General features: G+C 60.1%; 52 protein-coding genes (2 of these 52 cut by a window edge). 5 read left to right on the top strand and 47 right to left on the bottom strand.

What is annotated here, in order from left to right; translation table 11 throughout:
- Together lexA and DWW12_RS02110 are read left to right on the top strand one after the other, a co-directional pair.
- Positions 1–362 carry the 3' portion of a transcriptional repressor LexA gene (gene lexA, locus DWW12_RS02115; protein WP_040359862.1) on the top strand. The gene continues 283 nt to the left of window position 1, outside the view, so 362 of the gene's 645 nt are visible here — the last part of the coding sequence; the start codon falls outside the window, past its left edge; it ends in the stop codon at positions 360–362.
- Positions 362–1,066, top strand: a complete 705-nt coding sequence (locus tag DWW12_RS02110; RefSeq protein WP_117854742.1) for a heparan-alpha-glucosaminide N-acetyltransferase — start codon at positions 362–364, stop codon at positions 1,064–1,066. Before lexA ends, DWW12_RS02110 begins: the two co-directional genes overlap by 1 nt.
- Here DWW12_RS02110 and hflX read toward each other — a convergent pair.
- The 42 genes from hflX to pyrR form a co-directional block, all read right to left on the bottom strand.
- Complete coding sequence (hflX, locus tag DWW12_RS02105; protein ID WP_117854740.1) at positions 1,051–2,340, bottom strand: GTPase HflX; 1,290 nt, start codon at positions 2,338–2,340, stop codon at positions 1,051–1,053. The two genes, DWW12_RS02110 and hflX, sit on opposite strands and share 16 nt — an antisense overlap.
- Positions 2,340–3,278, bottom strand: coding sequence for a tRNA (adenosine(37)-N6)-dimethylallyltransferase MiaA (gene miaA, locus DWW12_RS02100; protein ID WP_117854739.1), 939 nt, complete (start codon positions 3,276–3,278; stop codon positions 2,340–2,342). Before miaA ends, hflX begins: the two co-directional genes overlap by 1 nt.
- Entirely contained in the window at positions 3,278–4,648 is a 1,371-nt protein-coding gene (gene miaB, locus DWW12_RS02095) for a tRNA (N6-isopentenyl adenosine(37)-C2)-methylthiotransferase MiaB (RefSeq protein ID WP_117854737.1), read from the bottom strand. The genes miaA and miaB overlap by 1 nt, the downstream gene beginning before the upstream one ends.
- Before the next feature lie 45 nt (positions 4,649–4,693).
- Positions 4,694–5,011, bottom strand: coding sequence for a stage V sporulation protein S (locus DWW12_RS02090; RefSeq protein WP_006235982.1), 318 nt, complete (start codon positions 5,009–5,011; stop codon positions 4,694–4,696).
- Between the two features lie 74 nt (positions 5,012–5,085).
- The gene (locus DWW12_RS02085; RefSeq protein ID WP_089573374.1) at positions 5,086–6,171 is read right to left on the bottom strand and encodes an ATP-binding protein; all 1,086 of its coding nucleotides are present in this window, start codon (positions 6,169–6,171) and stop codon (positions 5,086–5,088) included.
- A 1-nt stretch (position 6,172) separates the two neighbouring features.
- Complete coding sequence (gene rny, locus DWW12_RS02080; RefSeq protein ID WP_117854735.1) at positions 6,173–7,723, bottom strand: ribonuclease Y; 1,551 nt, start codon at positions 7,721–7,723, stop codon at positions 6,173–6,175.
- Positions 7,724–7,980: 257 nt separating this feature from the next.
- Positions 7,981–8,673 (bottom strand): regulatory protein RecX, encoded by a 693-nt coding sequence (locus DWW12_RS02075; RefSeq protein WP_117635241.1) that lies wholly within the window; start codon positions 8,671–8,673, stop codon positions 7,981–7,983.
- Positions 8,674–8,684: 11 nt separating this feature from the next.
- On the bottom strand, positions 8,685–9,833 hold the full coding sequence (gene recA / locus DWW12_RS02070; RefSeq protein WP_099431786.1) for a recombinase RecA: 1,149 nt from the start codon (positions 9,831–9,833) through the stop codon (positions 8,685–8,687).
- A 258-nt stretch (positions 9,834–10,091) separates the two neighbouring features.
- Positions 10,092–10,622, bottom strand: coding sequence for a CinA family protein (locus DWW12_RS02065; RefSeq protein ID WP_117635243.1), 531 nt, complete (start codon positions 10,620–10,622; stop codon positions 10,092–10,094).
- A gap of 12 nt (positions 10,623–10,634) precedes the next feature.
- Positions 10,635–11,183 carry a CDP-diacylglycerol--glycerol-3-phosphate 3-phosphatidyltransferase gene (gene pgsA, locus DWW12_RS02060; protein ID WP_229071689.1) on the bottom strand — a complete coding sequence of 183 codons (549 nt, stop codon included), beginning with the start codon at positions 11,181–11,183 and terminating at the stop codon, positions 10,635–10,637.
- A 99-nt stretch (positions 11,184–11,282) separates the two neighbouring features.
- On the bottom strand, positions 11,283–12,632 hold the full coding sequence (gene rimO / locus DWW12_RS02055; RefSeq protein WP_117635244.1) for a 30S ribosomal protein S12 methylthiotransferase RimO: 1,350 nt from the start codon (positions 12,630–12,632) through the stop codon (positions 11,283–11,285).
- Positions 12,633–12,659: 27 nt separating this feature from the next.
- Positions 12,660–13,157 (bottom strand): YajQ family cyclic di-GMP-binding protein, encoded by a 498-nt coding sequence (locus tag DWW12_RS02050; RefSeq protein ID WP_022094699.1) that lies wholly within the window; start codon positions 13,155–13,157, stop codon positions 12,660–12,662.
- A 26-nt stretch (positions 13,158–13,183) separates the two neighbouring features.
- Entirely contained in the window at positions 13,184–14,695 is a 1,512-nt protein-coding gene (locus tag DWW12_RS02045; protein WP_117635245.1) for a RodZ family helix-turn-helix domain-containing protein, read from the bottom strand.
- Entirely contained in the window at positions 14,695–17,472 is a 2,778-nt protein-coding gene (locus tag DWW12_RS02040) for a DNA translocase FtsK (protein ID WP_233502848.1), read from the bottom strand. Before DWW12_RS02040 ends, DWW12_RS02045 begins: the two co-directional genes overlap by 1 nt.
- A gap of 1 nt (position 17,473) precedes the next feature.
- Positions 17,474–19,144: a ribonuclease J gene (locus DWW12_RS02035; protein WP_089573381.1), complete on the bottom strand. Its 1,671-nt coding sequence runs from the start codon at positions 19,142–19,144 to the stop codon at positions 17,474–17,476.
- 639 nt (positions 19,145–19,783) lie between these two features.
- Positions 19,784–22,030: a polyribonucleotide nucleotidyltransferase gene (locus DWW12_RS02030; RefSeq protein WP_089573382.1), complete on the bottom strand. Its 2,247-nt coding sequence runs from the start codon at positions 22,028–22,030 to the stop codon at positions 19,784–19,786.
- A 150-nt stretch (positions 22,031–22,180) separates the two neighbouring features.
- On the bottom strand, positions 22,181–22,459 hold the full coding sequence (gene rpsO / locus DWW12_RS02025; RefSeq protein WP_035138510.1) for a 30S ribosomal protein S15: 279 nt from the start codon (positions 22,457–22,459) through the stop codon (positions 22,181–22,183).
- A gap of 138 nt (positions 22,460–22,597) precedes the next feature.
- Positions 22,598–23,347, bottom strand: a complete 750-nt coding sequence (gene recO, locus DWW12_RS02020) for a DNA repair protein RecO (RefSeq protein WP_089573383.1) — start codon at positions 23,345–23,347, stop codon at positions 22,598–22,600.
- Positions 23,348–23,362: 15 nt separating this feature from the next.
- Positions 23,363–24,430, bottom strand: a complete 1,068-nt coding sequence (gene era, locus DWW12_RS02015) for a GTPase Era (protein ID WP_187362360.1) — start codon at positions 24,428–24,430, stop codon at positions 23,363–23,365.
- Between the two features lie 12 nt (positions 24,431–24,442).
- Complete coding sequence (locus DWW12_RS02010; protein WP_089573384.1) at positions 24,443–24,820, bottom strand: diacylglycerol kinase family protein; 378 nt, start codon at positions 24,818–24,820, stop codon at positions 24,443–24,445.
- A 9-nt stretch (positions 24,821–24,829) separates the two neighbouring features.
- Positions 24,830–25,339 carry an rRNA maturation RNase YbeY gene (ybeY, locus tag DWW12_RS02005; RefSeq protein ID WP_089573385.1) on the bottom strand — a complete coding sequence of 170 codons (510 nt, stop codon included), beginning with the start codon at positions 25,337–25,339 and terminating at the stop codon, positions 24,830–24,832.
- A complete protein-coding gene (locus tag DWW12_RS02000) occupies positions 25,336–26,322 on the bottom strand; it encodes a PhoH family protein (RefSeq protein ID WP_089573386.1) in 987 nt (328 codons plus the stop codon). The genes ybeY and DWW12_RS02000 overlap by 4 nt, the downstream gene beginning before the upstream one ends.
- Positions 26,303–27,595 carry a MiaB/RimO family radical SAM methylthiotransferase gene (locus DWW12_RS01995; RefSeq protein ID WP_117854734.1) on the bottom strand — a complete coding sequence of 431 codons (1,293 nt, stop codon included), beginning with the start codon at positions 27,593–27,595 and terminating at the stop codon, positions 26,303–26,305. The genes DWW12_RS02000 and DWW12_RS01995 overlap by 20 nt, the downstream gene beginning before the upstream one ends.
- A gap of 9 nt (positions 27,596–27,604) precedes the next feature.
- Positions 27,605–28,753, bottom strand: a complete 1,149-nt coding sequence (dnaJ, locus tag DWW12_RS01990) for a molecular chaperone DnaJ (RefSeq protein WP_117854732.1) — start codon at positions 28,751–28,753, stop codon at positions 27,605–27,607.
- Positions 28,754–28,834: 81 nt separating this feature from the next.
- Positions 28,835–29,938, bottom strand: a complete 1,104-nt coding sequence (locus DWW12_RS01985) for a DnaJ domain-containing protein (RefSeq protein ID WP_187362361.1) — start codon at positions 29,936–29,938, stop codon at positions 28,835–28,837.
- A gap of 58 nt (positions 29,939–29,996) precedes the next feature.
- The gene (gene hemW, locus DWW12_RS01980; protein WP_117854730.1) at positions 29,997–31,229 is read right to left on the bottom strand and encodes a radical SAM family heme chaperone HemW; all 1,233 of its coding nucleotides are present in this window, start codon (positions 31,227–31,229) and stop codon (positions 29,997–29,999) included.
- Positions 31,230–31,231: 2 nt separating this feature from the next.
- A complete protein-coding gene (dusB, locus tag DWW12_RS01975) occupies positions 31,232–32,275 on the bottom strand; it encodes a tRNA dihydrouridine synthase DusB (protein WP_117854729.1) in 1,044 nt (347 codons plus the stop codon).
- A gap of 4 nt (positions 32,276–32,279) precedes the next feature.
- On the bottom strand, positions 32,280–34,091 hold the full coding sequence (gene lepA / locus DWW12_RS01970; RefSeq protein ID WP_040359843.1) for a translation elongation factor 4: 1,812 nt from the start codon (positions 34,089–34,091) through the stop codon (positions 32,280–32,282).
- A gap of 96 nt (positions 34,092–34,187) precedes the next feature.
- Positions 34,188–34,454 carry a 30S ribosomal protein S20 gene (gene rpsT / locus DWW12_RS01965; protein ID WP_022094714.1) on the bottom strand — a complete coding sequence of 89 codons (267 nt, stop codon included), beginning with the start codon at positions 34,452–34,454 and terminating at the stop codon, positions 34,188–34,190.
- A 133-nt stretch (positions 34,455–34,587) separates the two neighbouring features.
- Positions 34,588–35,550 carry a DNA polymerase III subunit delta gene (gene holA / locus DWW12_RS01960; protein ID WP_117854727.1) on the bottom strand — a complete coding sequence of 321 codons (963 nt, stop codon included), beginning with the start codon at positions 35,548–35,550 and terminating at the stop codon, positions 34,588–34,590.
- A gap of 78 nt (positions 35,551–35,628) precedes the next feature.
- Complete coding sequence (locus tag DWW12_RS01955) at positions 35,629–37,932, bottom strand: DNA internalization-related competence protein ComEC/Rec2 (protein WP_117854726.1); 2,304 nt, start codon at positions 37,930–37,932, stop codon at positions 35,629–35,631.
- Entirely contained in the window at positions 37,929–38,642 is a 714-nt protein-coding gene (locus tag DWW12_RS01950; RefSeq protein ID WP_117564273.1) for a ComEA family DNA-binding protein, read from the bottom strand. Before DWW12_RS01950 ends, DWW12_RS01955 begins: the two co-directional genes overlap by 4 nt.
- 213 nt (positions 38,643–38,855) lie before the next feature.
- Positions 38,856–40,100: a tRNA uracil 4-sulfurtransferase ThiI gene (gene thiI, locus DWW12_RS01945; RefSeq protein WP_117854724.1), complete on the bottom strand. Its 1,245-nt coding sequence runs from the start codon at positions 40,098–40,100 to the stop codon at positions 38,856–38,858.
- On the bottom strand, positions 40,101–40,382 hold the full coding sequence (locus tag DWW12_RS01940; RefSeq protein WP_035138532.1) for a DNA-directed RNA polymerase subunit omega: 282 nt from the start codon (positions 40,380–40,382) through the stop codon (positions 40,101–40,103).
- Between the two features lie 5 nt (positions 40,383–40,387).
- Entirely contained in the window at positions 40,388–40,957 is a 570-nt protein-coding gene (gene gmk / locus DWW12_RS01935; protein WP_099431806.1) for a guanylate kinase, read from the bottom strand.
- Positions 40,958–41,266 carry an integration host factor, actinobacterial type gene (gene mihF / locus DWW12_RS01930; RefSeq protein ID WP_006236130.1) on the bottom strand — a complete coding sequence of 103 codons (309 nt, stop codon included), beginning with the start codon at positions 41,264–41,266 and terminating at the stop codon, positions 40,958–40,960.
- Positions 41,267–41,505: 239 nt separating this feature from the next.
- On the bottom strand, positions 41,506–42,222 hold the full coding sequence (gene pyrF / locus DWW12_RS01925; protein WP_117564271.1) for an orotidine-5'-phosphate decarboxylase: 717 nt from the start codon (positions 42,220–42,222) through the stop codon (positions 41,506–41,508).
- Positions 42,216–43,124 (bottom strand): dihydroorotate dehydrogenase, encoded by a 909-nt coding sequence (locus tag DWW12_RS01920; protein WP_006236128.1) that lies wholly within the window; start codon positions 43,122–43,124, stop codon positions 42,216–42,218. Before DWW12_RS01920 ends, pyrF begins: the two co-directional genes overlap by 7 nt.
- A 14-nt stretch (positions 43,125–43,138) precedes the next feature.
- On the bottom strand, positions 43,139–43,906 hold the full coding sequence (locus tag DWW12_RS01915) for a dihydroorotate dehydrogenase electron transfer subunit (protein WP_117854723.1): 768 nt from the start codon (positions 43,904–43,906) through the stop codon (positions 43,139–43,141).
- A gap of 116 nt (positions 43,907–44,022) precedes the next feature.
- The gene (locus tag DWW12_RS01910) at positions 44,023–45,312 is read right to left on the bottom strand and encodes a dihydroorotase (RefSeq protein ID WP_117564269.1); all 1,290 of its coding nucleotides are present in this window, start codon (positions 45,310–45,312) and stop codon (positions 44,023–44,025) included.
- Positions 45,296–46,240: an aspartate carbamoyltransferase catalytic subunit gene (locus DWW12_RS01905; protein ID WP_035138537.1), complete on the bottom strand. Its 945-nt coding sequence runs from the start codon at positions 46,238–46,240 to the stop codon at positions 45,296–45,298. Before DWW12_RS01905 ends, DWW12_RS01910 begins: the two co-directional genes overlap by 17 nt.
- 4 nt (positions 46,241–46,244) lie before the next feature.
- Complete coding sequence (pyrR, locus tag DWW12_RS01900; RefSeq protein WP_006236123.1) at positions 46,245–46,829, bottom strand: bifunctional pyr operon transcriptional regulator/uracil phosphoribosyltransferase PyrR; 585 nt, start codon at positions 46,827–46,829, stop codon at positions 46,245–46,247.
- A gap of 451 nt (positions 46,830–47,280) precedes the next feature.
- Here pyrR and rpmB point away from each other — a divergent pair, with 451 nt between their 5' ends.
- The 3 genes from rpmB to DWW12_RS01885 all read left to right on the top strand — a co-directional run bounded on the left by rpmB (position 47,281) and on the right by DWW12_RS01885 (position 51,485).
- Complete coding sequence (gene rpmB / locus DWW12_RS01895; protein WP_022094725.1) at positions 47,281–47,469, top strand: 50S ribosomal protein L28; 189 nt, start codon at positions 47,281–47,283, stop codon at positions 47,467–47,469.
- A 514-nt stretch (positions 47,470–47,983) separates the two neighbouring features.
- Positions 47,984–50,632 carry a bifunctional acetaldehyde-CoA/alcohol dehydrogenase gene (gene adhE, locus DWW12_RS01890; protein WP_117758530.1) on the top strand — a complete coding sequence of 883 codons (2,649 nt, stop codon included), beginning with the start codon at positions 47,984–47,986 and terminating at the stop codon, positions 50,630–50,632.
- An 88-nt stretch (positions 50,633–50,720) separates the two neighbouring features.
- The gene (locus tag DWW12_RS01885) at positions 50,721–51,485 is read left to right on the top strand and encodes an aminoglycoside phosphotransferase family protein (protein WP_006236119.1); all 765 of its coding nucleotides are present in this window, start codon (positions 50,721–50,723) and stop codon (positions 51,483–51,485) included.
- 176 nt (positions 51,486–51,661) lie between these two features.
- Here DWW12_RS01885 and DWW12_RS01880 read toward each other — a convergent pair whose 3' ends face one another.
- The 5 genes in view from DWW12_RS01880 to DWW12_RS01860 are tightly spaced (at most 25 nt apart) and all read right to left on the bottom strand, a layout consistent with a single transcriptional unit that may run on beyond the window.
- Entirely contained in the window at positions 51,662–53,383 is a 1,722-nt protein-coding gene (locus DWW12_RS01880; protein ID WP_233544202.1) for a proline--tRNA ligase, read from the bottom strand.
- Positions 53,384–54,466: a flavodoxin-dependent (E)-4-hydroxy-3-methylbut-2-enyl-diphosphate synthase gene (gene ispG / locus DWW12_RS01875; RefSeq protein ID WP_117773531.1), complete on the bottom strand. Its 1,083-nt coding sequence runs from the start codon at positions 54,464–54,466 to the stop codon at positions 53,384–53,386.
- Positions 54,467–54,479: 13 nt separating this feature from the next.
- A complete protein-coding gene (locus DWW12_RS01870; protein ID WP_117564266.1) occupies positions 54,480–55,841 on the bottom strand; it encodes an RIP metalloprotease in 1,362 nt (453 codons plus the stop codon).
- A 25-nt stretch (positions 55,842–55,866) separates the two neighbouring features.
- The gene (gene dxr / locus DWW12_RS01865) at positions 55,867–57,054 is read right to left on the bottom strand and encodes a 1-deoxy-D-xylulose-5-phosphate reductoisomerase (protein WP_117564265.1); all 1,188 of its coding nucleotides are present in this window, start codon (positions 57,052–57,054) and stop codon (positions 55,867–55,869) included.
- Positions 57,054–57,671 carry the 3' portion of a phosphatidate cytidylyltransferase gene (locus DWW12_RS01860; protein WP_233502344.1) on the bottom strand. 297 nt of this gene lie beyond the right edge of the window, so only the last 618 of its 915 coding nucleotides appear in the window; the start codon falls outside the window, past its right edge; its stop codon occupies positions 57,054–57,056. Before DWW12_RS01860 ends, dxr begins: the two co-directional genes overlap by 1 nt.

Raw genomic sequence — 57,671 nt, 5'->3', positions numbered from 1 at the left:
CGCTCGTTGGTCGCGTCGCGGCTGGGATCCCCATTCTGGCCGAGCAGAATATCGAAGACACGTTTACTATCCCGACCGAAATCGCCACTGATCAGGGTTCCTTTATCCTTGAGGTGCATGGGAGCTCAATGATCAATGTCGGCATCTTCAATGGCGATTACATCATCGTCCGTGAACAAAAGAGTGCCATGAACGGCGAAATTGTCGTGGCCATGATTGATGGTTCGGCGACCGTCAAGACGTTCTACAAGGAGCAGGGACGTGTGCGCTTGCAGCCCGAGAACGACACTATGGAGCCTATCTATGCAACGAATCCCGTTATCCTGGGCAAAGTCGTCGGCTTGATGCGCCGGTTCTCGTAATGCAAAAACGCATCACCATCTTTGATACCGTCCGCGGGTTTACGATGATTTCTATGGCAGGTTTTCACGCTTGCTATGATCTTGCCTACCTGTACGGCTGGGATATGCCTTGGTTTACCCAGACTGTCTTTCAAGACGTCTGGCGCGCCAGCATCAGCTGGGTATTTTTGTTTATCGCGGGTTGGATGTGCACTCTTTCGCGCAACAATATCAAACGTGCCGCCAAATACGCCTTAGCAGCACTCGTTGTCTGGTTGGCAACAACACTTGTCTCAGTCGACGATTCGGTTAATTTTGGCATCATCTACTGCATGGCCGCATGCACCGGCATCGTGGCGTTGACCGATCCCGTCCTTAAGAAGATAACGGCGAGATGGGGCATGCCCCTATGCCTTGTGTTGTTCGCCCTCACCTGGAGCATCCCCAAAACGATCTATCCTGTCCCCTACCTGGCGTGGCTGGGATTTCCGAGCCCTGGGTTTGTCTCAGGTGATTACTACCCCATCATCCCGTTTATCTTTATGTATCTTGCAGGATACTTCGCCGCACACATAGCGCAGAGTATCGATAAGACCGTCCCTAGCTGGGCCTACGCCAACCCCCTGCCGGCGCTCGCCAGCCTTGGACGTCACGCTCTCCCCTTTTATCTGCTGCATCAGCCCATCATTCTGGGCATTTTGGAGCTCGTCTACTCGGTGCGATAACGCTCGAGCCGCGGTGCAATACGAGCCGGCAACTTCGCCACAATGCGAACGCCGTCCTCGAGATATTCCTCATGCAGAAGGGTTCCCTGCTCATGCACCAGCGTGATGAGAGCGCCCTCACGATACGGGATTTCAGCGGAGAGCAACACATCGGTGGCAGCTGCCTCGCGAGCAATCCGGTCGACGAGATCGTCGAGCCCTTCGCCCGTTTGAGCCGAGAACAGAACGGCCTCCGGATAGCGACGACGGAAACTCAATCGATCGACGCTATCGAGAAGATCGATTTTATTGAATACGGTAAGCGTTAAACGCTCTCCGGCGCCGATCTCATCAAGCACGCGGTCGACAGCCTCCAGCTGCCGCTCATAGTCCTCGTCAGACGCATCTACGACTTTGAGAATTAGATCGGCACCCAAAACCTCGGACAGCGTCGATTTAAAGGCATCGACCAGACCATGGGGCAGCTTTTGAATAAAGCCGACGGTATCGGTAATCGTCATGCCGCGACCGCCGGGCAGACGATACGAACGCGTCGTAGGGTCGAGCGTAGCAAACAGCTTGTCCTGCGAAAGTACCGTAGAGCCGGTCAGACGATTGAGTAACGTCGATTTACCGGCATTGGTATAACCGGCTAACGCGACGCGAAACGCCGGGGACTCAATGCGACTCTTGGATTGAACATCGCGACGCTGTTCAACCTGCTTGAGCTCACGACGAAGCGCAGCGATCTTATTACGAATGAGGCGACGGTCGACCTCGAGCTGACTTTCGCCCTGACCAAAACGTGAACCGATGCCGCCGCGCGTCTGCTCCTTGGCGAGATGGCTCCACATGCCACGCAGGCGAGGCAACAAATATTGAAGCTGTGCCAGCTGTACCTGCAGGCGTCCCTCACGCGTCTGAGCATGCAGGCCAAAGATATCCAGGATCAGTGCAGTACGATCGATAATCTTTACCGGCTCGCCCACGGCTTTCTCCAAATAGGATTGCTGCGAGGGGGTCAGGTCGTCGTCAAAAATAACGACATCGGCATCCATGCGATGCACCAGGCCGCACAGCTCCTCTACCTTACCGGAACCGATAAACGATTTAGGATACGGCTTTACCAAACGCTGCGACAAGCGTGCCACGCACTGGGCACCAGCTGTGTGGGCAAGACGCTCCAGCTCATCAAGCGAGCGATCGAGCGGCCATGCATTGTCGCGCCACTCAACACCAACTAAAATGGCACGCTCGGGCTCGGGTGCCGTGGGAACAAGGGGGAAACGGGGCATTAGGCAGCCTCAATACGATGCAGGATATCCTCAACGACCTCATCGATCGTACATTCATCCATATCAAACCACACGATACGGTCATCGCGCTTAAACCACGAAAGCTGACGCTTGGCATAACGACGCGAACGCATCTTAATGAGTTCGCGAGCCTCATCCATGCTCATCACGCCATTGAAAGCATCGATGATCTCTTTATAGCCAATTGCCTGCATCGACGTCAGGGCATCACCCAGCCCCTGGCCCATAAGACCGCGGACCTCATCGACAAGACCCTGCTCAAACATCAGATCGACGCGCAGGTTAATGCGTTCATAGAGCACCTCGCGATTTCGCGTCAGGCCAAACCATAACGCATGATAATGCTCGCGCGGAAAACTAAACTGCGATTTTTGCTGCGCATAGGAAACGCCATCATCGTGCATTTCGAGCGCGCGAATCACACGGCGCACGTTATGGGGATGAATAACAGCAGCCGATTCTGGATCGCGCTCGGCAAGCAAGGCATGCAGTTCTTCCTCGCCAATACGCTCGGCAAGCTCCTGATAGCCCGCACGACGATCGTCCTCAAGTTCACCCGAGGGAAAGTCCATCTCATCGAGGGCGGCCTTGAGATACAGCCCCGTACCTCCGCAAAAAACCGGCAGGCAACCCGAACCAAGGAGACGTTCAACATGCGCGCGAGCGTCGGCCTGATAAAGCGCAGCAGAATATGCCACACCCGGCTCTACAATGTCGACGAGACGCAGCGGCACCGTGCACTCATCGGGCGCCATCTTTGCGGTACCGATGTCCATGCCGCGATAGATTTGCATCGCATCGCACGACAGCACTTCGGACGAAAGACGAGCTGCCAAACGGTCGGCAACATCACTCTTACCAACCGCCGTCGGACCGACGATCGCAACGGCGGAAAGACCTGCCCCGGGAGAAACCATTAGCGCGGCTCGCCCACAACGGAACCGGACAAATACCAGGTCTTGGCAACGTCAACGTCGACATCAACGATCTTGCCAACAAGCTGATCGATGCTGTAACCCTCGGGGATAGGCGCATGCACGGTCTGATTCTTGGGACTCTTGCCCAGCAGGACCGCATCGTTCTTTTTACTCGTTCCCTCAATGAGCGCGGGAACCACAGTATGAAGCTCACCCTGGTTATACTCGTGTGCCGTGGTCTCGATAACCTTAACCAGGCGGTTGAAACGCTCGAGAATAACCTCATGCGGCGTAGGATCGTCAATCTCGGCGGCCGGGGTACCGGCACGCTTGGAATAGATGAAGGTATAGGCCTGAGCGTAGCGGACCGTCTCGGCAAGCGAGAGCGTCTGCTCAAAGTCTTCTTCAGTCTCGCCCGGGAAGCCAACGATAATGTCGGTCGAGAGCGCGATATCGGGCATGCGGTTGCGAATGCGATCAACCAGGCCCAGATAGTCCTCGCGTGTATAACGGCGATTCATCTCTTTGAGGATCCGCGTCGAACCTGACTGGACGGCCAGGTGCAGTTGCGGCATTACGGCAGGTGTCTCGGCCATGGCGTCGATGGTCTCGGGCAGCAGGTCCTTAGGATGCGAAGACGTAAAGAAGATGCGCTCCACGCCCGTATCACCCACGGCACGCAGCAGATCGGCAAAACGCGGCTTGCCAAACAGATCGCGACCATATGAGTTAACGTTTTGGCCCAGCAGCGTAATCTCACGCACGCCCTGGCGCACCAAACCGGTCACCTCGTCGACAATCTCCTCGAAGGGGCGGCTCTTTTCGCGACCGCGCACGTACGGCACGATGCAATAGGTGCAGAAATTATTGCAGCCCGTCATGATGGGCACCCAGGCGTGATACTGAGTCTCGCGATGCCACGGCATGCTCATGGCATCCGTATCCTCATGCTCATTGGTGCGGATATGACGCTTACCATCAAGGAACGCCTCGGCAATGAGCTCGGCCACATGTGCAATGGAATGCGTGCCAAAGATGACATTGACGTTATCGACGTTGGTGAGCAGGCCCTCGCCATCGCGCTGCGCGATGCAACCGCCAACGGCAACCACGCGCTTGCCCGAAGGCGAAGGCGGCAGGCTTTTGCAGGAATTGCACTGACCGTACAGGCGAGTATCGGCGGCCTCGCGCACGCAGCAAGTCATGAAGACAACGATATCGGCATGCGCGGGATCGAGCGCCATGAGGCAGCCATACGAATCAAGCAAACCGCTCACACGCTCGGAGTCGTGCTGATTCATCTGGCAGCCAAAGGTGCGGATAAAGTAGGTTTTACTGGCAAGAATATCGCGTACGGAACGCTGGTCCATGTGCATAAGTCCTAACGATGGGGAGCGAAACAAGGCAAGCAGAAGCTATGCCACAGGCTTAACATCATCCATGACGACGTTATCCATAGCAGCTCGATTGATCTGGTGAACGTAGATAGAAAGGCGGATGGCCGTGCGCGACTCCCCGTTAATGAGGATGTCGGAGAACACGGGCGCGCAGGAAATATCAAAACCGGTTGGAATCAAAAAACCGCGCGCGATAGCAACGGCCTTAATGGCCTGGTTGACGGCACCGGCGCCGACACACTGGATGTTGACGGGTACACCATCCTTGACCATGCCGGCGATGGCGCCGGCAACGGACGCTGGCGATGATTTGCTTGATACCTTCAGGCAATCCATGAAGAAACTCCTGCATTTAAAAGTACGTTTTAACTGCAATAACTGTATCGTACCGAGTGGACTCGGTAAAGGCACTATTCCTCTTTGGCAAGATCAAAGGTCACGGTGATTCGATCACGCGAAACACGGATCTTTGGGTCGCCGCAAAGGTTGAGATAGTACCGGGCGGCAAGGTCATTAAAGTCGCGCTCCACAGCACGCGAAAACTGTGCCATGTCATCCTTGGCAATACGTAGCCCGCGACGATCCTTCGCGAGATCGACAGGAGCCGGCGCATGCGAGGACGAATCACGCTCGCGCAGCAGACGCGCGGTCACACCGCGAACGGGCTTAATCTGCCCTGCCAAAATGCGATGGGCCGTGCGCTCGGACATCTCAAGACCCAAACCCGAACAAATACGGATAAAGTCCTCGGCATCAGAAGCAAGGCCTAAACGATCGACAACCGGAAGCTCGCTCTCGTCATCAATGAACAGGAGACGAGACGTATCGAGCCGACTTGACGCTTGAGCATAAAGGGTCGCGGCAATCTCAGACGGAGAACCGAGATAGACATCGCAACCACGCAACTCCTCGAGCGCAAACTCACAAGCAGCGCGAATAATATTATGTGGACCGCGAGCGCAGACATAACGTCCGTCCTCATCCTTGACGGCCTGGGGCCAGCTGGACTGATCGGCACGCTCACTGAGGCGGTCGGCCGCAACGCTTACCTTGAAGGCTGAACCAAGATCGACGCCGGACGTGACCATACGGGCCTCGTCGGTGTTCTGCTTAATCGAAAACAATGCCATGCCACGACCGTGAACGCCCCAACGGTCCATCTTCATGCTCTCGAGCTTGGAGGTAACGCGGGCATCAAAGATTCGCTCTTGCATATCCTGCGGAACGCCAGAACCGTTATCCAGAAAGACAAGCGTGCGGACGCCATCTTCCTTGGTCGTGGCGAGATAGACCTTGTCGGCGCCGGCATCGCGAGCATTACGGAGCATTTCGATGACGATGTCCTCGACATGCTGGATGTCGTGCTTAGCCTGGCGCCGCTCGGCCTCCGAAACGCGGAGGCGGACATACCCCTCGCCAAGGTTCTCCTCGACACGAAGGTTACCCTCCCCCGACATCGACGCGATAAATGAGATGAGCTCGTTCGCGTCGCTCATGTTATTTAGCGATATCGACAGCGCGGCTCTCGCGAATCACGACGACGCGCACCTGACCGGGATACTCCATCTCTTCCTCGATCTGATGGGCGATATCGTGAGCCAGAACCGTGGACTGGGCATCGGAAATCTTGTCCGGCTGGACCATGACGTGGACCTCGCGACCGGCCTGCATGGCATAGGTACGTTCGACGCCGTCATGGGAGTTGGCGATCTCCTCGAGCTTCTCAAGACGCTTGATGTAGTTCTCGGCAGACTCGCGACGGGCACCGGGGCGAGAGGCAGAGACAGCATCAGCGGCCTGCACCAGGACATCGAGTACCGTGTTGGGGTCGACATCGGCATGGTGAGCCTCAATAGCGTGGACGATAACGGGCTTCTCGCCATAACGGCGGGCAAGTTCGGCGCCGATGACGGCATGCGGGCCCTCGACGTCGTGGTCGATTGCCTTGCCCAGGTCATGAAGCAGGCCGGCGCGCTTGGCGGTCACAACGTCCAGGCCAAGCTCGGAAGCCATCACGCCGCACAGATCAGAGACCTCGAGGGAATGCTGAAGCACGTTCTGACCAAACGAGGTACGGTAGCGCAGGGCACCAAGGGTCTTGACGATCTCGGGGTGCAGATCGTGGATGCCGGTATCGAAGGCAGCCTGCTCGCCAGCCTCGCGCACGCGCTGCTGAACCAGGTCGGCGGCCTTGTGATACATCTCCTCGATACGGGCAGGGTGAATGCGGCCGTCGGCGATGAGGTTCTCGAGGGCGACACGGGCGGTCTCACGACGGACCGGGTCGAAGCTCGAAAGAACGACTGTCTCGGGCGTGTCATCGATCACGAGGTTGACGCCGGAAACCTGCTCGAAGGTCCGGATGTTGCGACCCTCGCGACCGATGATACGGCCCTTGAGGTCATCAGAGGGAATGTGCACGGAGGTAACGGTGACCTCGGCAGTGTAGTCGGCAGCGCAGCGCTGAATCGCCAGAGACAGAATCTCCTGGGCGGTCTTGTGGCACTCGGCGCGAACCTGCTGCTCGGACTCGCGAATGATCGTGGCGGCCTCGTGGGTGACCTCGCCGCGAACCTTATCGAGGAGCTCCTTGTGGGCGTCCTCGCGGGTAAGATCGGCGATACGCTCGAGCTCGGAGGTCTGCTTTGCGCAGAGCTCCTCGAGCTCACGGGAGCGCTTCTCGACCTGACCGGCCTGGCTGGACAGCTGATGCTCGCGCTTGTCGAGAGCGTCGTTGCGGCGATCGAGGGATTCCTCGCGCTGCATCACGCGGTTCTCGAGCGTACGAATCTCGTTCTTACGCTGCTTGTCCTCGGCCTCGGCGGCCTGCTTGTTCTTGATGATCTCCTCTTTAGCCTCGAGTAGAGCCTCTTTTTTGAGGGTCTCGGCCTGACGCTTAGCATCACCGATCAGGGACTCAGCCTGTGCGTGTGCCGACTGGATTTTTTCGTCGGCCTCGTGAAGACTACCCTGCTTGGCGGTGCGCATGTAGGCAATGGCGGCGATGGCACCCAAAACGATGCCAACGAGCGCTGCGATGATAGGCATGCTCACTCCTTTTTATGGATTCGTTACACAACAAAGCGAACCGTCCTTACGAACGGCTCGCGACATTTGAGTAATATGGGCGCAGCTTATGCGGGTCGGATACAGATAAACATATAAACAAACTCATCACAGATGAGCACATATCACAAAGCAAATGACGCTGTTTATCGTACGTTGAACCACAACAACTGTCAAATAAATGCCCCCAACACGGCGGCTAAAACGCGGTGAACGGCAGGGCCACAAAACGCATACGCCTAAACCGCACATTCCTCACGTTCGGCATCGAGACGTGCCTTAACGGCATCGGCGGCGATGTGATACGAGAAGCCCTTGCCCATCAAAAACCGAACCAGTTTTTCGAATCCGCGCGTCTCTGGAACACGCCGCTTGGCGAGCAGGGCTGACGCACGCGCCAAATCGTCTTCGACGGCAAAATAATCCTCGGGATAACCGGGAATGTCATCGAGCACGACATGACGGCGCTTGAGCTCGGTCTCGATTTTACGCTGTCCCCAACCGCGCCGCTTGCGTTCCTCGATAAAGTACGAGCAAAAGCGGTTCTCGTCTAAAAAGCGATACTCGGTGGCGCGCTCGACGGCGAAATCGATCGCGGACTGGTGAAAGCCGTAGCGTGCCAACTTGTCACGGACCTCACCCGTCGCATGGTCGCGTCGCGATAGCATCTCGGTCACCATGGTAAGTGCACATTTACGCTCGATGAGCTGCACCGCTTCACAAAAGTTATCCCAATCACAGGGAAGATCGGGGCGATTTTTGACATACAGGCGCGCGACCCGCACGGGAATCCAAATGGACCGCTCAAAACCGCCCTCAAGCTCACAATCGATATGTGCGCAAGGCTTTTTGGACGCATACCCGCTCGAGAACGAGGAGGCCGCCTTCTTATCGGGAAAGACGACCGTGGCCTCGGTTACCGTATACGACATGAGCGTAACCGCTACTCGTCGTCATCATCGAGCATGGCGGAACCATCGATGGCGTAAAGCTCGTCAAACTCCTCAGGCGCAGGCTGATCGGTCAGTTCGACCTCGGACGGAGCATCGTCATCAAACTCAAGCCCGCAGGCAAGGCGGACCTTATGCTCAATCTCGTCGGCGCAATCGGGGTGTTCGCGCAGGAACGCCTTGGCGGCCTCGCGACCGTTGCCGAGCTTGTCCTCGCCATAGGCAAACCAGGAGCCCATCTTCTTGCAAATGCCGCACTCGACAGCCATGTCCAGAATCGAGCCCTCCTTAGAGATGCCCGTACCGTACATGATGTCGAACTCAGCAGAACGGAACGGAGCTGCCACCTTGTTCTTAACGACCTTGGCGCGCACGCGGTTACCGATAACCTCATCCTTAAGCTTAATGCTGTCGATGCGGCGAATGTCGATACGCACCGAAGAGAAGAACTTAAGGGCGCGGCCGCCCGTCGTAGTCTCGGGGTTGCCGAACATAACGCCGATCTTCTCTCGCAGCTGGTTAATGAAGATGCATGTCGTGTTGGACTTGGACAGCGAGCCGGCGAGCTTGCGGAGCGCCTGACTCATCAGACGAGCTTGCAAACCGACCGTGGTATCGCCGATCTCTCCCTCGATCTCGGCACGCGGGGTCAGCGCGGCGACGGAGTCGACGACGATGGCATCGATGGCGCCGGAACGCACGAGCATGTCAACAATCTCGAGCGCCTGCTCACCCGTATCAGGCTGGGAAATCAGTACCTCGTCGATATCCACGCCAATGCGCGCGGCATACGTGGGATCGAGCGCGTGCTCGGCATCGATAAATGCCACCACGCCACCCATTGCCTGGGCTTCGGCCAGGATCTCGAGCGAAAGCGTCGTCTTACCGGAGGACTCAGGACCGTAAATCTCGACGATACGGCCGCGCGGCACACCGCCGATACCCAGAGCGGCATCGAGTGCCAGAGCGCCCGTGGGGATGGCCTCAACCTCAAGCTCGGGGCCGCCGTCACCATACCTCATGATGGAGCCTTGACCGAACTTCTTCTCGATCTCGGCCTTGGTGGTGGCGATCATCTCTTCGCGCTCTTTACCCGTCGTGGGTGCATGAACGGTACGTACGGGACCTGAATTCTTGGCCATGAATAGCCCTCCTCTTAACAACCTGCATCGATAATAAACGAACGGCTGTTCGTGGTCAACCGTTCAGGCCAATCATATGCAGGCAGTCTTTCCAAAACCCAACCAAACGCCGACCAAACACTGACCAAATGCTTGACCACAAAGGGCCGAATAAGAACAAGGAAGGCAAGAATACACCTATAACCAGCGCAAACGCTAAATTCGTCAGGGGTCTCTATCTCCACAATTAAGGGGGCCCTAAGGCCCCTGAAAACACGTCTATTCCATAGAGTTGAGCACAAGGGCAATGCGTCCCAATGCCTCCGCGACCGCATGGGCACGAACACACGAACGGTCGCCCTCATAGTGGCAGCGCACAGAGTCCGCGACCGGCACTTCCCCATCAGCCGCGCGATACGCCCAGCCAATATAGAAAGTGCCAGCCGGATCGTCCTCAGTGCCGCCACCGGGGCCGGCATAACCCGTTGCGCTCACTGCAATATCGCTCTGGTATAGCTCCAGCGAACCCGCCGCCATCTCGCGCGCGGTCTGATGCGACACCGCGGTATAGCGGTCGAGCGTCTCCTGATCAACACCCAAAACGCGATGCTTGATCTCATCGCAGTAGGTCACCGCACCGCCACGCAGCACCGCCGAGGCGCCCGGGATATCGGCAATCGTCGAGGCGATCATACCTGCTGTCAGCGACTCAGCCGTCGAAACCGTCACGCCCCGAGCGCTCGCGCGCTCGACAATATCGCGCGCCAGCTCCTCGTTATGTGCGGAAATCTGCTCAAAAGAGTCCGTCATACCCACTAGGACCTAGACCGAAAAGACGATCTTGCGGCAGTTCCAGAAGTACTGGGCGCCCGAGATAACGGTCAGGACAACGGCAACGGCGTACAGGAAACGCGACACCGAGTAGATGCCGAGCGTCAGCGCCAGCGGGCCAAGGTGCAAGCCGGCCATCGCAAAGACGCACAGGTAACCGCAGATGGAGACCATCGTGGTCGCCGTCTTGTACTTGCCGAGCTTATCGGCCGCAACGACAACGCCGGCGGCACTCGCAACCATGCGCAGGGCGCTTACCAGCAGCTCGCGGAACAAGATGATGAACACGGACCAAACCGACACGGCACCAAAGTCCAAGAATAGCAGCAGGGCCGAGAATACGAGCAGCTTGTCGGCGATGGGGTCCAAGAATTTACCGAAGTCGGTAATCTCGTTGCGCGAGCGCGCCAGGTAGCCGTCAACCTTATCGGTGCACGACAGGATGACGTACAGAATGAAGGCAGCGGCGGCGAGCGGGCCGTCGAAGGTGCTCCAATCTGTACCGGCAACACTCGTGTGAGAAAGCGCCGACACGATCATGAACACCGGGATAAAGACGATGCGAACGCACGTCACGATGTTGGCGGGCGTCCAAACACTCGTCAGTTCCTTATTGCTCTCGTTTGCCACGACGCTCTCCTACTCCACAACATGGCCGATAAGCTCATAGCAGAAGCTATCGGTAAACTCGACCGTCAGAATATCGCCCACAGATGCCTCGCTGGCATCCAGATGCACCGCGCCATCGGAATCAGGCGCCTGGAACCAGGCATGTCCGATCAGCTCGGCGCCGTCCTCGGTCTCTTCGATACCGTCGACAATCACCTGGGCGCGCTCGCCCACATGTGCGGCAGTTGCAGCAAAACCGAGCGACTCGACCAGGTCCATGGCCTCCTGGGCGCGCTCGAGCTTGACCTCTTCGTCGACCTGGCCCTCCATCTTGGCGGCCAGGCTGCCCTCCTCCTGCGAGTAGGCAAAGACGCTCGTGTAGTCGAAGCCGACGGTGTCCATAAAGTCGATAAGGTCGCGGAACTCGTCGTCGGTCTCGGTCGGGAAGCCGACCATGGCCGTGGAACGAATCACGATGCCGGGGATGCGCTCACGCAGATCGCGGAACAGGGCCTCGAGCTCCTGGCGCGAACCAGAACGGCGCATAGCCTTGAGGATGCGCGCGTCGCAGTGCTGCACGGGGATATCGATATAGGGCAGCACCTCGGGCGTATCACGAATGGTCTCAATGAGCTCGTCAGTCATGCCCTCGGGCTGCAGGTAGAGCACACGGACCCAGACGTTCTGCGGACGCACGGCCTCGGCGACGGCGCGCAGCAGCTGCGCCAGATTGCGCGGCGAGCCATCGGTGACGTCTTCGTCGGCAAAGTCGGTGCCCCAAATACCCGTGTCCTGGCCGATCAGCACGATCTCGCGCACACCGCCGGCAACCAGGTCGCGCACCTCGGAGATAATGCTCTCGGCATTGCGCGAATGATAGCGACCGCGAATATAGGGGATCATGCAGAAGCTGCAGAAGCGGTTGCAGCCATCGGAAATCTTGACGTAAGCAACGGCGCCCTCGACAGTGCGCTTGACTTGCGGAATATAGGCAGCGATCTCACGCTCGACACCCAGCACGCCATCGATGACCGCCACGATGCCGTCCTCCTCGTCGGCCTTCACAAAGGCAGCGACCTCGGGCAGTTCATCGGGCAGGTCGTCGCCATAGCGCGACGGCACACAGCCGCACATGACGATGGGACAAGAACGAACGCCGTCCTGAACCTCGTTGGCGAGCTCGAGCGTGGTCTCGATGCTCTCGGACGTTGCGGAGGCGAGGAACGAGCATGTATTGACGATGGCGATATCGGCATCCTGTGGGTCGAATGCCTCCTCGTAGCCCGCGGCGGTCAAAAGAGAACGCATGCGGTCGGTGTCAACCTCGTTCTTAGCGCACCCGAGGGTGATGTAGAGCACGGAGCCCAACGGTGTATCCATGTTGGAGAGCAGTCCTTTCGAATGATATTAGCGGTAGTTGGTGAACTGCAGCGGCTGGCCGTAGTCCTGGTCGCGCAGGAACTGGATCACGGTCTGCAACGCGTCCTTCGAAGCAGAGGAAACACGCAGCTTGTCGGCCTCGATAGTCACCTTGACCTTGAGCTTTTGGTCCTTGATGTCCTTGTTGATCTTCTTAGCGGTCGCCTGGTCGATACCCTCGACGATATGGCCGAGCACGCGCACGGTGCCGCCCGATGCCGCCTGCGGAGCATCCCACGAGACAGCCTTGAGGTCGATGCCGCGCTTGATGAGCTTGGAGCTCAGCACGTCGATAATCTGCTTGGAGACAAAGTCGGCCGGGGCGTTGATCGTAAAGAGCTTGTCGCCCTTCGAAAGCTCGATCGTGGCGCCGGAATCCTTCAGGTCATAGCGCTGGGAAATCTCGCGCGTGGTTTGCTGGAAGGCGTTGTCGACCTCTTGCATGTTGACCTCGGACACGACGTCGAAGCTGGAATCTTTAGCCATGATGTTTCCTTTCGCGTACGAGCGACTTAGTAGCTATCGTACGAATAGTCGGTAGAATCGGTGGACGTCTGGCCGTCAGTTGCGGTATCGGCGCCATCCGTGGACTGGGCATCGGTGCCGTCGGTGGTGTCGGTACCATCGGTGGTGTCGGTACCATCAGAACTTTCACCATTCTCGGAACCAGTCGTCTCCTTCTTGGGAACGGTGATCGTCACACGCGCCACGCCCGAGGTCTTGGTATCGTAACGGACCTTTTCGCCGTTCTTGGTAACGGTGACATCGGAAGGCTTGGACGTGGTGATCTCGATCGAGGACTCAGGCGTGTACTCCTGCTCAAAGGGGCCAGTCGCCTGGGCGCCATAGACCGACTTGCCATCGACCTTGACCTCAATCCAGGCGGTCTTTCCCTTGGCAACGGAGACCTTGACCTTCGTTACCTCGTTTTCTTCCTTTTTAGCCGTCGTCTTGGTGGCGTCCGAATCGGTCGACTCATCCGTCGCCTCATCGGTGTCTTCGTCCTCGTCGACCGTTTCGGTCTTCTTAGAAGACTTCTTGGGCGTCGTCTTGGTAGCAGTGGGCGTCTCGGGCGTGGTCTCGGGCGTCGAAGATGCGCAGCCGCGCAGAAGTACCACGATGAGCACGATCAGCAGCAACGCCACGGCACCGATGCCGGCGTAGACGATACGCGGATCGAGACCGTTGTTTTGAGGAGTACGGGAACCGCCGCGTCCACGACTGGAACTGCTGCAGCCGCCTCCCTGAGGCATACGACCACGATTGCTGTCGGAACGGCCGAGATAGCCACCCTGGCCCTGAAGGCTGCGCTGACCCGAGCGGGGCGCAAGTTCACCGCGGCCTTGATAGCCACGCTGGCCCGCACGCGGAGCCGAAGAGCGCTGGCCATACGGCTGTGATTGAGAGCGAAGACGCGGCGTCACCTGCGTGGCATCGGCGTCCGCATAGCCGCCGAGAGCACGACCGGCAGAGACACCACGGTAGCCACGATCGGAATAGCCGCCATCTCCGTAGCCGACACGGGGATCGCGCACCACACCGCGGGCAGCGGGAAGCGCACGATCGTCGGGCATAGGCGTGCTGCGGAAACGATCGCGCTGAGAACGGATTTCCTCACTGGACCCCGTCTCGGTAATATAGCCAGCCTGCTGCGGACGCTGACCATAACGCGTCGAACGACCACCCTGAACCATCAGGAAGCGCCCATTATCCACCGAGGAACGCGAATTGACATAGCCGGCGGCGTCCTGGAAACGACCGCCCTGCTGCGACGTCTCGCGCTCATATGCCATCAGCTCGTCAAAGTAGGCATTGACGACCTCGCGTGGATTGAGGCCCAAAAAGCGAGCATAGCTCGAAATCATGCCCTGCGCATAGCCGCGCGGCGGCATCGAAGCAAAGTTACCGGTCTCGAAAAACTCGATGATCTGCGGCCTGATTTTGATGGTGTTGGCGACCTGCTGAATGGAAAGGCCCATTCGGCGACGCTGCTCGAGCAGCATGTCACCAAAGCGTGCAGCCATCAGAATCCTCCAAACTCACGATCTTCACGTGCCATCTCGGCGTCGACAGATTCCAGCGCGGCAAGCCCCTCCTCGTCCAACAGGACCTCGCGCGGCTTGGAACCGTCGGGCGGGCCGACGACACCCTTTTCTTCCAGCATGTCCATAATACGCCCGGCGCGCGCATAGCCAACCTTCAGACGACGTTGCAGGCCAGATGTGGAGCCCAGCTGCGATTCCACCACAATATGGGCGGCTTCCCAGATGAGCGGATCATCGTCTTGCGGCTCGGCGACTCCGGTGCGGACAATGCCGCCGCCACCCGCCATGGACATGGAAGCGGGCGCCACGGCGGACAGAATCTCCTCGTGGTAGTCGGGCTCGCTTTGCGACTTGACGAACTCGACAATCTCGTTGATTTCGTCGTCCGAGACAAAGCAGCCCTGGATACGGCGGGGCTTGCCCCAGTCGACCTTGGAGAACAGCATGTCGCCCAAACCGGTGAGCTTCTCGGCACCCATCTGGTCGATGATGACGCGCGAGTCGATGCCCGTGGCGACGTTAAAGGCGATGCGGTTGGTGATGTTGGCCTTGATGAGGCCCGTCACCACGTTGGAGCTGGGGCGCTGCGTGGCAACGATAAGGTGAATACCGGCGGCACGGCCCAGCTGTGCAATACGCACGATCGAGGCCTCGACATCCTTACCGGCGACCATCATCAGGTCAGAGAGCTCGTCGATGATGATGACCAGGTAGGGCATCTTTTGCGGCGGGTTGTCGTAATGCTCAAACTCGCCGGCGGCCTGCTTTTCATTGTAGGTCGAGATCTTACGCACGTTGAGACGCTCGAAGACCTTCAGGCGACGCTCCATCTCGGACACGGCCCATTGCAGAGCGCTCGCGGCTTGCTTGGGCTCGGTCACCACGGGCACATAGAGATGCGGCAGGCCGTTATAGCCCGCAAGCTCGACGCGCTTGGGGTCAACCATGATCAGGCGAACGTCCTCGGGAAGGGCGCGCATGAGCAAGGTCGTGATGATGGAATTGATCATCACCGACTTACCAGAACCGGTCGTACCGGCAATCAACAGGTGAGGCATCTTGGCGAGGTCGGCGACAACCGGCGTGCCCTCAGCGTCGCGGCCGATGGCGAGCTCGAGCGGACCGCCCTTCACATAGGGCAGCACGTCGCCCAGATTGACGTTCTGGCGCTTGCGGTTGGGAATCTCGATGCCCACGAGCGAGGTGCCGGGGATCGGGGCAAAGATACGCACCGACTGGGCAGCGAGCGAAAGCGCGATATCGTCCTCGAGGCTCGAGATTTTGCTCACACGCTCGCCCTCACCGGGCTGCAGTTTAAAGGTCGTCACCGTGGGGCCGGCGATCCAGCCGACCACGCGGGCACTGCGGCCAAACTCAAGCAAGGTGGATTGCAGTGACTCAGCGGTCTGCTCCAGCTCCTTGTCCGAAGACGCGGCGGAAGCCGACTGCGGGTTGGCATGCAGGATTTCGAGCGGCGGAAGCTTGAGGCCGTCCTCTTCTTCGCCCTCGTTATCTGCGGCGCCGTCGTCCACTCCCCCATCACGAGCCGCAGCCGATTCGATAGCACTCGTGGCAGGCGCATCGGCAACCTTGGGATGCTTCAGGAAGTCGGGAATCTGAGGTGCGGCCGAGACGGGATTCACGGCAAACGGCGGCTCGGACTCGTCGATCTTATCGGGGTCGTCTTCCATCGAAAGCTGGCCGGTTACCTGGCCGCGCTTTGCATGGCGACGCGGCAGCAAAGTTGTCTTTGCGGTCTCAATCGGAGCCTCATCGTCCTCGTCATCGCCCTCGGTGAGCTCAATCTCGCTATCGGACCAAGACGGGTCGGGTTCACTCGTATTGAGCTTAGGCGCAACCTTGCCCTTCTTGGCATGGCGGCGCGGCAACAGCGTGGTCTTGGCTCGCTCGGCTTCAACCGACTCGGATACGTCGACAAACGGGTCATCGTCCTCGTCATCATCCAAAACCGGGTCGACATCGCCACCCATGACCGTGGTCACCGCGGCGTCAGTCCCCTTCTGGCGCAGAATGCTCAGGTGCGGACGGGCGACGCCGGGAACCGACAGGGCCTCTTCATCGCCCCACGGGCTCGCATTGACATCGGCACGTCGACGCTCGGCAAAATCGGCAGCGCGATCGCGGGCAGAGCGCAGCACGCCGCCCACCGAAAATCCAATGATAACCAGGCCCACAACGACAAGCCCCAGCAGGACTACCATGGCGATGGGTTTACCCAGGGCGTTTTGCAAGGCACTGGCGATAAAGGCGCCAATGTAGCCGCCCGAGGTGGAAAGGTTTTGCGGCGTGAACATGAGGTCGCACGAATCGCTCGTGCCCGGCACCATCAGCGACAGGATGGAGACAATGGCCACAAAGACCACGGCACCGCCAGCGACCGAACGGACGTTGAGCGGCGAGTCCTCGCCCAAAAAGAGCGTGGCGGCAAACAGCAGGATGACAATCGGCAGCACGTAGGCGCCCAGACCAAAGCCCAGGTGGTAGAAACCGGCAACAGCGGCCGTCACGGGCGCCGTTGCCGGGGAAATCACGGCAATGAAGGACGCAATCGCCAAAACGGCGATGACCACGCCGGCGATATCGCGATTGGCCGAGGGCTCGACCAGAGGCTCGAACTCATCGAACTCGGCCTCGTGGCCCTTATTGGCACGCAGATGGGAACCGGCACCCTTAGCAGATGCCGGCTGGTTGTTGGCTTTATTGCCCTTGGCGTTTTGTGCAGATCCGCGCGCCAAACTAAACCTCCATGACGACCGGAATGATCATCGGACGGGTGCGCGTACGGCTCCATATAAAGTTGGAGAGCGAATCGCGCACGGCCTTGCGAATGGCATCGGAGCCGCTGCTGGTAAAGCTGAACTTGCCCTTCTCGATCGTCTTCATGATGGATGCGGAGGCATCCTCGGAGAACTGGTCGTCGATGGCAAACGAGACACCGCGGCCCGAGAACTCGATGGCCTCGATCTTCTTGTGCTTGAGCGAGACGATGGCAACGGCCGTGACCATACCGTCGTTGGCGAGCTTCTGGCGATCGCGTAGGACGATGGGGTCGGTATCGCCGATGCGCAGGCCGTCGACATAGACGACGCCGGACTCGACGGGCGTACCGCGTTTGACGATACCGCCGCGCATCTCGAGCGTGTCGCCGTTATCGAGGATAAAGATATGATCGTCCTTGAGACCCATCTTACGGGCCAGCTGGGCATGGGCGCGTAGATGCACGGCCTCACCGTGAACCGGCATAAAGTACGTGGGCTTGGCCATGGCCATCAGGAGCTTGAGCTCCTCCTGGCTACCGTGACCGGAGACGTGGACGAGAGCGCGGTTCTTATCCCACACGTCGCAGCCGAGCTTGGCCAGGCTGTTGACGACCTGCTGGACGGCTTTCTCATTGCCGGGAACAGGAGTTGCCGAGAGGATAACGGTATCGCCCTCGTGAATGGAGAGCGTCTTGTGCTCGCCATTGGCCATGCGGGACAGGGCCGACAGCGGCTCGCCCTGCGAACCAGTGCACATGACGACGATCTTGTCGTCAGGCAGGTTATCAATATCGAAGGCATCGATGATATCGGCATCATCGATGTTGAGATAACCGAGCTCGCGCGCCACGCGGGTGTTCGTGAGCATGGAGCGACCGGTCACAACGACCTTACGGCCGCACTTGCGGGCGGCATCGCAGATCTGCTGCAAACGATGGATGTGGCTCGAGAACGATGCGACGAACACGCGACCCGGGGCGTTCTTGATGGCGTGCAGCAGGTTGGGACCAACCTCGGCCTCGGACTTGGTAAAGCCGGGAACCGTGGCATTGGTGGAGTCGGAAAGCAGCAGGTCGATGCCCTGCTTGGCAAAGCGGCTGATAGCGGCATAGTCGGGCGTGACGCCGTCGATGGGCGTCTGGTCGAGCTTAAAGTCGCCGGTGTGCATAACGGTGCCCTGGTTGGTGCGAATGAACACGCCCAGAGCGCCGGGGATGGAGTGCGTCATCGAGAAGAAGTCGAGCGAGATGCCGCCGAGGTTGACATGGCTGCCGCCCTTGACCTCACGGAACTTGGGTGCGCGGATGCGGAACTCGGAGAGCTTGCCCTCGATAAAGCCGAGCGTCAGCTTGCTCGAGAAGATGGGCACCTTATTGTTGAGGTCCTGCAGCAGATACGGAAGCGAACCGGTGTGGTCCTCGTGGCCGTGGGTGACGATGATGCCGCGGAGCTTCTCCTCGTTCTCAAGAACATAGGTGTAGTCGGGAAGCACCAGGTCGATACCGGGCTGGGAGTCATCCGGGAACATGAGGCCAGCGTCGACGAGCACCATGTCGTCGCCGCACTCGAAGACCGTCATGTTCTTGCCGATGCCGTCAAGGCCGCCAAGCGGGATGATCTTCAAGGGAGATGATTTTTTAGCTGCCATAGGTAAGTGTGGTTTCCTTTCTTCGAAACGGGTCTGGAACAACCGACGGGGCGCTTCTGGCAAACCGACCGCCGGGAACGTACAAATATGCATCGCAGAGTCGATGCAATAACCACAGTATGATACCCATTTGCACAACAACAGACCACCCATGCATCAAAGCCCCATCTGAACTGGTCTATCCCGCCGGTTTCCCGTGGGGCGGGCGCTGATGAAGTTTCCTGCTCTACAGTCCTGCTCACGACGGAGGCCACATTAAGTGGCCTCCTGTTCGTGCGGAACTCGCGATAAACTTCATCAGCGCCCGCCCCACGGGAAACCTGCCAAAAAGGGACAGGTTTGTTTTGGTCGGTTTTATCTGGGAAGATGCTGCTGCGGCTATCTACAGATCTGAAATCTGACTACTGAATAGACTGTCTAGCTAAATAGCGAGCGGCACTAACCAGCCCTTTTGCTTGCGACCGGGAGGGGCGCATATGAAGTTTATCGCGAGTTCCGCACGCAAAGGAAAGCACTTAATGTGCTTTCCGTCTTGCGCAGGACTGTAGAGCAGGAAACTTCATATGCGGCCCTCCCGGGCGCAAACAAAAGGGCGACCCCTTAGGAGTCGCCCTTGCATGAGCTGCTTATGTACGGCTGTTACTCGGCGTCGTGGTGACGGCGGGGCTTGCGGCCTCCGTTGTCGCCGGGACGGCGCGGACGGTCGCTGCGCTCGGAGCGCTCGCGACGCGGACGCTCACGGCGCTGGAAGTGCTCGCCGTCGCCCTCGGAGGAACCCTCGGCGCGAGCCGGAGCCTCAGGCTTGTCAAGACGATCGAGCGAGATCTTGCCGCGATCATCGACCTCGATGACGACGACCTTGACCTCGTCGCCCACGTTGAGGACATCCTCGACCTTCTCCACGCGGCCCTTGGCAACGCGGGAGATGTGCAGCAGGCCGTCCTTACCGGGCAGCAGGTTGACAAAGGCGCCGAAGGGCTGGATGGAGACAACGCGACCGGTGTACTCCTCACCCGGCTCGGGAACCTTGATGATGAGCTTGATGCGCTCGACGGCCTGGTCGACGGACTCGCCGGTGCCACCGACAAAGACGGTGCCATCCTCCTGGATGTCAACCGAAGCGCCGGTCTCGTCCTGGATGCCGCGGATGACCTTACCGCCAGAACCGATGACGTCGCGGATCTTATCGGTCGGAACCTGGATGGAGACGATGCGCGGAGCGGTGCTGCGCGTGGTATGACGCGGCTCGGGGATCACATCGAGCATCTTCTGCAGGATGAAGGCGCGACCCTCCTTGGCCTGCTGCAGAGCGCGGGCCAGAATGTCGAAGGTAAGGCCAGTGGCCTTATTGTCCATCTGCAGAGCGGTAATGCCCTCGGTGGTGCCGGTGACCTTAAAGTCCATGTCGCCCAGGAAGTCCTCGAGACCCTGGATATCGGACAGGACCACGGTCTTGCCCTCCTCCTGGATCAGGCCCATGGCGATACCGGAGACCGGGCGTTTAATGGGCACGCCGCCGTCCATAAGGGCGAGCGTAGAGCCGCAGGTCGAAGCCATCGAAGAGGAGCCGTTGGACTCCATGACCTCGGAGACGACGCGGATCGCGTAGGGGAACTCGTTCTCGTCGGGGAGCACCGGAAGCAGGGCGCGCTCGGCCAGGTTGCCATGGCCGATCTCGCGGCGCTTGGGGCTGCCCATACGGCCGGTCTCGCCGGTGCAGAACGGCGGGAAGTTGTAGTGGTGCATGTAGCGCTTGCCCTCGGTGGGCTCGATGGTATCCAGACGCTGGCCCTCGTTGAGCATGCCGAGCGACAGGACGGAGAGCACCTGCGTCTGGCCGCGCTGGAACAGGCCGGAGCCGTGAACGAGCGGCAGGTAGTTGTCCTTCACCATGATGGGACGGATCTCATCGGCGGCACGACCGTCAACGCGCTCACCGGTCTCGACGACCATGGTGCGCATAGCCTTCTTCTCGAGCTTCTTGAGCGCCACGGGGATCTCGCGCTCCCAAGCGGCCTGCTCCTCCTCGGTGAACTCGGCACGGATGGACTCCTTCAGAGCCTCGACCTTGCCGATACGGGAGAGCTTGTCGGCGTCGCGAAGGGCGGCTGCCATCTCGTCGTAGTGGGCGAAGATGCGCTCCTGGACCTCCTCGACGGGCTGGTCGAGCGGGTACTCCTTCTTGACGATGGCGCCGTTGACCTGCTCCCACTCGGCGACAAACTCGTCCTGAGCCTGGCAGAAGGCAGCAAGGGCCTCCTGGCCAAACTTCATGGCGGCGAGCATGTCGTCCTCGGAGATCTCCTCGGCGCCGGCCTCGACCATCGAGATGAAGTCGGCGGAGCCACCCAGCTCCAGGTCCAGATCGGAGTTCTCGCGCTCCTCATAGGTGGGGTTGACGATAAACTCGCCGGTCTCCACGTTGCGGCCGATGCGCACGCAGGCAAGCGGGCCCTCGAAGGGCACGCCGCCGAGCGTCATGGCCAGGGAGGCACCCATGACGTTGATGACGTCGAAGGGGTTGACCTGGTCGGCGACGAGCGAGGTGGCGACAATGTGCACCTCGTTGCGGAAGCCGTCCGGGAAGCTCGGGCGAATCGGACGGTCAATCATGCGCGCGGTGAGCGTGGCCTTCTCGCTGGGACGGCCCTCACGCTTGAGGTAACCACCCGGGATGCGGCCGGCTGCGTACATCTTCTCGTTGAAGTCGACGGTCAGCGGGAAGAAGTCGTAGTTCTTGCGCTCCTTGGAGACAACCACGGTGTCGAGCATCGTGGTGTCGCCCTGCTTGACCAGGCAGGCGCCGGTGGCCTGCTTGGCAAGCTCGCCGGACTCAAAGGTGTAGGTCTTGCCGTACAGCTCAAAGGTCTTGGATACGAGTGTCATTGTTCTCCTTTACCCCACAGGCCCCTTGCCTGTGGGCTTCTCATGTGACGCGGGCCCCCTGCCCCCGCCACGCTTCAGAGCGTGATTGTTCGCGCCCTTACACAAAAAGAGCGCCCCGCTGCGCAGGACGCTCTTAGCATGTACAAATCCTTACTGGATGTTGTCGCGGATGCCCAGAGCCTTGATGAGCTCACGGTACTCGACGATGTCGTTCTTCTTGATGTAGGAGAGAAGACGACGACGACGGCCGACGAGCATGAGCAGGCCACGACGGGTGTGGAAGTCCTTCTGGTGGGACTTCATGTGCTCGGTCAGCTCCTTGATGCGCTCGGACAGGATGGCGACCTGAACCTTGGGGTTGCCGGTGTCGACCGGGGTGTTACCGAACTGGGCAGTCAGCTCAGCCTTGCGCTCTTTGGAAACAGTCATTGTTTCACCTTTCGTTTCTTGTCGCCCGCGGGCGACACTATTCGCCTCGGACTGGGAAGCCGTCGGTGGAGCGAGCATCCAAGGTCGAGGTACCAACAGGTCGGTATGTTACCACAAGCAGACCGCCCATGCGCATCATCACCGACCCAACATGAATTCCATCGCACGGAGGCGCTGGTCGGTGTGCGTCGCAGCCCACACATGCGAAAGCCCGAGCAAGAACGCCGCCGTATGCGGGTCGATTCGCTCGACCATGAGTGCATCGAAGGTCATGGACATGAGGGCGCGCAGCCACTCGACCTCACCGGTCGAAACCAGCTCGGCACCCGGAACGCTCGACGCGCACGAACCGCACATGAGCCCGCCCGCCTGGGGCGAAAAGTACGACAGCATGGGGTCTCCGCACAGCACGCAGGCCGAAAAATCGGGTCGATAGCCCACGTGCGACAGAAGTTTAAAGACAAAGGCCGCCACGAGCAGGTCCATATGTGCCGAGTCGAGCCCACAGCCGACAAGCGTGAGCGCCCGCTGCGTGATGGCAAAGGTAAACGGGTCCTCGGCGTCCTCGAATGAGCACACGCGCGCGACCTCGGCAATCGCGCTTGCGGCGCAGGTCGTCTCGTAATCGGGCGCGGCGCCAACCGGCGCTTCCAAAAGCTCGGCCTGAGAAACCACGTCGAGCGACCGTCCATGCGCAAGCAGCAGATCAACGGTACAGAACATCTCGCAGCGCGCAGCCAGGCGTCCGCCGGGTTTGCGGGCGCCCTTTGCCACGGCACGAACCTGCCGACCCCGCTCGTCAAGCATCGTCAGGATCAGGTCCGTCTCTTTGAGCTTCGTCTTATCGAGCACGAGCACTTTCGTGCGATATGTACGAGAACCTGCCATACGCGCCGCGTGTCCCTAATCCTCGGCGTTGTAGCCAAAACGGCGAATCTGAGCCTCGTCGTCGCGCCAACCGGCCTTGACCTTCACGTCCAACTCCAAAAAGACCTGCGTGCCAAAGATGCGCTCAAGATCGCGACGGGCGTCGATACCGATATGCTTGATCATCTCGCCGCCCTTGCCGATGATGATGCCCTTTTGGCCCTCACGCTCGACATAAATGGTGGCGTGCACACGCAGCACCTTCTTGGTCTGCTCGAGCGCATCGCAAATAACGCCAACGGAGTGCGGAATCTCATCACGGGTGCGGCGCAAGACCTTTTCGCGCACAAACTCGGCAACGAGCGTCTCGTCGGAAGCGTCGGTACCCATGTCCTCGGGGAACCAACGCGGACCCTCGGGCAAAAAGTGCGCAACGGTCTCGATGAAGGCATCGACGTTAAAGTTCTTGACCGACGACGTCACGATCTCGTCGTCATATTCCATAAGCTCGTGGGCGGCCTTAAGCTGCTCCATGACCTGTGCGGGGTCGGCTTCATCGGCCTTGGTGAGCACCAGGACCTTCTTGGAACGGGCATTCTTGACACGCTCGGCAACCCAGGCGTCTCCCCTGCCGATCGGTTTGGTGGCATCAATCAAAAACGCGACAACATCGACATCGTTCAGCTCGAACAGCGCGCTCTTGTTCAGCTCGGACCCTAGACCGTCCTTGGGCTTGTGGATACCCGGGGTATCGACAAAGACCAGCTGGTAGCCGGGGCGGTTGACGACGGCGCGCATGCGGCGGCGGGTCGTCTGGGCCACCGGCGAGGTGATGGCGACCTTTTTGCCATAGCAGGCGTTGAGCAGCGTTGACTTACCGGCGTTGGGGCGGCCGACCAAGGCCACGAAGCCACTGCGGAAACCGGGCTCAACGTCGCCAAAGCCCGCGAGGCTGTCGTCCTCATCGCACAGGGCGTCGAGCTCCTCGTCGCTCATGCCCTCAAACGGGTCGAACTCCTCGACTTCCTCATAGGCCTCGGTCGCCTTAGCATCCGGGGACTCGTCGTCCAAAATCTCATCGGTAGACTGCATATTGTCGGACATGGGAATCCCTTTCTAAATAAAGCCGAGCGCGTGGGCAAATACCAGCACGCCCACAATCGCGGCGGTGATGGAAAGAACGTATACCGAGGCGGCGGCGATGTCCTTCGCACGCTTGGCCAGCGGATGGAGCTCCTGGGTCGCTAGGTCGACGATAGCCTCCATAGCGGTGTTGCACAGCTCGCCGTGAATCACCAGGCCACAACAGATGATAATCGTGGCCCACTCGGCAATGTCGAGCCCCACGATGCAGCCGGCAATGACGGTGCACACGCCCGCTACGAGCATAACCTTAATGTTGCGCTCGGTCTTGACGGCGCTGACGAAGCCCTCCATGGCGTAGGAGAACGACTTTAAAAAGGACGGATGGTCCTTGTTCGATCCGGGAATCATAGACGGCTCCTAGTCGTGGGCATGGTTGGTGATGGGGCCGACGTGGACTAGCTTGGGGTCCTCGCCGCGCTCGAGCGCCAGATCGCGCAGGATGGCGTCCTCGCGGGCCTCCATGACCTCGGCCTCGTCGTCCTCGATGTGGTCATAGCCCAGCAGGTGCAGCATTCCGTGTACGAGCATCAGACGGCACTCATCAGCGGGACTATTGCCAAAACCGGGGGCCTGACGGGCAATAACCTGCGGGGCCAAGATAATATCGCCGAGCTCGAGCGTCTCATCGGCGGGAATGTCATCGTCAAAGGCCGAATCGCACTCAAACGAGAGCACATCGGTGGTGCGGTCGATACCGCGCCACTCGTGGTTGAGCTCGTGCATCTCGTCCTCGTCGACATACGAAAGGGAAATCTCAACTTCACGCTCAACGCCCTCGGCGGCAAGCACGACCTCGCAGATGTGCTCCACCTCTTGCGCGTCGAGCAGCATATCGAGCTCGGCATCGTTGCTGATCAATACACTCAACGGGACTCCTTTCGGTCGCGCGAACGCTGCTCACGCACGTCATCATAAGCATCATATGCCTCGACGATACGACCCACCAGGGCATGACGCACCACGTCGGCACGCTCGAGGTGAGAAAATGCCACATCGTCGACACGGCCCAAAATCTTCTCGACATCCGCCAAGCCGCCACGACGACCCACCAGGTCGCGCTGACTCAAGTCGCCGGTAATCACGAACTTGGAGTTGAAGCCCAGGCGCGTCAGGAACATCTTCATCTGCTCGGGCGTCGTGTTTTGTGCCTCATCGAGCACCACGAACGCATCGCTCAGCGTACGGCCGCGCATGTAGGCGAGCGGGGCGATCTCGATCACGCCACGTTCCATAAGCTCATCGGTGCGCTCGCGATCCATCATGTCAAAAAGGGCGTCGTAGAGCGGGCGCATGTACGGATCGATCTTTTCCTCGAGGGTACCGGGCAAAAAGCCCAGGTTCTCCCCCGCCTCGACAACCGGGCGCGTCAAGATTAGGCGACCCACCTCGTGACGCTTGAGCGCGGCAACGGCGAGCGCCATGGCCAGATAGGTCTTACCGGTACCGGCGGGACCCAGGCCAAACGTGATGGTATGCGAGCGGATGGCGTCGACATAGCGTTTTTGGCCGAGCGTCTTGGGACGAATAACGCGGCCGCGATACGACAGCAGCACGTCATCGCGCAGCGACGAGGCATCATGCTCTCCATCGCGCAGGACAGCCAAGCAACGCGAGACATCGTCGGCAGACAGCGTGCGTCCGGCAGCCGCCTCGCGAAAAGCATGCTCAAAAAAGCGCACCACGAGCTCGACCTCATCCGGGTCACCGCTCACGGCGATACTGTCGCCACGGGCGACCACGTGGGCGCGAACCAAGCTCTCGAGCGCACGAAGGACGCCGTCGCCGGCGCCCAAAACGCGCGAGGGATCAATCCCCTCGGGAACGGTAAGTCTAATCTTCGAGGCTTCCATGAACCTCCCTGCGCGCATGGACCAAGCCGGAATCATCGACTTCGATGATAGCAACATCGAGCAGGCACGGGGCTGTAAGTCCACAGGTATCGTCAAGACGGGCATGATGGAACGAGCCGAGCGTCAGGTTGTCACCATACTCGAGCACGGCGCGCTCAACGGTTCCCACGCGACGACGAGCATCGGCGATGGCGAGTTCCTGCGCCGCGGCCCGCATACGGCGGCTGCGCTCAGCCATAACCTCTGGCGGTACCTGGTCGGGCATATCGGCGGCAAGTGTGCCGGGACGCTTACTGTAGCGGAACACATGCATGCGCGAAAAGCCCACGCGACGGCATAGCGCCAGCGACTCCTCGAACTCCTCATCCGTCTCACCGGGAAAACCGACGATGACGTCGCACGAAAGGGACGCCTGAGGCAAGTTGGCGCGAATCATGCGCACCGTATCCTCAAACGCCTCGGCGCTATAGGGACGGCCCATGCGATGCAAGGTCGCCGTGCAGCCGGACTGCACGGGCAGGTGCAAAAACGGGGCGATACGCTGCGGATAGCGCGCCATAACCTTAAGCAGGCGCTCAGAGATATCCATGGGCTCGACCGAGGAAATGCGCACATGCGGAATAGACGTGCGCTCCATGATGGCCTCGAGCAGCTCATCGATTTCGACATGCTCGTCGGTCGCGCTCTTGCCATCGTAGGCACCCAGGTTCACACCGGTCAGCACCACCTCGGGCACGCCGGCCTCCTGGGCCTCGCGAACTTGCTCGAGCACGGACTCGACGGGCACGGAGCGCTCGGGGCCGCGTGCCTTCCACACAATGCAATAGGTGCAGCGATGGTTGCAGCCGTCCTGAATCTTCACGCCCGGGCGAGAGCGACCGAGCGCATCGACCACGTCGCCATCGCTACAGGCGGGCACGCTATCGGATTCAACACCCAGCACCTCGCAGACGCGCTCGGCGACGTCAATCTTGGACGGCTCGGCGATCACGCGATCAGAGAGCTCCAGCAGCTCCTCGGGATGCAGGTTGACGACGCAGCCGGTTACGACCACGTAAGGCTCGCCCGGATAGGCCAGCGCATGACGAACGGCCTTACGGGTCTTGGCCTCGGCCTCGCCCGTAACGGCACAGGTGTTAATGACGATCAGGTCGGCATCCTGGGGCTCCACCATAGCAAAACCCAGGCGCATAAGATCGGCAGTGATACGGTCAGACTCAACCCGGTTGACACGGCAGCCGAGGTTGACGACGGAAATATGGGGTGCGAGCACGCGGGCTCCTTAATCGAGGATATCGTCGAGGGCACTCTTGATACGGTCGGTCTCCGACTTCTTACCGGAAGCGACGTCATCGCCCATCTCATCGGCAAAAGCACGGAGCAGCTCGCGCTGCTTATTGGAAAGATTGGTGGGAACGACCACGCGCAGTTGCACGATCAAGCGGCCACGCGAACCGCCACCGCCAATGCGCGGCATTCCGTAATTATTGACGCTCACGGTGTCGCCGTACTGGGCGCCGGCGGGGACGCACACCTTAACGACCTCGTCGGGCATAATGCCCTCGACCTCGATCTCGCAGCCGAGCGCAGCCTGCGCAATCGAGATATCGCTCACCAGGTACAGGTCGTCACCGTTGCGCTTAAAGCGCTCATGGTCGGCAACGCGCACGTTGACAATCAAGTCGCCCGAAGGCTCGCCGCGAAGACCGGCCTCGCCAAAGCCGCTCACACGCAGCTGTCGACCGGTCGAAACGCCGGCGGGAATATCGATGTCAATCTTTTCATGCGAAGGCGTGCGGCCCTGACCATCGCAGGTCTCGCAGGGATGGTCGATAACCGTGCCCTCGCCATGGCAGTCGGGGCAAGGCGAGGAAGACTGAACCTGGCCCAAAAACGATCGCCGAACCGTCGTGACATAGCCCGTGCCGTGGCAGCGGCCGCACTGCTTTTCCTGTGCGCCCTCTGCCCTACCGGTGCCATTGCAGTCCTCGCAAGGAGCAAAGCGGTCATAGCTGATTGTCTTTTTGCAGCCGAGCGCCGCCTCCTCGAGCGTCACCGAAAGCGAGATGGCCATGTCACGACCGCGACGACGCTCGCGACGGCTGCGGGCGCCACCGCCGGCACCGCCGCCAAAAAACGACGAGAACAAGTCGTCCATGCCCATACCACCAAAGATATCGTTGATATCGACGTAGCCCGAACCACCAGGGCCGTCGGCAGTGCCGTAACGGTCGTAGTTAGCACGCTTCTGCTCATCGGAAAGAACGGAATAGGCCTCGTTGAGCTCCTTGAACTTGGCCTCGGCCTCGGGGTCGTCCGAAACGTCCGGGTGTACGGTACGGGCCTTCTTTAGAAACGCGCGCTTAATCGTCCGCGCGTCGGCATCCTTGTCGACGCCAAGTACCTCGTAGTAATCCCTATTTTCCGACACGACCGAATCCTTCCGACTTTCATTATTGTCACAGTGCGTCCTATACCCAAGCTGGGCCAACCGCAAACAGAGGGTTTGATGTTATTGCATTCCGTAAGGCGAAAGCATGGCCCGTTGCGAGCAGCTCGCGAACCAAACCGACACGAGCGCGAACATGAAGCCATTGGCAAAACCGTTGGCAAACTGCATCGCACCGCGCTTCCACCACAGCAGGCTGCGATGAAGCACGCCGTCCGAAAGCACCATGAACAGGCCCATGGTAAACGGAATAAAGCACATCACGGCAAAGGCCGAGAACACGCCCGAGATGGCCGAGAGTACCAAAAACGGCGCCACGATGCCCATCAGGTAAAAACCGGTACGAGCTTTGCCTTCCAAGCGCTCGGACTCGACATGGGCACGGCCGACTAGATCACCGCCAGCGGCACCGTTAGTGCCGGCGTGACCCATGCCGCTAATGCGGACCTCGTCGCCATCGTGCGTGCCGGCAGGAAACTCAATCGTCTGCTCGGAGGTTACGCGAGTACGACCGCTGCCACCGCAATCGGGGCAGGGGTCGGCCACGACCTTACCGGAACCGCCGCACTCGGGGCAGACCGACTGGAACGTGCCCGCACCAAACAGGAAGGACAAGTCGACGTCGATGTGCCCGCGGCCACCGCAGCTCGGGCAGGTATGGGCATGCTCGGAGGAGACAGAACCCGAGCCGCCGCAGTGACCACAGGTATCGAAGCGCGTATAGCGGACGGTCTTGCGGGCACCGTCCTTGGCCTCCTTGGCGTCCAGTTTGATATCGACGACCACGTTGGCGCCGTTCTCGGGATTGTAGGCAGCCTGGCCGCGACGCTGCTGGCCCCAGGCACCGCCAAAAGGAAAGCCGCCCTCAAAGGGATTGCCATAGCCCGTGTTGCCGGCATAGCCGCCACCATAGGGCGAAGCCGTAGGGGCACCGGCAAAGGGATTGCCAGAACGCATGGCATCGTAGCGCGCACGTTTTTGCTCATCCGAAAGCACGGCGTAGGCCTCGGAAACCTCTTTAAACTTTTCCTCGGCATCCGGCTCTTTGTTGACGTCCGGATGGAGCTTACGGGCCTTTTGCTGGAAGGCCTTTTGAATATCACGCGAGGTGGCGTCCTTGGAGACACCTAGAATCTCGTAGTAATCTTTTTCGTTCATCGTCGCCATGCGCGGCAACCTCCTGCTCACAGCAGCGTATATATTCCGGTAATTCTACCCGAGCGGCCTAAGCTAGATCCCAAAACAGCTCGAACAGAACATTTCCATCGAGCCAGCCCAGGTGTGTCGGTGCTAAACGAGCTCGAACATGGCCCGCGACGACATCTGCCGAAGCAAAGGGTCCCTCATGGACCCCGAGCGTCTCGGGCACCCAAGTGGCAAGACCCAATTCGAGCGCGCGATCACAAGCGGCTGTCAGCTCATCGGCCGGGATGACACGAGCCGCGCGAACCAACAGGTCGGACGCAATACCGCGCGTCATGCGACAAGCGAGCATCAGGTCTTCGGCCGCAGCCTCTCGCTGCGACAGGTATTCGGCCTCAAACGACGTCGCGTCATCGTCGCGCTGAACCAAACGCACACGGTACGCGTCGCCTCGAGCAGACACGCCGGGGAACAAACCTGCAAGACGGTCGAAATCCTCGTCGTCGAGCATGCCCGCGGCAGAACGACCCAGGCCCAGGTAGCCCTGTCCGGTCCAGTAGGCAATGTTATGGGCGCACTCATGGCCGTCGAGCGCGTAGCTCGCCACCTCATACGGATGATAGCCGGCCGCACCCAGGCGCTCACGCGCCGCGTCCATGCACGAAGCCTGAAAATCCTCATCGGGCTCGAGCGACTCGTCACGGCACGCCATGCGATAAAGGGGCGTCCCCTCCTCAAGCGTGAGCGGGTAGATCGACACATGATGCGGCGCCGCCGCCAGCACGCCATCGAGCGTGCTCCGCCAGCTTGCGGCCGTCTGCCCGGGAAGGCCGCACATCAGGTCGCACGACACATCGAGGCCAACTTCCTTCACCGTCGCGATAGCCGCAAGTGCCCGATTAGCATCGTGAATGCGGCCAATAGCAGCCAGCTCGGTATTGTCGAGGGTTTGCACGCCCAGAGAGATGCGCGTGACACCCGCCTCGGCAAGCGCGGTGGCGAGCTCGACGGTCAGCGACTCAGGATTGGCTTCGCAAGTAAATTCAACGGGCTTGCACCACATGGAGATACGACGGGCAAGTTTCACCAGGCGCTCCCCAGCCAGTGAGGGCGTGCCGCCGCCAATATAGACCGTGCGGACCTGCGCAAGCGCCCCGGCGTCGCCAAAGGAATCGAGGCGCGCATACAGCTGCTCAAAATAGGAATCGAGCGCAGCATCCAAATCACACAGAGCAAAGCTGCGCGAGTCAAAGTCGCAATAGCGGCATTTTTGAGCGCAAAACGGCACGTGCACGTACAGCGCGGTAACGGCCACCCTTAAGCCTCCAGCGGATGAGCGGGCACCGACTCACCGGCGGCAAGCGCGGCCTCGCAGGCCACCACATCGCGCTCGATATCATCGACCAGCGACATGAACTCCTCGTACGTAGAGCAACGCACCACCTGAGCGCGCCAGGCGGCGGCATGGGGCATGCCTTTTAAGTACCAGCTTGCGTACGTGCGGGCGCGCGACATGAGAGGCAAGAGCTCATGCGTCAGCGTTAGGTGCTCACGCAGAGCGTCCAAGCGCTCGACCGAGGAGCGAGAAGGAACCGGCATGCCATCGAGCGCAAGGGCGCGAGCATCGCCGAACACCCACGGATTGCCGTAGATGCCGCGCGCGATAAACACCGCGCTGGCACCCGAGCCGTGCAGATGCTCAGCAGCGTCCTCGGCCGAGAACACATCGCCCGAACCAATCACGGGAATCTCGACAGCGTCGGCAACCTCATCGACGACCGACCAATCGGCCTGGCCCGTGTAGAGCTGCGTGGCGCAACGACCATGCACGGCGACTGCGGCAGCCCCTGCGCCCTCAAGCATCTGGGCAAATGTCGCGGCATTGCGGTCCTCGGCATAAAAGCCCTTGCGAATCTTGACGGTCACGGGCACGTGCGCCGCGCCCACCGTGGCCTCGACGATCTTCTCGGCCAGGTCGGGCGTGCGCATGAGCGCCGAACCCTCGCCCTTGGTAACGACCTTGCGGGCGGGACATGCCATATTGATATCGATGAGCGACAGGCGATCGCCAACGCGCTCCTCGACGGCGGCGACGGCGCTCGCAAACTGATCGGGCTTGGAGCCAAAGAGCTGCACGCAAATCTGCTGCTCCTCGTCGGCCGGTAGCACCAGGCGCCACGTCTTATTACTGGCATAGGCAAGGCCTGCCACGCTCACCATCTCGCTGTAGGCAAGGTTGGCACCGCGGCGGCGACACATGATGCGATAGGCAGGGTCGGTCACGCCCGCCATGGGAGCCATAAGGAACGGCTGCTCGGCATAGGCGCCCAGCAGCCGCAGACTATATTCGGAAAGAGCCATAGACCTACTCGTCCACCTTGAGGATCGCCATAAAGGCCTCCTGCGGGACCTCGACCGATCCGATGGCCTTCATACGCTTCTTGCCCTCTTTCTGCTTCTCGAGCAGCTTGCGCTTACGCGAGATATCGCCGCCGTAGCACTTGGCAAGAACGTCCTTGCGACGCGCCTTGACGGTGGAACGGGCGATGATCTTGTTGCCGATAGCACCCTGGATGGGCACCTCGAACAGCTGACGCGGGATGATCTCCTTGAGCTTGTCGCACAGGCCACGGGCCAGGCCATATGCCTTGTCCTTATGGACGATAAACGACAGCGCGTCCACCTCGTCGCCCGAAAGCAGGATGTCGAGCTTGACGAGCTCGGAGGGACGATACTCGTTGAACTCGTAATCGAGCGAAGCATAGCCCTTGGTACGGCTCTTGAGTTGGTCAAAGAAGTCCAAGATGAGCTCGGCGAGCGGCATATCGAAGCGCATCTCGACCGATTTGCTCGTCAGGTGGATCATGTCGGTTGTGACGCCGCGGTGCTCGATGGCGAGCTGCATGACGGCACCCGTGTACTCAGGCGGACAGATGATCTTTGCCTTGAGGTAGGGTTCCTCGATACGTTCGATGCGCGTGGCCTCGGGAAGGTCCTGCGGACTGCGGACATCAATCATTTCGCCGTCGGTCTTGTAGACGTGATAGTCGACCGAGGGACTCGTGGCAATGAGGTCCAGGTTGAACTCGCGCTCCAGGCGTTCCTTGACGACTTCCATATGCAGCAGGCCCAGGAAGCCCACGCGGAAGCCGAAACCGAGCGCCACCGACGTCTCGGGCTCCCACACCAACGACGGATCGTTGACGTGCAGCTTATCGAGCGCGTCGCGCAGGTTCTCGTAGTCCTTGTTGTCGATCGGGAACAGGCCCGTGTAGACCATGGGCTTGGCCTCGCGGTAGCCCGGCAGAGGCTCGGGACAGGGGTTGGAAGCCCACGTAAGGGTATCGCCCACGCGAACGGCCTCGGGATCCTTCAAGCCCGTGACCACATATCCGACCTCGCCGACCGTCAGCGCGTCGACCGGGGTCTCGGCAGGACGCTTGACGCCCACGCCGTCGACCAAAAAGTCGCCCTTGGCCTGCATCATGCGCAGGGTATCGCCCTTTTTGATGGAACCATCAAAGACGCGCACCGTGGCGACGACGCCGCGGTACTCATCGAAGTACGAATCCAGAATAAGTGCCTTGAGAGGGGCATTTGCATCGCCCTTGGGAGGCGAGATCAAAAAGACGATGGACTCCAGCAGATCGTGGATGCCCTCACCGGTCTTGCCCGACACGCACACGGCATCGTCTGCGGGAATGGCCAGATCGTCTTCGATCTCGGTCTTAACCTCGTCGGGGTGCGCCGAGGGCAGGTCGATCTTGTTGATGGCCGGCACAATGTCCAGATTGGCGTTCATGGCGAGCGTCGCGTTGGAGACGGTCTGCGCCTCGACGCCCTGCGTGGCGTCGACAACGAGTACCGCGCCCTCACAGGCTGCCAGCGAGCGCGAGACCTCATAGGTAAAGTCCACGTGGCCCGGCGTATCGATCAGATTGAACTGATACGTCTCACCATCGTCGGCGTCATAGGAAACGCGGACGGCATTGGACTTGATCGTAATGCCGCGCTCGCGCTCGATATCCATGGTGTCGAGCAGCTGCGACTCCATGTCGCGTTCGTCGACGGTATGGGTGAGCTCGAGGATGCGGTCACTGATCGTGGACTTGCCATGGTCGATGTGCGCAACGATCGAGAAGTTGCGGATGTGGGAAATGTCAATTGAAGTATTCATGCGGACTATCTTACCCGAGCGGTACAAAAAATGGAGCCTGTTCCATAAAACAGGCTCCATTTATGCGCGTAATCTGTGTGGTGTGAAATTTACAACTTAGGCGTTGATGCTGTTCACGAGCTTGGCAAGACCGGACTTGCGGTTGGAAGCCTGGTTCTTGTGGATAACATGCTTGGCGGCAGCCATGTCGAGACGCTTCGTGACGGTCTTGAGGGCAGCCTGGGCCTTCTCGGCGTCGCCCTCGGCGACGGCGGACTGGACGTGCTTGGTCAGCGTCTTGAGCTCGGACTTGACAGCCTTGTTACGCATGCGAGCTGCCTCATTGGTGCGGATACGCTTCTTCTGAGACTTGATGTTTGCCACTTCTGGAGTTCCTTTCGAGTTCCTTGCAAAAAATGTATGACACCTCTGAGACACGGTGAGGTCATGCAAGCGCCTACTATAGCACGCTCCCTCTCAAAGGGATAGAACGAATTTGTCAAATAGGCAGGTATCATCACGATTTTCTCAAGATGTTCGTAATCCAGAGCAAAAGCGCGGTCTCGGAATCTGCCGAACCCTTGAGCGCGAGCTCCACATCAACGGCACCCTCGAGCGCTGCGACGAGCTCGGTCATCGAAAAACGACGCGCCCAGGTAAGGTGATTCTTGACCTGGCAGGACTGGAGCTTGAGCGTTGCGGCCAGCTCGCGACCCTGTCCGCGCGCATCAAGCGCCTTGGCGACGATCAGCTCACGGATGCGACCGCACAGCAATGTGTAAGTCCACACGTAGCTCTTGGAGGGCAGGAGCTTAAAGAGCTCAAGCGAACGCCGCATATCGCGAGCCGAGACGGCGTTGAGGAAGTCCCAGGGTTGGACCTCGGCCGTACGTACAATCCAGCGCTCAACATCGGCAAGTTCAATCTGGGGCGACTCGACCATCTGGGCAAGCTTAGCCAAGTCGTTATCGAGCATGCGCGTGTTTTCGCCCGAACGCGAGACGAGCTCCTCGGCGGCCGCCGTCGAAATCGACTTACCGCGCTGCGTCGCCATCTGCTGAACACGGCGCGGCAGTTCCCAGCGCTTGGTACCCGAGCAATCGACGATAGCCTTCTTGTCGATCTTGGCGATTGCCTTATACAGGCGCGCATTCTTGGCAAGTGAGTCGGCGATGATGAGGCAGACCGTTGTGGGGCTGGGACTCGCCAGATACCCAACGAGCGGCTCCGAGACCGCCTTGGCGAGCTTTGAGCAGCCATCGAGGATTACCAGACGAAACTCACTGCCCATGGGAAAGGTGTTAAGCGATCCGATAATGGACTCGATATCGGGGTCCTTGGTCATGTCGCGCTCGTCGAGGTTGAACTCGACCATGCCCGACTTTTCCAGACGCGCTTTCATACGCGAGACGGCGTGATCGCGCTTGACTCCGTCGGTACCGACGATCAGATATGCCGGCAGCAGACCGGTTTCGGACATTGCGCTCCCCTCCCGCAGGCCTTCGCATTCGTTCCGTGCCATTCTAGCCCAGGGGCCCACCGCACGCCAACGACGTCGTCACGGTCGCTGGCATCGCATCGCAAAACCATTCGCAGTCGGCGTGACGGTAATGTCGCCGTGTTCGATGGTACACGCGAACACACCACCCGCTTCCTTAACGGCATCGATGCAGGCATCGGACGGATGGCCGTATCGATTCCCCTCACCGGCGCTTGCGAGGGAAAGCTCGGGCTTCAGGACGCCCAGCAACTCGCCATCGACTGAAACCTTGGAGCCGTGATGCCCAAGTTTAAGGACATCGATATCCCCCACCTCCTGCACGAATTCCCGTTCTTGGTCGAGCTCGGCATCACCGGTGAGGAGCATGCGCAGGCCCTTGCCTTCCTGAACATAAGAGAGCAGCAGGACGAGCGAGTCCTCATTTCCCTCGCCATCCACGGACTCGAATGGCCACATCACGCGGGCGCAAAATGAGCCGATGTCGACCATATCCCCACGGCGCACCTGCCGATACTCCACGCCAGGTCGGTTCAATACCTCGGCAGGAGCATCCTCCAGCGCATCCGCCGCCACGGCAATCGTTCCGACCGAAAACTGTTCGAGCACGGCAGGCAAACCACCCCAGTGGTCCTCATCCCAATGCGTCACAAAGACGGCATCGATATGGTGCACGTTATTGCGAACCAACGCCGCCACCACGCGCTCGTCGAGCCCGCAGTCGACGAGAGCTACTGCGCCGCCTTGGCGGATAAGAATCGCATCGGCCTGGCCCACATCGAGCACCGTCACCGAAGGCGGAGCGAATCGATCCCAATAGACGTACGGAATCGCAGCCAAGAGCATCAGGCATGCAAACCCCGCCGCCATAGGACGTGCACGGGGACGCGGCCACCAGACCAGCAGAACCGCCAGAAAACACGGCAATAGGTAAATCCACATGCTATCGGGCGGCACGCTCACGGATGCACCCGGCATGGCGGCAAACAGCTGCTCGAAGAACAGCGCGCAACGGGCGGAAATCATGGGCACAACGAGCGCCCAAGTCCGCAACGGTCCAACAAGCGAAAAGGGAGCCAGAACGATCGACACAGCGAGCAGTACGCTCACCACCGGACCGATGACCGCATTTGCCAACGGAGCAATGAGCGAGAATGTACCGAAGGCAGGAATGGTGATGGGAAGTGTCGCCAGTTGCGAGCATAGCGTGACGGAAAGCATGCTGGCAAAGCCCGATGGCACGCCCAGCTCACCCAAAGCGTAGGTCGCATAGGGGCAAAAGCACAGAATGGCTAAGACGCTGGCACATGATAGCTGAAAGCCCATCTCGAACAGCACCGTCGGCCGTAGTAGCACAAAGATGGACATGGTTGCGAAGAGCGCCGAAAGGCCGTGCCGGCGACGCCCCGCGCCGTTTACGACAAGCGTCGCGAACACCATGCAGCACGCGCGCACGGCCGAGGGAGACGCGCCCGTAAATGCAGCGTAGCCCACAAGCGCTATCGCCAATATCGCCCGCTGAAGACCACGTGAGCACCGAGTCTTTTGCAATACGCCCTCGATTACAAACCCCACGATAGCCAAATGGCTGCCCGAGACGGCGATAAGATGTGCCGTTCCCGTCACAGAAAACCAGTCGCCCGCCGGCTGGGCGCGCAGCTCGGCCGAACGACCGCAGACGACTCCAGCTATGAGCGCACGCGCCGGGTCGGTCGCAGGCGCGATGGACGCAAGCAGCCCATTTCGCAGCCGAAGCAGCGGCCCCGGAGAACCCTCATCGACCGACACAATCCGAACGGCTTTAACCTTACGCACCTCGCCTCGGAGCACGCGCGATCGTCCATATGCATCGTTCTCAAAACGCGAAACGCGACCGATAACACGCACGTGCGCCCCGACCTTGAGCTCACGATCACACGATAGGCGAACCGTTGCCAAGTTCTTACCGTCCGCGCGTGCCTCGCAGGTATAGGAATACACGTCGTCGTTTATGGATGGATCACCCTGCACGACAAACTCGAGGCCGCTTGCCGCTCGACCGTCGAGCGCCTTCGAGGCGCTGAGCACACCCACAGCCCACCACGCCGAGACGACCGCTCCCGCCACGAGACCGGCGGACGCGGCATACAGCCACCGCTTCAAAGGGGCAAGCCGCGCACAAGAGTGAGCCAGCACAACGAAAACCGCTGCCGCAACGGGAATGGCCCATAGCGGCCCGACCGCCGTCGCCCGCTCCCTCAGCAGCGCATCAGCGGCTATGCTGAGCACCAAGGCGCAGCTCACGCACATGCCGGCACACAGGGCCATCGTCCACGGAATCAGGGGTCGCGGAGGCATCACGTGCTCGCGCTCGGTCGCGCTCATACGCAGATGCAATCTTTGATTTTGGCAAGCTTCTTCTCGCCGATTCCCGACACACGCATCAGATCGTCAACCGAGGCGAAAGCACCGTTCTTTGTCCGCTCATCGATAATCGACTGGGCCATGGAGGGGCCGATGCCCGAAAGCGTCTGCAGCTCTTCTGCGCTTGCCGTATTGATGTTTACTAGGCCTGTTGCGCCACTAACGCCCGACGATGCGGAAGTCCCACCATCAACACCGGCTTCCGCAATGGACGCCTGCTGCTCCCCTACCGTTGGAACGTGAATTTTTTGTCCATCAGTGACCTTGGATGCACGATTAAGCCCCGTAACGTCTGCTTCGGGCGCCAGTCCGCCGGCGGCATCAATCGCCTGAGCCACCCGCGCCCCGTCTTTGAGGCGATATACACCGGGTGACACCACGGCGCCATCAACATCGACATAGACCTCTGCCGCGGCAGACGCCTTAGGCGAAGAGCCTTCGGATGTCTTTCCGCTCGAAGCATCGCCGGATCCCGGCTCCACTAACGTGCCCGAACCATCAGTGCGCTCAAACGACACACCGCCGGCACCGCCGCCAAGGTTCGCCATCGCCAGCCCACTCGCCATCGCAATGACGACCAGTATCGCCATCACCACTGCCTTATGACCGAGCAGTTTGCCCGCCCAGCGGTCCATCTTTTTGACTCGTTCGTGTTGTTCGCGCTGCGCCATAGCAAAACCTCCCAACACCATCGTGTCGGGAAAGGAGTTCCACAACAGCCACGCCCCAAAACCGGTTTTTGCGGTCAAACCAAAAACCGACCAAAACCTTGCACAAATCTGTCCATTTATTCAGGCACGCGTCAGCAAATGAACGCTTAGCCGCAAAATGCCCAGATAGCAAAAGACCGACGATGCAGGCGCATCGTCGGTCTATGCACAAATTTACTCGTAATCTTGGTAAATCTCACGCGGAGCAAGCTCCGAATGTTTGCGTTTTAAGGTCTTAGGGGCCTTATACGTGTCGCTCTCGAAGTCGATGTACTCGGTCTGCTTGAGCAGGCGCTCGATCATCTCCTCATGATCGAACAACTCCCAGGCCTCATGCACGGCATCGAGTTTAGCGTGCGTCTCGGGTCGGCGCGGCATAAACAGCGTGCAGCAGTCGGGAGCGGCCTCAGTCGAGATATCGAACGTACCGATCTCCTCAGCACGCGCGATGATCTCCTGCTTGTCCGAACCGATGAGAGGACGGAACACGGGGATCTTCACGGCCTCGTTGACGGCCATGATGTTCTCAAGCGTTTGGGAGGCAACCTGCCCAAGCGATTCGCCCGTAACGATGGCCTTGGCGCCCTCGATGTGCGCAATGCGCTCGGCAACCGAATACATAATGCGACGATACATGATCACACGCAGGTTGCTGGGGCAGGTGACCGAAATCTCACGCTGGCAGTCGCCAAACGGCACCACGTACAGGCGGCCGATCTGGACACCCGGCTCAAGCGCACGGATGATGTCCTGCACCAAATACTCGCTCGTATCAGGCGTCTGCGGACGACCGGAGAAATGCACCGGCACGCACACCGCGCCGCGACGCGCGAGCATCCAGGTCGCCACCGGAGAATCGATACCCGACGACAGCAGCGTCACGACCTTGCCGGCAGAACCCACCGGCAGACCGCCCACGCCGCGCTCGGAGCGCGCGTACACATAAACGCTACCCTGGACCACCAGTACGTGCACCATCGCATCGGGGTCGTGCATTTGAACCTTTTTATCGGGGAAGGCCTCACACAGTACCTCGCCCACCTGACGATTAATATCGATCGAGGTGAGCTCATAGTCGGTATTGGAGCGCTTGGCGTGCACCTTAAACGAATCGAAGGAACCAAACTCGCGCAGTGCCTTCACGGCGGCGGCGCAGTACTCCTGCGGGTCGCGGTTGGTGTGATACGCCATAGACACACGGGCAACACCGGGGACGGTGCGAATGACACGCGCCGCCTCGTCGGCCTGATGCTCGTTAAAGGTCACGAGGATATAACCGGAAATTCGAGACACGGCGTTCACGGAAAAGGCGGCCAAGGCCGCCTTGATGTTATCCATGAGGATATGCTCAAAATGTGCGCGGTTCTTGCCCTTCAGTCCAACCTCGTGATAGTGGACCAGGCAGACGCGAGCCGCCATTTAGGCTTCAGCAACCTTGTGGCCAAGCGCCTTCTCGTAACGGGCCTCGTCGTAAGAGATGTCACCGTCGACAATCTCGTCCATAGCCATCGAGATGGTATCGGCACCGGAAAGCCCGATGGTGATGTCATCGACATCCTGGACGGCAAGCACGCGGTTGTGCTGGCCACGCAGCATGCTATTGATGTCGCAGGCGCGCTTGGAGGCAAGCGAAGCGAGCAGGAAGCGGTTGTGATCGGTCTTCTCCAGAAGATCGTCAATGCAAGGCTTTACAACGGACACGGACCTCAGATCCTTTCATGCATATCGAGAACGCGAACGAGCTCATCGGTCGCGCGGTCGAGATCGTCATTCACCACGACGTCGTCGTAGCGGTCGGCAAGGGCAAGCTCATCGGCGGCGTTTGCCATACGCAGCTCAATCGTCTCGGGCGTCTCGGTACCGCGACCGACCAGACGCTCGCGGAGTACCTCAAGCGAAGGCGGCTTGATAAAGATCAGCACGGCCTCGGGGAAACGCTCCTTCACCTGCAGGGCGCCCTGGACATCGATCTCCAAAATCAGAGACGAGCCCGAGGCGAGCTTGGATGTGACCTCGCTCACCAACGTGCCGTAGCAGTTACCGTGGACCTCGGCCCACTCAACAAACTCACCGTTTGCCACGCGGCGGTCGAACTCCTCGCGCGTCAGAAAAAAGTAGTTGACGCCGTCGACCTCACCTTTGCGTGGTGCTCGCGTGGTAGCCGAAACCGTCAGACCCAGGTTCGAGCGGCGCTCGCGCACACGAGTGACGAGCGTACCCTTGCCTGCGCCTGACGGTCCAGAAATCACAAAGAGCTTGGAATCCTGAGCGCTCACTTATTTGGTCAGCTGCTCGAGGAGCTGCTCGCGCTGACGGACGCCGAGGCCCTGGACGCGACGAGTAGCGGAGATACCGAGCTCCTCCATGATCTTGGCGGCCTTGGCCTTGCCATAACCGGGGAGAGACTCGATGAGGGTGGAAACCTTCATGCGGGAAGCGATGGGGTCATCGGAGTTGAGCACGGACTCGAGGGACTTCTCGCCCTTCTTGATCTGCTCGCGAAGCTCAGCGCGGGCGTGACGTGCGGCGGCAGCCTTCTCAAGAGCCTGCTTGCGCTGCTCGTCGGTAAGCTGAGGGAGTGCCATTCGTACCTCCAAATAGTTGGGTTATATCTGATTCAATAATTGGCATTTTAGCACGTAGAACGTACAAAATGCCTAATCGCGGCTCCATAGGTTAGACGATACCCGCAAAAAGTGCAATATACTGCGCCCAAAGTTAAGCCCCTGACCTGCGATTCCACACAAAGGATGGGAAAGTTTACGCAGGCACAGGGGCTATTTTGTGCTAATGAGACCCAAAAGTGGTGACTTAGGGGAATCTTTTACGCGACGTTTTCGACCAGCTCGGCGACGATGGCGTCAAAGGCGGCAACCGGATCGTCGGCACCGGTGATGGGACGGCCCACCACAATGTGGCTTGCGCCACGCTCGATAGCCTGGGAAGGCGTCGCCACGCGGGACTGGTCACCAAGGGCGGCACCCACCGGACGCACACCCGGAGTCACGATCAGGGCATCAGGACCCAGCAGCTCACGCATGTCGTGAGCCTCCATCGGCGAGCACACGATGCCATCGATGCCGTTGGCCTGAGCGAGCTTTGCCAAGCGGGCGGCCTCCTCGGCCACGGGGGACTCGACGCCAATCTCGCTCAAGGCATCCTGATTCATGCTCGTGAGCACGGTGATGGCAACGAGCTTGGCGCGGTCCTCGCGCGCCTCCTCGGCACCCTCGCGGCAGGCAGCGAGCATAGCGCCCGAGCCCAGGCCGTGGACCGAAAGCAGGTCGGCACCGGCAAGCGAGGCCGAGCGGGCAGCGCCGCGCACCTGATGCGGAATGTCATGGAACTTAAGGTCGAGGAAGACCTTAAAGCCAAGGTCCTTAAAGGTCTTGACGATCTGGGGACCCTCAGCGTAATAGAGCGTCATGCCGACCTTGAGCCAGGCGGCATGGCCCGAAAGCTCGTGGGCGAGCTCGAGCGCGCGCTCACGGTCGCAGTCGAGGGCGACGATAACACGGTCGCGGGCATCATTCTCTAGCATTCGAAAGCACCCACCAGCTCGTTGATGTCCTTTACGCCCTGGGACTCGGCCCAGGCCTCGAGCTCATGCGCGATCTTAAGCGAAGCGCACGGATCGACGAAGTTGGCCATGCCGACCGACACGCAGGTGGCGCCGGCCAGGATAAACTCAGCCGCATCCTCGCCAGTCATGACACCGCCGACACCGTTGATGGGGATATCGACGGCCTGGGCAACCTCCCAGACCATGCGCACGGCGATGTGGTGGCACAGCGGGCCCGAAAGGCCGCCCTTGGGCTTGGCCACGCGGGACTTGCGAGTATGGACGTCGATGGCCATGCCCTGGATGGAGTTGATGACCGAAAGGCCGTCGGCGCCGGCAGCCTCGAGGGCCTTGGCGATCTCGGCGACGTTGACCGGCGCCATCTTCACGAACAGCGGCTTATCGGTCACCTTGCGGCAAGCAGCCATAACGGAAGAGGCGCCCTCGGGCGTGGAGCCCATGGCGGCACCGCCGGCGGCGATATTAGGGCAGCTCACGTTGATCTCGTAGCCGGCAGCCCAGGGGCACAGCTCGACATACATCTCGAGTGCGCGGACAAACTCGTCAACGGAGTGACCGGCAACCTGACAGATGACCTGGCAGCCGTCCTTGGACAGCTGTTCGAGCCACGGACCGGACTCGCGGGCAAAGGCGGCCACGCCGGGGTTCTGAAGACCCACGGAGTTGATCATACCGCCGGGAATCTCGGCCATGCGGGGCGCGGGATTGCCGGGCCAGGGCTCGGCAGCGCAACCCTTGGTGGTGATGGCGCCCAGCTGGGAAACATCAAAGAAGTTCTGGAACTGCCAACCGTAGCCAAAGGTACCGGCTGCGGTGTTAATGGGGTTCTGCATCTTGACGCCGCCGAAATCGACGGCCATGTTCACGGTACCCACTAGAAGACCACCACCTTGGAAGCATCGAACACGGGGCCGCACATACAAGCACCCTTCATACCGTCGACCGTCTCGACATTGCAGGTGTTGCAGGCGCCAAAGCCACAGCTCATCATGCGTTCGAGCGACACCTCGCAGTACACACCGGCCTCGGCGGCAGCGGCGGCGACCTTCTTCATCATGACGGCGGGGCCGCAGCTGGCGACGTAGTCGTAGCCGCCCTCTCCAAGCAGCTCGGCTGCCGGATCGGTGCAAAAACCGTGCGTGCCGAGCGAACCGTCGTCGGTGCACACGTTAACCGTGGCGCCCAGCGCACGGAACTCATCGACACCCACGGCCTTGGAAGCGGTGCCAAAGCCCAGGCACACGTCCATATCAACACCCTGCTCGGCAAGCATGCCGGCAAGACACAGCACAGGCGGAACGCCGATGCCACCGGCGACGAGCAGTGCCTTCCTGGTGCCCTCGGGTACCATCCAGCCACGGCCACCGGGGCCCAACAGGTTAGAGGTGGAGCCAGGGCCCATCTGGGACAAACGGCGGGTATCGTCGCCCACGACGGCGTACCACAGCTCGACGGTGCCGGCCTCGGCGTCGGCGCGGTAGAAACTCAAGGGCACACGAAGCAGAGAAGACGCATCGCCGGGGACGGCGATGTTCACAAACTGACCGGGCTTGAGCGCACTTGCAAGCTTGGGGGCCGAGATAACGAGCGAGAAGATGCCGTCGGCGATCTCCCGGTTCGAGACGACCTCGAAGTCGTGCATGCGTGCAGTGGAAGGTGTGGGCATAGACGCTCCAATCCCCCATGCGGTTGCATGGTCTAAACGAACAGAAAGCGCGGCACCGCAAGGGCGCCGCGCACAAAAGCGATAAGGCTATGCTAGCAGATGCAGCCGTCGGCAAGCGTCTGTTTACCGCCGACAAATACATCGGTGGCACGACCGGTGAGCGTGCGGCCGGCAAAACCGGAGTTCTCGGCGCGCGACTCGTAACCGTCCTCGCCAACCGTCCAGGTTGCGGAGGGGTCGAACACGGTCAGGTCGGCGACAGAGCCCGCCTTGACCTGAACCTGATCGAGGCCCAGAATCTCACGCGGCTTGATGGCCATGAGCTCGACCATGCGGCTCACGCTCATCTTGCCCGTGTTGACCAGCTCAGTGAGCACGAGCGACAGCGAAGTCTCGAGGCCAATCATTCCAAAGGGCGCGAGCTCGAACTCGCGGGCCTTCTCCCACGGGGTGTGGGGAGCGTGGTCGGTAACGATAGCGTCGACGGTACCGTCGATGACACCCTGACGGATGGCCTCGGCATCCTCGTCAGTGCGCAGCGGCGGATTGACCTTGAGCGAGGTGTTGTAGGTCTCGTCCAGGTCGTTCTCGGTCAGGAACATGTGGTGCGGGGTGGCCTCGCAGGTCACCTGGACACCGGCAGCCTTACCGGCACGCACGAGCTCCAGGCCATGAGCGGTGGAGATGTGCTGGATGTGCAGCTTGGCACCAGTCAGCTTGGCGATCTCGATGTCGCGGGCGATCTGGAGCTCCTCGCCGGCGGCCGGCCAACCCTCGAGGGCCAGACGGGTCGAGACCTTGCCCTCGTTGATCTGGCCGTGGCCGACCAGATCCTCGTCCTGGCAGTGGCTCATAAAGACCTTGCCGAACATCTTGCCGTAGTCCATGCAGCGACGGAGCATGCCCGCGCCCTGCACGCCGCGACCATCGTCGGTGAAGGCGACGGCGCCGTGGGCGACCATATCGCCCATCTCGGACATGGCCTCGCCCTTAAGACCGCGGGTCATGGCGCCCGACGGATAGACGCGGCAGTGGCCGACCTCGGCAGCGCGGGACTTGACGAACTCCACGACGGTGCCGTTATCGGTGACGGGATCGGTGTTGGGCATGGCGCACACGCCGGTGAAGCCGCCCTTGGCAGCAGCGCGGGTGCCGCTCTCGATGTCCTCTTTGACCTCGTAGCCAGGCTCGCGCAAATGCACGTGCATATCCACCAGGCCGGGGACGAGATACTTGCCGGAAAGGTCGCGGACCTCGGCTCCCTCGGCGGCGAGGTTCTCGCCGACCTCGGCGATCTTGTCACCGTCGATCAGGACGTCGACGACACCGTCAAGCTCGACGGACGGATCGACGACGTGGGCATTCTTAAGAAGCAAGGCCATTATCGGCACCTCCAAGCAGCAGATACAGGATAGCCATACGCACGCAGATACCGGCGTAGACCTGCTCCAGGATGACGGAGCGTTGCGGGTGGTCGGCCATATAGGAGTCGAACTCAACGCCGCGGTTGATGGGGCCCGGGTGGCAGATAATCGCATCGGGCTTCATGAGCTTCTCGCGGTCCTTGGTCAGACCGAAGAGCTTGTGGTACTCACGAATCGTGGGGAACGGTGCGCCCTCGAGGCGCTCCTGCTGCACGCGCAACATGTAGACGACGTCCAGCTCGGGCAGGACGGAATCGAGGTCGCTCGTCACGTGGTCGCAACCCAGAACCTCGGGCGCCGGCGGCAGCAGCGTGCCGGGGGCGACAGCGTAGGTCTCGCAGCCCATGATCTTAAGGGCGGGGATCAGCGAGCCGCACACGCGGGAGTGCGCGATATCGCCGACGACGGCGACCTTCAGACCGTGGAAGTCACCCTTGTGCTCCCAGATGGTGTACAGGTCGAGCAGGGCCTGCGTGGGGTGGTTGTGCTTGCCGTCGCCGGCGCAGATGACGCTCGCGGGCGAGTTCTGCGTGACGATGTAGGGAGCACCGGCGTGCTTATCGCGAACGACGATGCAATCAATCTTGTAGGCGTTGAGGGTCTCGACGGTGTCGACGAGGCTCTCGCCCTTGACCGTGGAGGTCGAGGAGCCGCCAAAGTTGAGGCTGTCGGCCGAAAGGCGCTTCTCGGCGAGCTCGAAGGAGCTGCGGGTGCGCGTCGAGGGCTCGTTGAACATGTTGACGATGGTCTTGCCCTTGAGCGTGGGGACCTTCTTGATCGCACGCTCGTTGACCTCAGAGAACGCCTTGGCGGTCTCGAGGATGAGCTTGATGTCCTCTTCGGAGTACTCGGTAATGTCGATCAGGTGCTTATGGTTGAACGCCACGGTACTACTCACCTCCCAGCGGCGCGGAGCCCACGTGGGAACCCGGCGCGACGTCGTTAATCTCGACGGCGGTGTGGCCGTCGACTTCCTTCATATATAGGTGCACATTCTCCTCATGCGACGAGGGAACGTTCTTGCCGACAAAGTCCGGCGAGATGGGGAGCTCACGGTGACCGCGGTCAACGAGAACTGCCAGCTCGATGCGGCTCGGACGGCCCAGGTCCATGACGGCATCCAGAGCGGCGCGGATAGTACGGCCCGTATACAGGATGTCGTCCACCAGCACGACGCGCTTGCCGTCGACGCTGAAGGGAATGTTGGTAGCGTGGATCGCGGGAGCGAAATTGGTCGCATAGTCATCGCGGTAGAAGCTGATGTCCAGGCTGCCGAGCGGAACGTCGACGCCCTCGATCTCCTTGATCTCCTCGGCGAGCTTCTTTGCCAGAAGGTCGCCGCGCGTGACGATGCCGACCAGAGCGAGGTCTTCACAGCCCTCGTTGCGCTCGAGAATCTCGTGCGCGATGCGGGTCATCGCTCGATTAACGGCGGTCTCGTCCATGATGACCGCCTTGGGGGAAGTCGTGCCCATCGATCTCCTTCCTCACATGTCTTGACTGCTGACACAGTCAAAAAAATAGATGCCCGACCGCTTAAAGCGGACCAGACACCCACAGGAAGGGCTGCTCTTTGGCAGCTATGTAATTCCATGTGGGTATCTCGTACCCCTTTAATGGTCAAGGGATAGTGTAGCCAACCTCGAGCTTAATTGCGAGCATAAATACAGGGCAATCCGTAAACGGGCGCAGGTGCTCCATAAACCTATATATATTTGTGGGACGAGCTTGAAAACGCACGCACGAGCTGGCATAATCCCCTCTGCTGCACGCAAATCGGATCTACGTCCAGGGCCGTGGCGTGAGCACTATCGCCAAAAGAGGAATATCTCTGTGTAGATTACGCACAGGGAGCTGCTTCTGTGCTATAGTTCAGGCTTGTTTGTTAACGCGACATGTTCGTTTGTCGCCCAAGGAGGGTCAGTTATGTCCAAAGTTTGCGAAGTTTGCGGTAAGCACCCCGTTGCCGGTCGCTCCATCAGCCACTCTCACCGCGTCACCAACCGTAAGTTCCGCCCCAACATCCAGCGCGTCTACGTCGTCGTCGATGGTCACCGTCGCAAGATGAACGTTTGCTCCACCTGCCTCAAGTCTGGCAAGGTTGCGCGCTCCTAAATAAGGTCTTACCAACAAGTACCTCGGACTCTCCGGGTCAAAGACCTCGCGTTCACATAGAACTTACCAAAGGCGCCCTCCCCTAAGGAGGGCGCCTTTTGCACTCATTGGGGACAGACTTACATGAGTGTTTGCAGATGTCAAAGGAATCATAGCCTAGCTGATATGCCTTAAAGCTTGACCAACGGTACGTCTCGAGTGAGTCGATTGCACTTTTCACAGGATTGAGATGGATATAATCGAGAAGCTGCACCGCCTGCGTGTCCGACTCAACAGCGACCCGCGAATAGCGATTATCAAACAGATGCCCCGTTCTCCCCGTTTTCCCATTGAAATACTTATATTAGTCTGTCCCTAATGAGCGGGGCGCTGCACTGGCAGATAGTTTTAGTTAAAACGCTTCAATTTATTGAAGCGTTTTAGTATGCCTTTTACGGGAATCTTGCCGTTCGCCGAATAATTTCTTGCTATCATGAAAGTCGTAGGGTAAATCTCCGATCGCAAGGAGACACAAATGGTGAAAAAGTCACCGGAAAACACTACTCCCGCAATTGTGGACAACGTAGAGGCGCTTGAGGCTAAGCTCGCTCAGATGCGAGAGGCCCAGGCGCTTTTTGCTACGTACACGCAGGAGCAGGTCGACAAGATCTTCTATGAGGCCGCCATGGCCGCCAACAAGGCTCGTATCCCGTTGGCGAAGATGGCCATCGAGGAGACCGGCCGCGGCGTTCTTGAGGACAAGGTCATCAAGAACCACTACGCCGCAGAGTACATCTACAACGCTTACAAGAACACCAAGACCTGTGGCGTTCTGGAGCGCGACGAGGCTTACGGCATCACCAAGATCGCCGAGCCCATCGGCATCGTGGGCGCCGTCATCCCGACGACCAACCCCACCTCCACCGCGATCTTCAAGACGCTGATCAGCCTGAAGACCCGCAACGGCATCATCATCTCCCCGCACCCGGCAGCCGCCAAGTGCACCATCGCCGCCGCCAAGCTCGTGCTTGACGCCGCCGTCAAGGCCGGCGCCCCCGAGGGCATCATCGGCTGGGTCGATGTCCCCTCCATCGAGCTGACCAACATGGTCATGCGCGACGTCGACATCATCCTCGCCACCGGTGGCCCGGGCATGGTCAAGGCCGCCTACTCCTCGGGCAAGCCCGCCCTGGGCGTTGGCGCCGGTAACACCCCGGTCATCATCGACGACACCGCCGACGTGCTGCTCGCCGTCAACTCCATCATCCACTCCAAGACCTTCGACAACGGCATGATCTGCGCTTCCGAGCAGTCCGTGACCGTCATCGACACCATCTATGACCAGGTCAAAGCCGAGTTCCAGAAGCGCGGCTGCTACTTCGTCAAGCAGGGTGCCGAGATGGAGGCCCTGCGTGCCGCCATGTTCAAGAACGGCGCTCTCGATCACCGCATTCCCGGCATGGCTGCCGCCAAGATCGCCGAGCTCGCCGGCATCGAGGTTCCTGCCAAGACCAAGATCCTGATCGCCGAGGTCACCTCCACCGACCCCGCCAAGGAGGAGTTCTCCCACGAGAAGCTCTCCCCGGTCCTGGCCATGTATCACGCCAAGGACTTCCAGGAGGCCGTCGACAAGGCCGAGCACCTGGTGCTCGCCGGTGGCCCGGGCCACACCGCCTCTCTGTACGTGCACCCCGCCCAGGCCGAGAAGATCAGCCTGTTCGAGCACGTCATGAAGGCCTGCCGTATCGTCATCAACACCCCGTCCTCGCACGGCGGCATCGGTGATCTGTACAACTTTGGCATGAAGCCGTCTCTGACCCTGGGCTGCGGCTCCTGGGGCGGCAACTCCGTCTCCGAGAACGTTGGGGTGAAGCACTTGATCAACGTTAAGACTGTGGCCGAGCGCCGTGAGAACATGCTGTGGTTCCGCGCTCCCGAGAAGGTCTACTTCAAGAAGGGTTCCACGCCCGTCGCTCTCGACGAGCTCGGTACCGTCATGGGCAAGAAGCGCGCCTTCATCGTCACCGACCAGTTCCTCTTCAAGAATGGCAACACCCGCGCCATCGAGGCCAAGCTCGACGAGATGGGCATCGCCCACGACTGCTTCTACGACGTCGAGCCCGATCCGTCGCTGCAGTGCGCACGTCGCGGCGCCAAGCAGATGGCTCTCTTTGAGCCGGACGTCATCATCGCCGTCGGCGGTGGCTCCGCTATGGACGCCGGCAAGATCATGTGGATGATGTACGAGCACCCCGAGTGCAAGTTTGAGGACATGGCCATGGACTTCATGGACATCCGCAAGCGTATCTTCACTTTCCCCGAGATGGGCAAGAAGGCCTACTTCGTCGCCGTCCCGACCTCTTCGGGTACCGGCTCCGAGTGCACGCCGTTCGCCATCATCACCGACAAGGAGACCGGCATCAAGTGGCCGCTCGCCGACTACGCGCTGCTCCCCAACATGGCTATCGTTGACGCCGACAACTGCATGACCGCCCCGCGCGGCCTGACCGCTGCCTCCGGCATCGACGTCATGACCCACGCCATCGAGTCCTACGTCTCCATCATGGCTTCCGATTACACCAAGGGCCTCTCCGAGCGCGCTGCTAAGCTCGTCTTCGAGAACCTGCCCTCCAGCTTCACGAACGGCGCCAAGGACCCGCATGCCCGCGAGGAGATGCACAACGCCTCTTGCATGGCCGGTATGGCCTTCGCCAACGCCTTCCTGGGCCTCAACCACTCCATGGCTCACAAGCTCGGCGCCTTCCATCACCTGCCTCACGGCCTCGCCAACGCCGTCATCCTGACCCGCGTTATGCGCTACAACGCCGCCGAGGCTCCCGTCAAGATGGGTACCTTCTCCCAGTATCCTTACCCCAACGCGCTGCACAACTACGCCGAGATGGCCAAGTACTGCGGCATCGAGGGCAAGGACGACAAGGAGGTCTTCGAGAACTTCATCACGAAGCTCGAGGAGCTCAAGGACTTCATCGGCGTCAAGAAGACCATCGCCGACTACGGTGTTGACGAGCAGTACTTCCTCGACACCCTCGACGAGATGACCGAGCAGGCATTCAACGACCAGTGCACCGGCGCAAACCCGCGCTACCCGCTCATGAGCGAGATCAAGGAGCTCTACCTGGACGCCTACTACGGCCGCGAGCCTCAGGACTACGCCGTCTGCTAGTTTTAGCACGGTTTTTAACGGCGGGGGTGCACGGTTGTTTCACACACCCCCGCCGTCGCTTCTATCGCATCGTTGAAAGGATGCAACCATGCTGCTACCCGATTCCAAGACCGAGCTCGTCCGCCGTGGCAACAAGGTCGTTTACGACCTGGGCGACAAGATCGTCAAGGTCTTTAACGAGACCAAGCCTGTCTCCGACGTGTTCAACGAGGCTTTGAATCTTGCCCGCATCAATGAGTGCGGCATCCGCAGCCCCAAGGCTCTCGAGGTTTCCCAGCTCGAGAACGCCAACGGCTGGGCGCTCGTGACCGAGAAGGTTCCGGGCACCACCCTTGCCGAGAAGATGACTGCTGAGCCCCAGCGCTTTGGTGAGTATCTCGAGATGTTCGTCGACCTCCAGATCGAGATCCACGGCTATACCTCCCCGCTGCTCAACCGTCAGCGCGACAAGTTCGCCCGCATGATCGACAGCCTTGATCAGCTCAATGCCACCACGCGCTACAACCTTCAGGAGCGTCTGGACGGCATGACCAAGGAGTTCAAGGTCTGCCACGGCGACTTCAACCCCTCCAACGTCATCGTCGGCGACGACGGCCAGCTCTATGTGTGCGACTGGGCACACGCCACCCAGGGCTCCCCTGCTGCCGACGTTGCCACCACCTACCTGCTCTTCGCCCTCAACAGCAAGGACCAGGCTGAGGCCTACTTGGAGCTCTACTGCGACCGCGCCGACATGCCCATGCAGGTCGTGCGTCAGTGGACGAGCATCGTCGCCGCTTCCGAGCTCGCTCGTAAGCGCAACGTGAACGATGAGTTCCTGAAGAACTGGATCGACGTCGTCGATTATCAGTAATATCTGAGCGATTTATTTCGCATCGGAGGCACAAGAAAACCCCGCAGCTCATATGGGCTGTGGGGTTTTCCTTTACCCATCGAGTTTATTCACGCAACAAAATAGACTGCTCCGCATCTCATCCTAAGAGAGATACGGAGCAGCCCCGCAATTACATCTAATAGCAGAAACGTCGATTAACGGCGGGCCGCCTTAACAAGCTCGGCAACCTTGGCGACGACCTCGTCAATCGCCACGTCCTCGCGCTCGCCCGTGGCACGGTCCTTGAGCTCAACGGTGCCATTCTTAAGGCCACGCTTGCCAAGCACCACCTGATACGGGAATCCCATAAGGTCGTTATCGGCAAACTTAAAGCCGGGACGCTCGTCACGGTCGTCGACGACGACCTCGATACCCTCGGCGCACAAGCCCTCGACGATTTGGTCGCAGACGGTTGCGCACTCCTCCTTCTTGGGATCGAGCGGAATCACAGCGACCTCGTACGGGGCAACGGAAACCGGCCAGACGATACCGTGCTCGTCGTTGTGCTGCTCCACGACGGCAGCAAGCGAGCGGGACACGCCCACGCCGTAGCAACCCATGATAAGCGGCTTCTCCTTGCCGTCCTCGTCCATAAAGGTGGCGCCCATGGCCTCGGAATACTTGGTACCCAGCTGGAAGACCTGCGAGACCTCGATGCCGCGAGCAGCAGAGAGCGGCTTGCCGCAGTGCGGGCAGGGATCGCCGGCAACGACGGTTACCAAGTCGGCCCACTCGTCGACGGTAAAGTCGCGCTCGGGGCAGGCACCGGTAAAGTGATAATCGACCTCGTTGGCACCGCAGGCCCACTGCTTGGACTCGCGCAGGCTCTCGTCGCACACCAGGCGAATGCCCTCGGGCAGGTTAACCGGTCCGATAAAGCCCTTATGCAGACCGTAGGTCTGGAGCTCCTCATCAGTCATCATACGATAGCCCTTGCCAAAGACATGCTCGGCCTTGCAATCGTTGAGCTCGTGGTCGCCCGGAACAATGGCCACGACGGGCTTGCCCTCGGCGTCGAGGAGTGCCAGAGACTTGCGCGTGCCGTTCTCGGGGAAGCCGAAGAACTTTGCAACGGCCTCGATGGTGCCCATGCCCGGAGTCTCGACCTTGGTAAGCGTACCGTCGCCAGGACCCTCGGTCACAACGACCTTGGTGCTTGCGGCCTCATCGTCGGCAGCGAAGCCGCAATCGTCGCAGTAGACGAGCGAAGCCTCGCCAGCGTCGGCCAAAGCCATGTACTCGACGGAGGTATCGCCACCGATCTCGCCGGAGTCGGCGACAACGGGCAGAGCCTTGATGTAGCAGCGCTCGCAAATGTTGGCATAGGCCTGCTTCATCTTGTCGTACTCCTCCTGCAGGCTCTCCTGCGTGGCGGAGAAGCTGTAGGCGTCCTTCATGATGAACTCGCGGCCGCGCATCAGGCCAAAGCGGGGACGGAACTCATCGCGGAACTTGTCCTGGATGTGATAGAGGTTCACTGGCAGCTGCTTGTAGGAACGCAACTCATTGCGCACCAGGGCAGTCACGGTCTCCTCGTGCGTGGGTCCGAGCACAAACTCGCGGCCGTGGCGGTCATCAAAGCGCACAAGCTCCTTGCCATAGGCATCGATACGGCCGGACTCACGCCACAGCTCGGCATCGACCATGATGGGCATCATAAGCTCCTGGGCGCCGGCAGCGTCCATCTCGTCGCGCACGATGTTCTCAATCTTGCGGATCGAGCGCCAAGCAAGCGGCAGATAGGAATACAGGCCGGCGGCCTCCTTGCGGATCATGCCGGCACGGAGCAACAGGCGGTGGCTGGCGAGCTCAGCGTCCGCCGGATCCTCTTTAAGCGTCGGCGCATAGAGCTTAGACATATACATTGCTCGAGTCATTTACTTCTCCTCAATAAGCTTGTCGACCTCGGCCATAAGCGCGTCGACAATTTGATCCTCAGCTACTTTACCAATGATCTGGCCATGCGAAAAGAGCAAGGCCTGACCACGTCCGCAAGCAACGCCCAGGTCGGCATCAGAAGCCTCACCGGGGCCATTAACGGCACATCCCATGACGGCAATCGAAAGCGGCGCGGCATAGTTCTTAAGCCGCTCGGTTACTTCCTCGGCGATGGGAATCAGGTTAACCTGGCAGCGGGCGCACGTGGGGCAAGAGACAATCTCGGGACCACGGCGACGCAGGCCCAGTGACTGCAAAATTCCCCAGGCGACCGGCGGCTCCTCAACCGGATCGGCCGTGAGCGACACACGCATGGTGTCACCGATGCCTTCGGAAAGCAAGATACCCAAGCCTACAGAGCTCTTGATGGTGCCCTGAAGCTTGGTCCCCGCCTCCGTCACGCCCAGGTGGAGCGGAACATGCGGTATCTCGCGCGACAGGGCGCGATAGGTATCAAGCGTCGTCTGTACGCTATGGGCCTTGGCGGATAGCACGATGTTGGTAAACCCACGGTCCTCAAAGTGCCGCACAAAGCGTTCGCTCGACATCACGAGCTTTTCGGGCTGCGTGAGGTCGTCGCGCTCGGCAATATCTTGCTCAAGCGAGCCCGCGTTCACGCCAATGCGAATCGCGCAGCCCGCGGCACCCGCGGCATCGATGACAGCGTCAACCTTGGCCCAATCGCCGATATTGCCGGGGTTGATGCGCAGCTTAGAGGCACCAGCCTCGACAGCGCCAATGGCAAGCTTATGGTTAAAATGGATATCGGCGACGATTGGCACCGGAGACTCGGCACAAATCGTGCGAAAGCCCTCGAGCGCAGCCTCGGTAGGCACGCTCACGCGCACGATATCGCAGCCAGCCTGCGCCAACGCGCACACTTGCGCAAGCGTTGCCTGGGCATCAGCAGTATCGGTGCAGGTCATAGACTGAACCACGACCGGAGCGCCACCACCGATCTGCACGCCGCCCACATGCACGGGGCGCGTCAACTCGCGAGGCAAAGGATGGGATAAAGACAATCCAAACACTCCCCTACAGAATAAATCGAAGGATGTCGGAACGAAGCATATAGACAAACAGCAGTGCAAAGAGCGCGATGCCGACATAGCTGACGATTGTCTGCACTTTGAGCGGCAGCTCGCGGCCCGCAATCTTTTGAATGATCTCGATGACCAGCTTGCCGCCATCGAGCGGTGGGATGGGCAGCAGGTTCATAAAGCCAAGCGAGAACGAAATGAGGGCGGCAAAGGAAAGGAACGTGGCAGGGCCGGCAGCAGCGGCCTGTGAGGACATAACGCTAATACCCACGATCGAAGAAGACTGATCGAGAATCTCCATCGTATGCTGCGGCTGGAGCAGGCGCATCACGCCATCCGCTGTCTGCACGACATAGGAGAACGACAGGCGAGCCGACGTGATGGGGTCTAAACGGACCACCTGCGTAGAGGCATACACACCTAGGCGCTCGTCCTCTTTGAGCGCAACCGTGGTCGAATGCTGCTTGCCGTCACGCTCGTACTCGATGGCGATATCGTCCTTACCGGCAGCCTTGCCGATGGCATCGTAGACATCCATCCAAGTGGAACATGAGACACCGTCAACCGAAAGGATCGCGTCACCGCCCTCGATACCCGCCTTGGCGGCAATAGACCCCTCGTCAACCTGACCGATCACGTTGGTATCCATCGGCACGGTGACACCCGCAATGGAATAGATGCTCATAAGGAGCAAAAAACCCGTCAAGATATTGACGATAATGCCCGCGAGCAGCATAAAGGCGCGCTTGAGAAAGCCTTGGCCAAGATAGGTGTGCGAGCGCTCTTGCGCAAGGAACTCGGCCTCGCCGCACGGCAGCTCCCACACATCGCCCTCGGCAGTCGCATGTTCGCGATCGAAACGGCGACCATCAAAGGTGGTATAGCCTGCCTTGTCTCGCGGCAACGTCTGATATTTGGTGGGATAGTAGCTCGGCGAGGGCTTCTCCCCTTCCTCATACCAGGGCGCGATGGAGCCCCAGCCCAGCAAAAGGGCGCATGCCTCGAGCACATCCTCCTCGGAAAGCTCGAGCTCGACAGCAAGGTCGGCCACGGTCACGCGACCATGACGATAGATAGCCGCGAGCACGCGGTCGGCGCACGAAACATCGGTCGGATCCATACCGCAGATGGCAGCGTAGCCACCCAGCAGCAGCGGGGTCACGCCAAACTTGGTTCCAATGCGACGCGACGTGTAATGGATGTCAAAGCGGCACGGCAGACCCAAAAAGAACTCGGTCACACGGACGCCGCAGGCGCGCGCCGCCAAAAAGTGGCCGCCCTCGTGCAAAAACACGAGGACGGAAAGCATCAGCAGGCCCCAAAAGACCGATGAGAGAACGCTCAGAACAGTATCCATAAAACGAAAAAGCAATCCTTATGGGTTAGGAACGGGTTGCGGCGAGCACCTGCGCAGCCTTTTCACGCGCCCACGCATCGATGTCGCGAAGCTGCTCAAACGAATCGACCACCTGCATATCGTGGGCGTCCATGCAGGATTCCACAATGCGATCGATATCGGTAAAGCTGCAGCCATCGTGCAGGAAGGCATCGACGGCGACCTCGTTGGCGGCATTGAGCACGCACGGCATGGTGCCACCCGTCTTGCCGGCACGCTCGGCCAGTGCCAGACAGCGGAAGGTATCCATGTCGGCAGCATCAAACGTGAGCTGCCCCAGCTCGCGGAAATCGATACGAGGCGCCGGAGTATCCCAACGCTCGGGATACGAGAACGCGAACTGGATGGGAATACGCATGTCGGATGCACCGAGATGCGCCATCACGGAGCCGTCGGCGAACTCGACCATAGAGTGAATCTTGGACTGACGCTGCACGACCACGTTAATGAAATCGAGGTCGCAGTTAAACAGATGCATGGCCTCAATGCGCTCCAGGCCCTTGTTCATGAGGGTGGCGGAGTCAATGGTGATCTTGGCACCCATGGCCCACGTGGGATGCGCGAGGGCATCGGCACGCGTCACGCGATCGAGCTCGTCGCGCGTGCGGCCAAAGAACGGACCGCCCGAGCAGGTGAGCCAAATGCAGTGGGCCTCGCGCGGGTTCTCCCCCAGATAGCACTGGTAGATGGCGGAATGCTCAGAGTCGACCGGAATAAGCTGGCCCGGTTGCGCCAACGGCATAAGCAAGTCGCCACCGACGACGAGGGACTCCTTGTTGGCAAGGGCAAGGCGCTTATTCGAGGTCAAGGCCGCATGGCTCGCCTCGAGACCGGCGGCGCCCACAATAGCGACGAGCACGCAGTCGACATCGTCGCGACGCGCGAGCTCGCAAACCGCCTGCGCGCCAACGCCGAGCTGTGTGCCCTCGGGCAACTCCTGCAGCACGGCGTCATCGCCATGAGCGACATCGGCAACGGCAACCGCCGGAACCGAGAACTCGCGGGCAGCGGCAACGAGCTCCGAGGTGCTGGAATTAACGGACAGCGCCGTCACCTGCAGGCGATCGGCATGCTGGCGGCACACATCGAGCGCCTGGGTGCCGATAGAGCCCGTACAACCCAGGATGGCAACGCGAAGGCGTCCATCGGGGCCATACGTCGTCTGGAAGGACATTACAGCACGCCTCCAATCATCAGCAACAGCTGTGCGGTGATGCAACCGAAGATAAGCGAATCGCTACGATCGAGCATTCCGCCGTGGCCCGGGATAAGGTTGCCGGAATCCTTGACGCCCACACCGCGCTTGATGCGCGACTCGATAAGGTCGCCGATAACGCCCAGAATGGACACGACCACGCCGCACAGCAGCGCATAGGGCAGGCTGAGCTTGTAGAAGTGCGTCGCCCACAGGATGAGCCAAATCAAAACCGAGCCCAAGATGCCGCCGGCAAACCCCTCCCAGCTCTTTTTGGGGGAGATCTTGGGAACCATCTTGTGCTTGCCGATACGGCTGCCCACGATGTAGGCAAACGAATCGGAGACCCAAAGGGACGCGCAAACGCCCACTGAAAGCAGGGCGCCGGCAAAACCGGGCACGGCATCGCGCAGCAACACGATAGCCGACAGCATAAAGCCAGTGTAGATGGGACCCATGAGCGTCACGGCCACATCGGAGATGCGGGTACGCGGCGACCAGACATACCAAATGCCCACAGCGAGCATCAAGGCAAAAAGCAGGGCATTCAGCAACATCGAATCGCCCAACGCCGACAGCGGAAAGAGTACGGCGGC

It is taken from the genome of Collinsella sp. AF14-35 (assembly GCF_003464565.1).
Lineage (GTDB): Bacteria > Actinomycetota > Coriobacteriia > Coriobacteriales > Coriobacteriaceae > Collinsella.
Note: the sequence above shows the minus strand (reverse complement) of the source record. Positions and strands in the feature narration are given on the sequence as shown.

What these genes read in the sequence shown, in the direction of transcription:
- DWW12_RS02000 (WP_089573386.1), bottom strand. Translation starts at nt 26,322, where the DNA reads ATGGAAGCCTCGAAGATTAGACTTACCGTTCCCGAGGGGATTGATCCC.
- thiI (WP_117854724.1), bottom strand. Translation starts at nt 40,100, where the DNA reads ATGGCGGCTCGCGTCTGCCTGGTCCACTATCACGAGGTTGGACTGAAG.
- DWW12_RS02010 (WP_089573384.1), bottom strand. Translation starts at nt 24,820, where the DNA reads ATGATTCCCGGATCGAACAAGGACCATCCGTCCTTTTTAAAGTCGTTC.
- hflX (WP_117854740.1), bottom strand. Translation starts at nt 2,340, where the DNA reads ATGCCCCGTTTCCCCCTTGTTCCCACGGCACCCGAGCCCGAGCGTGCC.
- miaA (WP_117854739.1), bottom strand. Translation starts at nt 3,278, where the DNA reads ATGGTTTCTCCCGGGGCAGGTCTTTCCGCCGTTGCGATCGTCGGTCCG.
- DWW12_RS02075 (WP_117635241.1), bottom strand. Translation starts at nt 8,673, where the DNA reads ATGTCGTATACGGTAACCGAGGCCACGGTCGTCTTTCCCGATAAGAAG.
- DWW12_RS01920 (WP_006236128.1), bottom strand. Translation starts at nt 43,124, where the DNA reads ATGGCCGTCGATTTCGGCGGCGTCAAGATGCAGAACCCCATTAACACC.
- holA (WP_117854727.1), bottom strand. Translation starts at nt 35,550, where the DNA reads ATGTCCGAAACCGGTCTGCTGCCGGCATATCTGATCGTCGGTACCGAC.
- pgsA (WP_229071689.1), bottom strand. Translation starts at nt 11,183, where the DNA reads ATGATCGTGTCGGCGCTTTCTCACACGAGTGTTGCCGGTACAGATTGG.
- dusB (WP_117854729.1), bottom strand. Translation starts at nt 32,275, where the DNA reads ATGGCTCTTTCCGAATATAGTCTGCGGCTGCTGGGCGCCTATGCCGAG.
- lepA (WP_040359843.1), bottom strand. Translation starts at nt 34,091, where the DNA reads ATGAATACTTCAATTGACATTTCCCACATCCGCAACTTCTCGATCGTT.
- rpsO (WP_035138510.1), bottom strand. Translation starts at nt 22,459, where the DNA reads ATGACTGTTTCCAAAGAGCGCAAGGCTGAGCTGACTGCCCAGTTCGGT.
- rpmB (WP_022094725.1), top strand. Translation starts at nt 47,281, where the DNA reads ATGTCCAAAGTTTGCGAAGTTTGCGGTAAGCACCCCGTTGCCGGTCGC.
- pyrR (WP_006236123.1), bottom strand. Translation starts at nt 46,829, where the DNA reads ATGGGCACGACTTCCCCCAAGGCGGTCATCATGGACGAGACCGCCGTT.
- pyrF (WP_117564271.1), bottom strand. Translation starts at nt 42,222, where the DNA reads ATGCTAGAGAATGATGCCCGCGACCGTGTTATCGTCGCCCTCGACTGC.
- recA (WP_099431786.1), bottom strand. Translation starts at nt 9,833, where the DNA reads ATGGCCAAGAATTCAGGTCCCGTACGTACCGTTCATGCACCCACGACG.
- recO (WP_089573383.1), bottom strand. Translation starts at nt 23,347, where the DNA reads ATGGCAGGTTCTCGTACATATCGCACGAAAGTGCTCGTGCTCGATAAG.
- DWW12_RS01950 (WP_117564273.1), bottom strand. Translation starts at nt 38,642, where the DNA reads ATGGCGCAGCGCGAACAACACGAACGAGTCAAAAAGATGGACCGCTGG.
- DWW12_RS02065 (WP_117635243.1), bottom strand. Translation starts at nt 10,622, where the DNA reads ATGACGGACTCTTTTGAGCAGATTTCCGCACATAACGAGGAGCTGGCG.
- DWW12_RS02085 (WP_089573374.1), bottom strand. Translation starts at nt 6,171, where the DNA reads ATGAGCGACGCGAACGAGCTCATCTCATTTATCGCGTCGATGTCGGGG.
- rimO (WP_117635244.1), bottom strand. Translation starts at nt 12,632, where the DNA reads ATGGATACACCGTTGGGCTCCGTGCTCTACATCACCCTCGGGTGCGCT.
- DWW12_RS02050 (WP_022094699.1), bottom strand. Translation starts at nt 13,157, where the DNA reads ATGGCTAAAGATTCCAGCTTCGACGTCGTGTCCGAGGTCAACATGCAA.
- DWW12_RS02110 (WP_117854742.1), top strand. Translation starts at nt 362, where the DNA reads ATGCAAAAACGCATCACCATCTTTGATACCGTCCGCGGGTTTACGATG.
- rny (WP_117854735.1), bottom strand. Translation starts at nt 7,723, where the DNA reads ATGCCTATCATCGCAGCGCTCGTTGGCATCGTTTTGGGTGCCATCGCC.
- dxr (WP_117564265.1), bottom strand. Translation starts at nt 57,054, where the DNA reads ATGTCCTTCCAGACGACGTATGGCCCCGATGGACGCCTTCGCGTTGCC.
- DWW12_RS01870 (WP_117564266.1), bottom strand. Translation starts at nt 55,841, where the DNA reads ATGGATACTGTTCTGAGCGTTCTCTCATCGGTCTTTTGGGGCCTGCTG.
- DWW12_RS01985 (WP_187362361.1), bottom strand. Translation starts at nt 29,938, where the DNA reads ATGGCGACGATGAACGAAAAAGATTACTACGAGATTCTAGGTGTCTCC.
- DWW12_RS01885 (WP_006236119.1), top strand. Translation starts at nt 50,721, where the DNA reads ATGCTGCTACCCGATTCCAAGACCGAGCTCGTCCGCCGTGGCAACAAG.
- DWW12_RS02090 (WP_006235982.1), bottom strand. Translation starts at nt 5,011, where the DNA reads ATGGATTGCCTGAAGGTATCAAGCAAATCATCGCCAGCGTCCGTTGCC.
- DWW12_RS01910 (WP_117564269.1), bottom strand. Translation starts at nt 45,312, where the DNA reads ATGGCCTTGCTTCTTAAGAATGCCCACGTCGTCGATCCGTCCGTCGAG.
- adhE (WP_117758530.1), top strand. Translation starts at nt 47,984, where the DNA reads ATGGTGAAAAAGTCACCGGAAAACACTACTCCCGCAATTGTGGACAAC.
- DWW12_RS01915 (WP_117854723.1), bottom strand. Translation starts at nt 43,906, where the DNA reads ATGCACGACTTCGAGGTCGTCTCGAACCGGGAGATCGCCGACGGCATC.
- DWW12_RS02030 (WP_089573382.1), bottom strand. Translation starts at nt 22,030, where the DNA reads ATGACACTCGTATCCAAGACCTTTGAGCTGTACGGCAAGACCTACACC.
- miaB (WP_117854737.1), bottom strand. Translation starts at nt 4,648, where the DNA reads ATGGACCAGCGTTCCGTACGCGATATTCTTGCCAGTAAAACCTACTTT.
- DWW12_RS01880 (WP_233544202.1), bottom strand. Translation starts at nt 53,383, where the DNA reads ATGACTCGAGCAATGTATATGTCTAAGCTCTATGCGCCGACGCTTAAA.
- DWW12_RS02035 (WP_089573381.1), bottom strand. Translation starts at nt 19,144, where the DNA reads ATGGCAGCTAAAAAATCATCTCCCTTGAAGATCATCCCGCTTGGCGGC.
- mihF (WP_006236130.1), bottom strand. Translation starts at nt 41,266, where the DNA reads ATGGCACTCCCTCAGCTTACCGACGAGCAGCGCAAGCAGGCTCTTGAG.
- DWW12_RS02045 (WP_117635245.1), bottom strand. Translation starts at nt 14,695, where the DNA reads ATGGCTGCACGCTTTGGTGACATGCTGCTCGAGCAGCGTCGCCGAATG.
- era (WP_187362360.1), bottom strand. Translation starts at nt 24,430, where the DNA reads ATGTCCGACAATATGCAGTCTACCGATGAGATTTTGGACGACGAGTCC.
- DWW12_RS01955 (WP_117854726.1), bottom strand. Translation starts at nt 37,932, where the DNA reads ATGAGCGCGACCGAGCGCGAGCACGTGATGCCTCCGCGACCCCTGATT.